The following is a 57,671-nucleotide window of genomic DNA, read 5'->3' as shown; positions in this document are numbered from 1 at the left end:
GCCAGGCAACGCGGATACCGACGGTGACGGGCTCGGGGACGCGGCTGAGGTCCAGACCCATCTCACCAATCCCCTACTGCCAGACACGGACGGCGACGGGTTGACCGATGGCCTGGAGGTCCTGACCCACGGGACGAATCCGCTCGACGCCGACTCGGACGATGACGGGTTGACCGACGGCCAGGAGGTTCTGACCTACGGAACGAATCCGCTCGACGCTGATTCGGACGATGACGGGTTGACCGACAGCCAGGAGATCCGGACCCACGGGACGAATCCGCTCGACTCCGACTCGGACAATGACGGCTTGACCGATGGCCCGGAGGTCCTGACCTACGGGACGAATCCGCTCGACTCCGACTCGGACGATGACGGGTTGACCGATGGCCAGGAGGTCCTGACCTACGGGACGGACCCGCTCGACTCCGACTCGGATAACGATTTGCTTGGAGACGGTTTTGAGGTCACGCACGCACTCGATCCGCTGAATGCGGACACGGATGGGGACGGGGTGATTGACGGGAGGGACACCGAGTGGATTGAAGCGGCGATCACCGCCCTCCCTGATTCGGCATTCAAGGCACCAGGCCATCGGAACTCGATGGCCGCTCACCTCGCCCAGGTCGAGCGGTTCGCGCAGCGAGGCGAGTTTGACAAGGCACTCCATCATCTCGGCACGCTGAGCACGCACGTCGATGGATGCGGCCCCACGGCGGATAGCAATGACTGGCTTGTCGACTGCACGGCACAGCTCGAGGTCCGCGCGCTGCTCGATATGCTCGCCGCCAATCTCTGACCAGCGGGACGATTCCAACCGGAGCAGGCCACGGGAGTCCGGCCACCTCTCGAACCCTCGGGAGGATGAGGGCGGAGGCGGACGGACTCCTGAGGCAAGGGCATGGCCCCGGGTGAGCGGCGAGCACCTCGCGCAAACGAGGCAGCGCGAGTGTGACGCTGGAAGAAGCGTTCCCGGAGACCGGGGTCCACATCGAGTTCCACTCCCTCGGCCCGTTCAACGGCACGGCGAGGAACAAGGAGGGCCAGCCCATCCAGGCGCCGTGGACAAGGTCAGCCCGGCGGGGCCGGGCGAAGTGCGGGCCCTCGTGGATGAGCAAGGTCGCTTCGTCTTCGAATCCTTGCCCCATGGGACATACACGATGAAGGTGCTGACTGAAGGGTACGCGGACCGACACCACGAGTTGGAGCATCCGGACGACGCGCCGTTCGCCACGGTGTTTCAACCCACGCTCCTTGAGGTCACGAGGAGTGACCCGCGCGTTGAGCGCGGCGATGACCTTCTCGACGTTTCAACCCACGCTCCTCGCGGTCACGAGGAGCAACGAGTTGAGTGTCACCGTCCCGCTCTGGTGGCACCTCGTTGCAACCCACGCTCCCTTCGGTCACCAGGAGCGGCTCGTCCCGTTCGGGGTCATCCCCGTGGGGATGAGGTTTCAACCCACGCTCCTCGCCGTCACGAGGAGCGACCGTCACGCCGTCCTTCCAGCGAGACCAGACCGTTTCAACCCATGCGAGGAGCGACGGTGTGCGAGGGCTTCGGCCGCTACCTCGCGGAGTTTCAACCCACGCTCCTCGCGGTCACGAGGAGCGACAAGGCCCGAAGTCGACGGTCGACTACTACTTCTGGTTTTAACCCACGCTCCTCACCGTCACGAGGAGCGACGGCACGGCATAGGCCCGTGCTCTCGGCGATGTGTTTCAACCCACGCTCCTCGCGGCCACGAGGAGCGACCAGCAGTCAGCCCAGCACCGCCAAATTTCGGAGTTTCAACCCACGCTCCTCGCGGCCACGAGGAACGACGGACGTGCGTGGCCGGGACGCAATGGCCAAGAGGTTTCAACCCACGCTCCTCGCGGTCACGAGGAGCGACACCCCGGGATGCCGAGCACCTCTTCACACCGGCGTTTCAACCCACGCTCCTCGCGGTCACGCGGAGCGACCGAACTTCGTCGGACTCTGCTCTTTCCATCGGAGTTTCAACCCACGCTCCTCTCGGTCACGAGGAGCGACTCGGCATCGACATCTTCCCGCTGCGACTCAAGGAGTTTCAACCCACGCTCCTCGCGGTCACGAGGAGCGACTCGATCATGGCATCCACGACACCCTCTGACGTGTTTCAACCCACGCTCCTCGCAGTCACGAGGAGCGACACGACGCCCGCCCGAGCGATCAGCCGACTCAACGATGTTTCAACCCACGCTCCTCGCGGTCACGAGGAGCGACGACCTTGCCCGTCGCCGACGACGCGGAACGACGCCTGATTTCAACCCACGCTCCTCGCGGTCACGAGGAGCGACCAGACGGCCGGAGCGGATGTAGCGCGAGCCCCAGTTTCAACCCACGCTCCTCGCCGTCACGAGGAGCGACCTCTTCGTCCTGGACGCGAAGGGAAACAACGCCCTTCAACCCACGCTCCTCGCGGTCACGAGGAGCGACCGGCAACGAACTCCTCGACCTCGCGAGCCTCGCGTTTCAACCCACGCTCCTCGCGGTCACGGGGAGCGACTTCCCGCACAAGTGGAGCGACTACGCGGCTTCGGGTTTCAACCCACGCTCCTCGCGGTCACGAGGAGCGCCCACGAGCTGCGGCGGCTCCGCATGTAGCCAGTCGTTTCAACCCATGCTCCTCGCGGTCACGAGGAGCGACCGAGGCCGACCAGTACAGGAACCCGTCCGTGTTGTTTCAACCCACGCTCCTCGCGGTCACGAGGAGCGACCGGACGGTGGGTTGAGCGCGTCCGAGACGTCGACGTTTCAACCCACGCTCCTCGCGGTCTCGAGGAGCGACCCGTAGCTGGCCCTGATGGATCGGACCTTGGACGAGTTTCAACCCACGCTCCTCGCGGTCACGAGGAGCGACCACACTGGAGGCAAGACGTTTGAGCAAGGACACGGTTTCAACCCACGCTCCTCGCGGTCACGAGGAGCGACGATGAGCGGGCCTACGCCTACGGCTCCCCGACGTTTCAACCCACGCTCCTCGCGGTCACGAGGAGCGACGCCCGGCCCGGAGGCCGGACGCGACATACCGGTTTCAACCCACGCTCCTCGCGGTCACGAGGAGCGACGCTGCTCCACGCGCTCAAGCTTCCCCGTCGCCCCGTTTCAACCCACGCTCCTCGCGGTCACGAGGAGCGACCGTCTCGGCATCGGCGGCGCGTGCCAGCAGCTCCCGTTTCAACCCACGCTCCTCGCGGTCACGAGGAGCGACACTCGACAACCGCGACCCCCAACGCGCGGAACGGTTTCAACCCACGCTCCTCGCGGTCACGAGGAGCGACTCCGCTGGAGGCGGACCCGTCCGTGTCAAGTGGTTTCAACCCACGTTCCTCGCGGTCACGAGGAGCGACTGATGCAGCACATGGGGGAGAAGCCCCTCTGCATGTTTCAACCCACGCTCCTCGCGGTCACGAGGAGCGACCGCGCAGGCCATCTTCAAGGGCTGCGACATCCAGTTTCAACCCACGCTCCTCGCGGTCACGAGGAGCGACACCAAACATCAGGGCAGCAATGACAGCCAGGAGTTTCAACCCACGCTCCTCGCGGTCACGAGGAGCGACGCCGCTGCGTGGTGGTGCTGGACGCCTGTACCAGTTTCAACCCACGCTCCTCGCGGTCACGAGGAGCGACTTCTCGCCTACATCCGCCTCGTCACCGACAGGTTTCAACCCACGCTCCTCGCGGTCACGAGGAGCGACTGCGCGTGGGAGGCATTGCAGGCGATGGCCGAGGTTTCAACCCACGCTCCTCGCGGTCACGAGGAGCGACCTCCGCGGACCCATACACCAACACCTCCCCGCGTGTTTCAACCCACGCTCCTCGCGGTCACGAGGAGCGACTCATCTACCGCCCTATCGAGGGCTCCGTTGACACGTTTCAACCCACGCTCCTCGCGGTCACGAGGAGCGACCCGCTGCGGGCTGGGTGACAATCACCCCTCACCAGTTTCAACCCACGCTCCTCGCGGTCACGAGGAGCGACCTCGCGCCCTCCTCGGGCGTGGCAACCTCAGAGCGGTTTCAACCCACGCTCCTCGCGGTCACGAGGAGCGACCTGCGACCGCTTTCAGGCCGACTGGGACCGGTTGTTTCAACCCACGCTCCTCGCGGTCACGAGGAGCGACTGCTCGTCTCACACGTCATGTGGCACCTCGTAGGTTTCAACCCACGCTCCTCGCGGTCACGAGGAGCGACCGTCGGGATGGCGTTGCCCTCGGACAGCACGGACGGGTTTCAACCCACGCTCCTCGCGGTCACGAGGAGCGACGCGGGGTGGGGGAGGCGACCGGCGCGGTCTCGGGTTTCAACCCACGCGCCTCGCGGTCACGAGGAGCGACATGGTTCCCGTGCGGTCTTCAACCGTGATGCGGTTTCAACCCACGCTCCTCGCGGTCACGAGGAGCGACGTGTCCGCGCCGTCGCTGGCACAGCACCCAGGAGTTTCAACCCACGCTCCTCGCGGTCACGAGGAGCGACAAGAGGTTCGTGGTGCCTGCTGGCTCCACCTCAAGTTTCAACCCACGCTCCTCGCGGTCACGAGGAGCGACTGCCGCCGAAGGACGAGACGCCGGCCACCGCCGTTTCAACCCACGCTCCTCGCGGTCACGAGGAGCGACCACCAACCCAAGGAGAGTCGCATGACGCAGAAGGTTTCAACCCACGCTCCTCGCGGTCACGAGGAGCGACGCTCAAGCGTCCGCAGCCGGGGCAGGCTCTGTTGGTTTCAACCCACGCTCCTCGCGGTCACGAGGAGCGACCGCCCTCGGAGAAGAGCGCAACAAGGTGGCAAGGGTTTCAACCCACGCTCCTCGCGGTCACGAGGAGCGACGCCGGCAACTCGCGTGAGTGGGCAGCCGCGCAGTTTCAACCCACGCTCCTCGCGGTCACGAGGAGCGACTTGCCGTCTGCTCCTGGGTGAGCGTGGGCTTCTCGTTTCAACCCACGCTCCTCGCGGTCACGAGGAGCGACGACACAGCGCCAAAGCCCGTGTCTGTTGGCACCACGTTTCAACCCACGCTCCTCGCGGTCACGAGGAGCGACGAATGGCTTTGGCCGCGTTGCGCTCGCCAGCAATGTTTCAACCCACGCTCCTCGCGGTCACGAGGAGCGACGCTGGGCGACCGGCACAAGTGCGCCATCATCGTGTTTCAACCCACGCTCCTCGCGGTCACGAGGAGCGACGCCCTGCCCTGCCCTGCCCTGCCCTGCCCTGAAGCTTCGCTTTGTTTCAACCCACGCTCCTCGCGGTCACGAGGAGCGACCCCCCACGTGAGCCACAGCAACGAGCAAGCGGAGTTTCAACCCACGCTCCTCGCGGTCACGAGGAGCGACCGGCTTCGCCGGCACCAACACGATGTACTTCCTGTTTCAACCCACGCTCCTCGCGGTCACGAGGAGCGACTTCACAACGACCGCGACTGCGCTCGCCTGCTCCGGCTGTTTCAACCCACGCTCCTCGCGGTCACGAGGAGCGACCGGGCTTCGGGGCACTACCAAAAGTGTTACTCGTTTCAACCCACGCTCCTCGCGGTCACGAGGAGCGACCATTCTGCCGGACCGATGCGAACTTCCCTGGCTGGTTTCAACCCACGCTCCTCGCGGTCACGAGGAGCGACCGTCAAGGACGGCATCGCCGCCGTTCGGCGCCTCCTGTTTCAACCCACGCTCCTCGCGGTCACGAGGAGCGACTGCCACAGGACGACGCCTGCGATGCTGCCGGCCTTGTTTCAACCCACGCTCCTCGCGGTCACGAGGAGCGACCGCGCCGGCTACGTCATCGACACCGTTCGCTCGGGTTTCAACCCACGCTCCTCGCGGTCACGAGGAGCGACCCACGTCGTGCGGACGCCGGAAGAGGCGCTCTACGCGTTTCAACCCACGCTCCTCGCGGTCACGAGGAGCGACGGACAAGACGGCGGTGCTGTCCTACGCCGAGGCGCGGTTTCAACCCACGCTCCTCGCGGTCACGAGGAGCGACGGAGAGTGGAGGCACGAGACGGACGGAGGGATGTTTCAACCCACGCTCCTCGCGGTCACGAGGAGCGACTCACTTGCCGTCCCTCTCGTGTAGGTAGCGCCGCGTTTCAACCCACGCTCCTCGCGGTCACGAGGAGCGACCTTGAGGCCCGCACGGTCGCCAGGCCCCCCTCGGTTTCAACCCACGCTCCTCGCGGTCACGAGGAGCGACTGTTCATCCGGATTGTCACGCCCGGGGACAATAGTTTCAACCCACGCTCCTCGCGGTCACGAGGAGCGACCTCATCAACGTGCGGATGCACGTCGAGACGACGTTTCAACCCACGCTCCTCGCGGTCACGAGGAGCGACGGCACCACGACGTCCCTACTGGTCATGGGCACGTCGTTTCAACCCACGCTCCTCGCGGTCACGAGGAGCGACTGGAAGTGCGTCACCGCCGCGCTCGGCGTGCCCTGTCGTTTCAACCCACGCTCCTCGCGGTCACGAGGAGCGACTTGGCGAGCCCTGATTACTGCGGACCGAAGACGAGTTTCAACCCACGCTCCTCGCGGTCACGAGGAGCGACCCAGCTCCACGAGCACGGCCCCCAAGTAGTGGTGTTTCAACCCACGCTCCTCGCGGTCACGAGGAGCGACCGTAGCTCTTCAAAAGCACGTCGCGGAATCGGTTGTTTCAACCCACGCTCCTCGCGGTCACGAGGAGAGACGAAGGCGCTCAACTATCCTTGGGTGGCGATGTCAAGTTTCAACCCACGCTCCTCGCGGTCACGAGGAGCGACCCTCGTCACCGTCCACGTCGTGCGGACGCCTGAGGTTTCAACCCACGCTCCTCGCGGTCACGAGGAGCGACATGCCCTGGTGGACAAGCACATTCCCCATCTGTTTCAACCCACGCTCCTCGCGGTCACGAGGAGCGACTCCGCGAGGGTGATGGCGAGGAGCATGCCCGGGTTGTTTCAACCCACGCTCCTCGCGGTCACGAGGAGCGACCCCTGACGTTCGAGCAGGCGGCGGAGCACGCGCTGTTTCAACCCACGCTCCTCGCGGTCACGAGGAGCGACCTCCGGCGGCGGAGTCAGCCGGCCCACGGTCATGTTTCAACCCACGCTCCTCGCGGTCACGAGGAGCGACAGCAGCAGGCTTCACCATCCCACGAGCAAAACGCCGCGCCGCCTGTTTCAACCCACGCTCCTCGCGGTCACGAGGAGCGACTGTTCATCCGGATTGTCACCCCCGGGGACAACAAGTTTCAACCCACGCTCCTCGCGGTCACGAGGAGCGACTAGCCACCTGTGCAACCCAGTTGTATGCGTACCGTTTCAACCCACGCTCCTCGCGGTCACGAGGAGCGACTCGACAGGGAGCGCGTGTTGGACTGCGTCCCACCGTTTCAACCCACGCTCCTCGCGGTCACGAGGAGCGACGCGGCTGACATGGCGTGGAACGCCGCGCTGGAGGTTTCAACCCACGCTCCTCGCGGTCACGAGGAGCGACTCCAGGCCGTACTCCGCCTTGACGACGCTGCCGACGTTTCAACCCACGCTCCTCGCGGTCACGAGGAGCGACCAGGATTTTGCTGGTGCGCTCCGGCTCAAGGTCGTTTCAACCCACGCTCCTCGCGGTCACGAGGAGCGACCGCGGGCGGGGTGGGGGTGGGCGTGGCGCCCAGCCGGTTTCAACCCACGCTCCTCGCGGTCACGAGGAGCGACACGACGGATGACATGGGGTGGGTTCGCATCCCGGTTTCAACCCACGCTCCTCGCGGTCACGAGGAGCGACTCTGCCCTCCCAAGCTACCAGAACTCCAAGGGAATCCAGCCGCTTCGCGCGAACCTGGCTCCACTCGAGTCACCCAGCCCGAGTCGGCGGCTCCGCAGCCCGCGCAACCTCTGAAGACTATTGGTGATTTCAAAGAACGCGAACCTCCGACGGAGCCCACACCAGCACAGGTCCGCGCGCCCCACTCAGGGCACGCGAGCAACTCAGAGGATGAGCGGTCCCTCGACATCCAGTGGAATCCTCGCGCCATGATGCTCCGTCTTCCGAGCGACATCTTCGCTCAGGAAATAGAACCGCAGGCTGTCGCTCGCATCATCCAGCTCCGCGAGCAGCCGTGCACGCAGGACCACCCAGTCCTTCGGCTCCAGCACGCACTCGAAGACCGAATACTGAACCCGGACGCCATGGTCCTTGCACGCCCGAGCAATCCGCCGGAGCCGCCGTGGCCCATCCGCGTCGGAGACCCGGACGTCGTAACACACGAGCACGGTGACCTTTCTCACTCAGCGCACCGCGAACGGAGGATAGCCATCCAGTTCGCCCCGGAGCGCCCGAGCCAGCAGCAATGCCTGCAGATGGGGAACCAATCCCCAGCTCGTCTGCTGCCCCAGGAACACATGCTGGACCTCCGCCTGCTTCGCGCCCTGGTACGCCACGAGGAACGTCTTGCGCGCGTCGTCCTTGAGCATCACCGCTCCCGCCGCCTCCGTCTTGAAGTCCTCCGGCTTGAGCTGTCCCCGGTTCACCAGGGAGAAGACCAACCGGTCCACCACGGGCGCGCGGAGTTCCTCCATCAAGTCCAGCGCGAGTGACAGCCGCCCAGGCCGGTCCTCATGGAGGAACCCCACCGCGGGGTCCAACCCCACGCCCGCCAGCGCCCCCGCGCAATCCTGCGCCAGCAAGGCATACCCAAAGGACAACAGCGCATTCAGCGGGTCCCTCGGAGGCCGCCGGTTTCGGCCATCGAACACGAACCGCCGAGCGTCCCCCTTCAGCAGGTCCGGGAACACATCGAAGTAGTCCCGCGCCGCGATGCCCTCCAGCCCTCGCACCTGCTCCAGGTCCTCCGTCCGCTCCAGCGCACGAAGATGCCCGGAGAGTCGACGAGCTGCCTCCTCCAGTGCCGCCTTCCGCTCCTCCGCCGCATCCCGACGCGCATGCAGCAGGAACTGACGAGCATTCCCCAACTTCCCCACAACCATCGCCCGAGCGATGGCCAGCGTACGAGCCCCGTCATCCGCCACACGGAACTGCGCGCGCCGTAAGAGCACGTTGCCGCCAGGCATCCCCTCGACTCGCGCCAGGAACCGTCCCGTCATCCCGAAGAACGACACGTGAATCCCCGCCTCCACGCAACTCTCCAGGAGCTCCGGCGTCATCCACGCGCGGGCCAGACACACCACCGAGCGCAGATGCCGCAAAGGCACCTCCGCCTTCTTCTCGTCCTGAATCGTCACCACCACGCGCTCGCCCTCCTTGTTCAGACGGGTGCCCTCCACGGTGATGAACAGCGTATTGAGCGCGGTCGTCATGTCTGCCCTCCGCCAGTGACACGCCAAGGCCCGTTCTTCAGAGGTCCACGGACTCCACCATCCGCCGCAAGTGCTCGGCAACGCGCCGCTGTCCCGCCGTGACGTGCGGCAGGCACAGCGGCTCCAGCGAGCACGACTCGCACTTCGGCGCCTTCGGCACCACGGGCACATCGCGCCGCTCCAACAGTTCGTGCATCCGCGCGATGGCCTCCTCCGTCCGAGCCCGAAGTCGCACATCGAACGAGACAGCCTGTCGCCGGTGCTGCGCGCCATAGAAGAGCGCGCCCTCGGGGACAGCGACGCCGTGCATCTCCTCCAGACACAGCGCCTGGGCACAGAGCTGCACGGCGTCCGCGTCGTGCGACTTCCGCCGCCCACGCTTCACTTCCACAGGGTACGGCCGCCAGCCGGTGGGGCTGGCGGGGTCCGGGTGGTACTCGACCAGGTCCGCGCGGCCCGTGAGGCGCAGCCGTGAACAGCCCAGCCGAACCGCCCGCTCCACGCGGCGGCCCGGCCGGGCGTCATGGCCAGGAAGATCCACCCGCTCATGGAGCAGCCGACCCAACGCGGTGTTCACATCCTCCCGCCACAGTTGTTCGACATGGATGAGCGCGGCCTGCCGTTCGCAGAACAGCAGGTGCTGCAGGGCGGACAGCGCTACCCACGTCTCACGGGTGTCACTCATCCCGCCAGGTCCATCACCTCGATGCCCTCGGGCAGCTTCGCCGTGTCCACCGTCACGGTGTAGTCCGTGAACGCCCGAGCGGGCTTCTCCGGCTGCACAGGAGCAATCCGGACGCGGTCGAACAGAGCATGTGCGGGAGCATTGCCCAGCTCGGAGCCGTGCTTGAAGACGATGACCTTGCGCATGGCCATCAGTCCGCGCGCGGCGCTGCGGTCCAATTCGAACATGTTCGCGAAGGACTTGAACAACAGCTCCAGGTCCGTCGAGTTGAAGCCGGTCTGCCTCGCGAGGTGCGGCGAGATGAAGCCGTGCGCGCGATAGAGCCCGTAGGGCACGGTGTTCTTGCGCCCCATGGTCCGGTTGTCTCCGCCCTGTTTCTCCGCTTCGGCCTCCGTGGCCACGGCCATGCGCGTGATGGAGTGCTCCTGAGAGACAATGGGGCTCACGGACCGCGCGAAGGTGAGCTGCACCGGTCCGCGCACCTGTCCCGCGTTGGCGCCCGTGGACATGACGGCACCGAAGGTGCGGACATCGAAGAACGTCTTGCACATCCAAACCCGCCCCTGCTCGACTTCCGAGCCCTGGGCCTTTCCCTTGTTGTCGCGCTTCTTGCCGTCCTTCTCCACCTTGGGCTTCTCGTTCAGGTCGATGCCCAGTCCCTTGTACGCGTCGTTGATGGACACGTTCAGGATGGCCTTCTCCTTCACGAAGATGTCGAACCCCGGCTTCTTCTCCTGGGTGAGCTGGATGAAGTTGCGCACCTTGCGCTTGAGGCTCACGTCGGTCACCAGCCCGTGGCCCGTCTCCGGGTCGATGCGCGGCAGGTTGCCCGCGTCGGGGTCACCATTGGGATTGCCGTCCTGGACGTCGAACAGCAGGACGAAGTCGTGGCGGTTCTTGAGTTCGGTCATGGCGTTCTCTCTCTGGAATGGGTGGAAGCGGAAGCGAGGTCAGTCGGCGGACTCTTCCTTCGGAGGCTTGGGCTCGGAGGGCGTGCGCTTGGAGAAAAACGCCTCGCGCTGGTGGTAGTAGCCCACCGCGAAGAGGCCCTGCGCGTTGAGGTCGAAGACGCTGGGCAGGAAGTCGGGCTCCACCAGGGCCATCACCTCGGCCTTCGTCCGCTCCAGCCACCTGCCCTCGTCACCCGCCTTGGCGGCATGATGGATGGAGAGCGGCAGCAGTCGGGAGAAGGCCAGCGCGGGCGTGCGCGACGCCGAGGCGAAGTAGCGGTCCCGAATGGTGGAGTTGAGGTCGCTCCCCAGCGCCACGGCCTGCAAGCGCTCCAGCACGGCGAAGAGACGGCCCAGGACGTACGGCTGGAGCCGGTTGTTCTTGTCCAATGACACGGTGACCTCCTGAGAAAAGGCATGACTGCGAATGAGGGTGGCCTTGATGAGCGCGACACGGAGACGGAGTTGCTCGCGCTCCAGCTTCCCGTCAGCAGGGGGAAGCCGGAGCCGGTCCAGGGATGCGGAGAGGAGCTGACGCGGGAACGGATGTCCTCGGAGCGCGGCGCCCATCATCCGGGTGGCGAGGTCCGGTGACAGCCCCTTGCCCGACGGCGCCTCCACGGCCTTGAGCAGTCGCCACACGGGGATGGGCTGGTCCGGCTTCGCCTCGCCCAGGCGCAGGTCATCGAAGTAGCGACGGATGTTCCGCTTCACCTCACCGACGCTCGTCTGGAACCAGTCGCGCACGGCGACTCGGCCTGAGTTTCCCGCGAGCGTCACGGAGTAGAAGTTCCGTTCGTCCAGGTCCCCAGGTTCCAGTCCACGCAAGGGAGCCTCGAGGAAGCGTCGGAGGCCCTCTTCCGTCGGGTCCATCCAGTTGAGCAGCAGGCTCTCCTGCTCCGCGTTGCTGTTCGTCCAGAACGCCAGCACCGAGTCCTCACCGAGCTGGATGCCTTGTCGATAACGGCGCTCCTCCGACCTGCGCAGCAGGTCATTCAGGGCGAGCACGTACCCCAGCGCCGCCTGTTGGGAGATGGGGGCGTTCTCCCCCTGCTCCAGCCCATGGGACTCAAAGGCATCCGCATTGAAGGACACCAGTGAAGCGCCTGCTCCCTGCGTCTGGGGAATGTACTTGAGCTTGGGATGGGTCTCCGCGAGCACCGCGTTCCTGCCACTCACCAGGCACAGTCCCGTGCGCCCCAGCGCCGCCGCCTGCTCGCTTCGCCGCTCCCACCACGCACGGACCTCCGGGAGTTGGTGCACGGGTGTGACGGAATCCCCGACGACGAAGGCGAGCATCTCCGACCCGGTCCATTCGTTTTCGGGCCGCTCCGCGAGCGCCTTCGCGCGCGCCTTCTCATTCGCGAGGAACGCCTCCACCGCGCGCAATTCGGGCACGTCAGTCTGGGCCACGGCCTCCCGCAGCAACTTCAAGAAGGCCGCGAAGCGCACCGCGCCCTTCCCCGCCTTTCCCGCGCGCGCGGAGGGCTCCTCCTCCTTCTCGTGCCCGAGCACGTACTTCGAGTTGTCCACCACGAAGCCCGCCGCGATGTTCACCGAGCGCTGGGGAATGCGCGGAATCAACACGGGCAGCCCCTTCCCGCGCTCATCCTGCGTGGGCACCAACCCCAGGAACTTCCCCTCCGGACTCAGCCGAATCTGGAAGTCCACGGCCTTCGTCTCATAGAGCGGGTCATCGAGGAGCCCACGCTCCCGAGCGAAGTCGTTGAGCGCAGTGAGCATCATGACGGACCTCCATTGCGTTCCAGCACCTGCTCCCACGTCGGCACCTGGAGCACGCCGTGGTCCAGGTACGCGTCGAAGAACAGGGGCCGAGTCGCCGCGCCCGCATCACCGAAGGCGAAGTCGTAGAACATGAGCCCCAACGGTCTGCGCCCCAGCCCCGCTTCCGAGGGACTCAAGTCCTCCCCCGCGGGCGACACTCGGGCATCGAACTCGCGGCACCCCAGGTACGGCGCGTGGAAGAACTGTCCCTTCTCCAGTCGCCGCTCGAACATCTCCTCGAATTTGCGGACGTTGTCCTCGGCGCCCGTTTTGCCGGGCACCAGGGTGAAGGACGCGGTCATGACGTAGTCCACGTCACGCAGCGCCACCGTGTTGCGTTGCGAGCGGTCCTCGTCCGCCGCGTAGTCGAACTTCCCCACCACCGCGCGGTCGTTCACCTCGTTGCGGCGAAAGCTCGTCCACTTCACTGGCTTCAGGACGGCGATTTCGTGGAGGTGCCAACGAATCGCCGGCTTCCAGAGGATGGCCTCCAACACGCCTCTCGCCGCCGAGGGGGTCATGACCTCGTAGCTGACCCGCTCGGCCTTCATCTCCGGCCGCGTGAAGCACGCTATCGGCCCGCTGGCACGCACGCGGAACCGTCTGCTCGCTGCTGTCTTCATCCACACCTCCAGAAGTCCATCAACCGGGGATGAGCACTCCCGGGTCGAGAATCCCCACCCGGGTCGGCACCAGGCCGAACTTCTCGTCGTACGCGGGGCCATGCTCCGGCCCGAGAAACACAACGGTGTCCGCGACGAACCGCGCCAGCTCGCGCGACACCCACGCCTCGCGCACCTTGCGCGGCACCGTGACCGTGAAGCGCTGCAAGGCCCGCAAGCGGTCTCGCGAGGGTCCCAGTTTCCGAAGCGCGTCGAGCAGCGGCTCGCAGCCCGCGTAGGGCACGACGACGGGAGCGCTCCACGTGTCCTCCACGAGCTTGAAGTGCTCGGAGACCGCCTCGAAGCGCAGTGCCTTGCGCATGTCCTGGATGCCCTTGCCGTCACTGACCGCCGTGGCGTAGAGCCGCTCGAAGTAGCGCTTGAAGCTCTCGGGCGCGAACAGGTCCAGGTCCGGCCGCTGCGTCAGCATCGTCCTGGCGACGCCCAGCGCGGTCTGGAGAACTCCACGAGGAGGCTCCGTCTCCGCCTCGAAGACGCGCAGCTCCCCGAGCCCCTCCAACAGGCCCTCGCGGTTGCACCGCCCCGCCGCCTGCGCGAGCGCCTCCAATCCCGCCATGCTCCGGTAGACGACACGGAAGTCGAGGTCCACTCCCGCCTCCACCAACTGGGTCGCCACCAGTCGCACGGGCTCGCCGCGTTGCTTGAGTGCCTTGATTCGCGCGAGCACCGACGAGCGGTGCTCCGGACACATCAGCGCGGACAGGTGCAACGTCGTCCCAGGATTCCCCAGCAGGGCCTCCACCTGTTCATAGAGCCCGCGCGCGTCGTCACGCCTGTGGACCACCGCGAGCACGTCCCGCTCTCGCGCCACGGCTTCGGCCAGCTCGGCATAGGAGGTCTTCTCCCGTCCCTTGGGCCACTGGACCTTCACACGGCGAAGGCGCTCGAACGCGCGAACCTCCGGTGGCACCAGCTCCCGAACGGCGGGGAACCCCATCGGAAAATCCGGCCGGCGACCGAGCGCGGGCTGGGTCGCCGTGCAGATGACCACCGAGCAGCCGTAGTCCTCCACCAGCGTGCCCAGCCCATCCAGGATGGTCGTCAAGAGCGCCGGCGGAAGCGTCTGTGCCTCGTCGAGCACGATGACGCTGTGAGCGATGTTGTGCAGCTTGCGGCACGCCGACGGACGGTTCGCGAAGAGGCTCTCCAGGAGCTGCACGGTGGTGGTGACGACGACCGGCGCATCCCAGTTCTCGCTGGCCACCCGGTTGTGTGCCGTCTCACGCAACGGATCCACCGCGGAGTGGTGCTCGATGACCGCGCTTCCGTGCGCACCGAAGGCCTCCCGGTACACTGCGGTGCTCTGCTCGATGATGGACGTATAGGGAATGGCGACGATGACGCGCCGGAGCCCGTGGGCTCGGGCATGCTCCAGCGCGAAGGCCATGGACGCGAGCGTCTTCCCACCGCCCGTGGGCACGGTGAGGCTGAAGACGCCCGGAGGACTCGGCGCCGTCGCGAGCACGGCGGAGAGCACCTCACGACGAACGCGGTTCACCTCCGTGTCCGGCGCTCCACTCTGCTTCTTGTCCATGAAGGCGCGCAGCGAGGTGGCGAGCTGCTCCAGCGTCACGCCGACCCGCCGCTCCGTGCCACGGGTGGCATCGAAGAACGCCTCGGTGTCGAGGAAGTCCGCATCACAGAGTGACGAGAAGAGCATCCGCGTCCAGAACTCGAGCCGGTGCGGCGGGAGCTTCAGCAGGGGCGCGATGGACAGCCCCGCCGGAGGCACTCGAAGGTCCTCGGGGATGCCCGGAGTCAGGGCCTCCTGGAGGAGTGCCTTCTTCTCCGGACGTCCGACGCGCTCCTTGAACTTCTCCAGGTCCGACAGGCCCCCATGATGTCCCGCGATGGCCATCGCCACGGGAAGCAGACCGCGGTCCACGCCCAGCGCCCACAACGCCCCGGCGGTCGCATGGTCTCGGTCCGTCGACGCATCCACATTCTCCAGGTGCGCCTCGAAGCCATTCTCCTTCCGGATGCGGAACTGGAAGTGACGTCTGTATTTACCCAGGTCATGCCAGCGCCCTGTCGCGAGCGCTGGCACCTTCATGTCCTCGCGAGGCGCGAACTCCTCGGCGAGACTCCCGACAGCCTCCAGGTGCTCACGCAGGAGATGCGGGCGCATCGTCTCCGTGACATGAGCGAGCGGCTCTGCCGTCATGACGCGCGGCGGTTCATTCTCTGCCATCGCCATCCCCCATGAACTGGCCGAACCTCCCAGGTCATCTCAAGCACCGTACAGCACCAATGACTTATCGTCACCGCGCTGCCCACGGAGCGGTCAATTCCTCACATCTGCCCGAGGTATGACATCACCCTGATGGGTCGTCTCTACTCCCCAGGGGGTATGGACGCGCCATCAGATCACTGCGTCCAGTTCGACTGACGGAGAAGCCACGTCCTCAAGCTCCCCTGTCTGCCCTGCGCCCCAGTCTCCACCGTCCCGCCGGGCCCTTGCCTGCTTGCCCAGACAGACCGGACGCGCGTGACGATATTCCGCCCACGCCGCGGCTCGTCATGAGTCTCGGCTTCAATGGATTCAGAGCGAATCCCGACGCGCGAGGAGGTGTACCGTGCTGAATACCGAACTCGTTGGCGAGCCCCTTCTTCACCTCGAAAGCCGCCGCCTGCTGGCTGAAGCCAGACGGGTCGTCCCGGAGGCTTTCGACTCTCAAGGACGGCTGCTCTCTCCCATCGCGGGCGCGTGGGTCCGTCCGCCTGCCTGGTTCGACGCCATCTCACCCATCGACGGAAAGGTCCTCGCCGAACTGCCTTTGCTCGACGCCGCCCAGGTCGCCACGGGCGTCGAGAAGGCCGCCGGCGAGTTCATCCCGTGGGCCGCCCACTCCCTCGAGGACCGCAGCCGCGCCGTCATCGCCGCGGTGGACCTGCTCAAGGAGCACCGAGACCTGCTCGTGCGAATCCTCGCGTGGGATATCGGCAAGACACTGCCCACGGCCTACAACGACGTGGACCGGTGTCTCGCGGGCATCGAGTGGTACCTGGAGCAGATGGGCCCGATGCTCGAAAGCCGGCAACCGCTCGGCCTCGTGTCGAACATCGCCTCCTGGAACTATCCCTTCTCCGTGCTGCTGCTCAACGTGCTCGTCCAGACGCTCGCGGGCAACTCGGTCATCGCGAAGATTCCGACACAAGGGGGCGGTGTCTCGCTCACCGTCGCCTTCGCCCTGCTGCGCCGCGCGAAGCTGCCTGTCTCGCTCGCGGGTGGACGCGGAAGAGACCTCTCCGAATCACTCGTCGGCCACCCGCGCATCGCCGGGGTCGCCTTCATCGGCGGCCGAGCCAACGGCGCCGAGGTCCACCGCCGCCTGCGCGCCACCGACAAGCGCTACGCCCTGGAGATGGAAGGCGTGAATGCCTACGCCGTCACCTCCTTCTCGGACTGGGACAAGCTCGGCCAGCAGATTCGCGCGGGCTTCGACTTCGGCAAGCAACGCTGCACCGCCTACACGCGCTGGGTCGTGGAGCAGTCGCTCGTCCCCAAATTCGTGCGGACGTACGTGGACGCCGTGTCCGCGCTGCGCGTCGGCAACCCGCTCCTGGGCGCGCCCGTGGACTTCGGGCCCCTCATCTCGCCGAGCAAGGTCGAGGAGCTGCGCGCCCTCATCACCGACGCGAAGGAGCACGGCACCGCGGTGCTGTTCCAGGGCGAGCTCGCGGACGACGCCTTCACCGCGCAGCAGGAGCGCGGCGCCTACCTGCCCCCCACCCTGCTCTTCGGCGTCCATCGCGACAGCGAGCTGTACCTGCGCGAGCCCTTCGGGCCCATCGACGTGTTGATCTCCGTCGACTCCGAGGAGGAGCTGGTCCGGGAGGCCAACGTCTCCAACGGCGCGCTCGTGGCCTCCGTGGCGACGGATGACCCCGACCTCGCCGAGCGCATCGCCGGAAGGCTCCACGCCTTCAAGGTCGGCATCAACAAGCTGCGCTCACGCGGAGACCGCGAGGAGTCCTTCGGCGGAAAGGGCGGCTCCTGGGCCGGCGCCTTCGTCGGCGGCACGCACCTGGTGCGAGCCTTCACCGACGGGCCGCATCCCATCGAAGGCAACTGGCCGGACTGACCTCGCCAGGCCCCAGGAAAGACGAAGGGCGAGCCCCCGGGAGTCACTCACCCCGAGGCGCTCGCCCTCGCGTCAACACACCGCGCCCGCGTCAGTCCAGGTTGCGGACGCCCACGTGGACATGGTCATCGTGGTCGATGTTCGAACCCCAGAGCACCTGAACCCGGTACTCCTTGTCTTGGAAGGTGAACGGCTGCTTGTGGTACGTGCCGAGCTGGTCGACGGGAAAGCCGTAGGCCTTGGCAATCGCCTCGGCCAGCTTGGTGCCCTTCGTGCCCTCCGCCGGGAAGTCGTAGGCGTACGCGTTCGTCTGCGACGTGTGGTGGTCGGAGGTGGACTTCGAACCAATCGACCCCGTCTTGGTGCGCTTGGTGCTGGAGACCGAGAACCCCATCTCCGTCGCGATGTCCTTGGCCCGCTGCGCCGCCAGCTGCGCGCCGCTCCACGCCTCGCGCATCGCCGGCGTCTCGAGGCGGTTGGCCGCCGCCATCAGCCCCTGGGTGCTCAGGGTTCCCGTGAACGAGGTCGGCTGCCCCAGCGGGTTGGCGGACAACACCGAGGCCGCGGTGAAGCCCGGCGGCTGCCCCGCAACCACCTGCTGCGAGATGGGCGTGGGCGAGAGCATCGACAGCTGGGGGTTGATGTCCACCGGGGCCGCGGGGGGCGCCGCCGTGAAGGCGTCCACCTGCAGGGAGGCCTGGACCGCCTGAGCCGCCGCGGCGGCCTTCGCTGCTTCCGCCTTCGCCGCTTCCGCCTTCGCGGCCTCGGCCTTCGCCGCATCCGCCTTCGCCGCATCCGCGCGAGCGGACTCGGTCGATTCGGACCGGGTGGAGGAATCAGACCTGCTGGCGCTGTCTGCGCCCCTGCTGCCGCCAGAACTACCACTCACGCTGGACATGTGCGGACCTCAGTCAAAACACGGGAAAGCCCCGCGTCGATTATCACCCGACAAACGTGGAAGTTGCGCTCAGCCCTCCAGGTGGGGACGAAAGCCAGCCGCTCCCTCGAGGAAGCGGGCTTGAGACATGTCTGTTTCTCATCCCTCGCGAATCCACCCGTGACACGCCACGGGGGTGGGACGGCGCGGACCCCGGCTCCGAGCCCCCGCGAGGCCTCTTCGTTCCGCTCAGCGCGAGGTGTTCAGTCGTACGTAGTGCGGACGCTCTGCCCGCACGCCATTGCCAGTCCTTGACGCGGCGCGGTTAAGTTGCCGGCCATGAACCGCGAATACCACCGCTGGCACAGCGAGCGCCTGCATCGGGACATGGAGTTGCTGCTCTTCGGCCACTCCGGGGAACCGGTGCTGCTGCTCCCCACCAGTCGGGGGCGCTTCTACCAGGCCGAGGACTTCGGCCTCATCGGCGCCATCGCCGACCGCATCCAGTCCGGCCGCTACGTCGTCGTGTGCCCGGACTCGGTGGACGAGGAGTCGTGGTTCAACAAGTCCATCCATCCCCATGACCGCATCGCCCGCCACCAGGAGTGGGAGGCATATCTCTTGAACGAGGTGGTGCCGCTGCTCTTGAGTCGGAGCACGGGAGGCCGGCTCACGCTTGCCGGGTGCAGCTTCGGCGGCTTCCACACGTACAACGTGGGCCTGCGCCATCCGGACGTCTTCCGCCGGCTCATCTCCATGGGAGGCAAGTTCGAGACGGACGAGTTCCTCGACGGCCACCACGACCCGGACGTCTACTACCACTCCGCCACGCAGTGGCTGCCCAACGTCACCGACGGCAACCAACTCTCCGCGCTCCAGCGCGTGGAGATGGTGCTCGCGGTGGGCGAGCACGACTTCTGCCGAGGCTCCAACGAGCACCTCTCCAGCCTGCTGTGGAAGAAGGACCTGGCCCACCAGCTCGCCATCTGGCAGGGCGGCAATCACGACTGGCCCGTGTGGCGGGAGATGATTCAGCAGTACCTGCCCTGGTAGTCGCCGGGCATCAAGGCGCCGGGCCCGCTCAGGACTCGAGCGGGCGCAGCGTGCCGGCACTCACGCGGTGGAAGCGCCAGAGCAGCGCCAGGGCCACCACGATGAGCCCCGCACACAGGCCCCACCAGATGCCCACCACGCCCATCCCCAGCTTGAAGCCGAGCAGCCACGTGAGCGGCAGGCCGATGGCGTAGTGCCCCACCATGTTGGCCAGGAAGGTGAAGCGCGTGTCTCCGGCGCCGCGCAGCACGCCCGCGCCCACGCCCTGCACGCCGTCGAACACCTGGAAGACGGCGCTCACCATCAAGAGCGGAACCACCAGCGGAATCACGTCAGCAGGCGCGCCAGCCAGCTTCGCCAGGGGCAAGGGGAAGGTCGCGAAGAGCAGCCCTCCCAGGGCCATGAAGCCCGCGCCACTCGCGAAGGCCATGAAGCCGCTGAGCCGGGCCTGCGGGGTGTCGCGCGCGCCCACCGCCCAGCCCACGCGCACGCTGCCCGCGTTGCCGATGCCCACGGCCACCGTGAAGGTGAGGCTGGAGAAGGCAATGGCGATTTGATGCGCGCCCATGCTCGCCGGCCCCAGGCCCGCGGCCAGCACCCCCGCCAGCGCGAAGACGCCAATCTCCGCGGCGATGTGCAGCCCCGCCGGAGTGCCGATGCGCGCCGCCTGAGCCAGGTCCGTCCACACCGGCCTGCGCGTGGGCTTCGTCTCCGGCGCGGGCATGCGGCGCACCGCCCAGAGGACGATGCCCAGCTGCAACGCCGTGCACAGCACCGAGTCCACCGCCGCGCCCACCACGCCCAGCGCCGGCACCAGCCGCAGCGGGCCCGTCCACTCGGGAAGCCCCGCGCCGCCGAAGACGAGCAGCAGGTCCGCCAGGAGGTTCACCACGTTCGCCGCCAGCGTGGCCACCACCAGCGGGCGGATGTTCGCGGTGGACGTCAGGTACGTGCGCACCGTCATGAAGGCCAGCATCAGCGGCAGGCAGGGCGCGCGCCACACGAGGTAGTCCTTCGTCTGCTGCAGCTCCGGCTCGACGATTCCCGCCCAGGGAAGCACGCCCGGCGTCGTCAACAAGAGCATCCACAGCACCACGCCCGCCGCCAGCGCCAGCCAGCCGCCCTGCCATAACAGCGCGCGCGCTCGGGACTCGTTGCGCGCGCCGATGGCCTGGGACAACAGGGGGTCCAACCCCATCATCAGCCCCATGCCGAAGCTGCTGACGGCGAAGAAGAGGCCGTTGCCCAGGCCCGCGGAGGCCAGCGCGGAGGTGCCCGCGTGCCCCATCACCAGCGTGTCCACCAGGCCCATGAGCGCCTGCCCGCCCTGGGCGATGGCGATGGGCACCGCCAGCTTCGTCAGGGCCCGGAACTCGGTGCGAAGAGGGGTACGGACTTCGGTTTGTGGCGGAACGACGGCGGTGGACATGACGGCCCGGCCTATAGCGCCTTCCGAAGTGGAATGCGCCAATCGCGAGGGACGCCTCTTTGCCCGCCCACCTGACCTGCCCGGGCGGTGGGCCGTCTCCGGAAAAAGACAGGGGCCCCCGGACATCCACTGTCCCGAGGGCCCCGACCCATCACGTCATGTCACGCCCGCGTCGCCGCGGGTGCGACTTCAGCGCACGGGCGGCTGGAACACCGTGGTGGCCACCGGCGTCTGGAGCGAGCCCACCTTCGACGCGCGGATGCCGGCGTCGGTGATGGCGTACACGTAGTCGTCCGCCATGACGCTGCGGCGCACGGAGGGCGACCAGTACCAGCTCCACTGGGGCTCGTTGAAGCGCTGGTACACGTCCTTCATCGACAGCGCGCCCACCGGCGTGAAGCCCGTGGCCGTGTCCACGCGGAACACGCGCAGCTCGCTCGTGAAGCCCGTCCAGTAGTCGTACCCGTTGTTGTAGTTCCAGTCCGTGAAGGGCAGGGCCAGCAGGCCCTTGGCGGGGAAGAAGTTGAACGCCTTGTGGTCGCCCTGCGCGTCGCTGTAGCTGCTCGTCCCGCCCATCCGATGCGTGAAGGCCTCCTTCGGGTGGGCCAGATCCGTCACGTCGAACAGCGACAGCTTCAGCGCGCGGCTGGTCCAGGTCCCGTCCTCGGCTCGGTCCTCGCCGAAGGTGAGCAGGTGCGTGTCACCCAGCGGGTGGATGTACGTGGAGAAGCCCGGAATCTTCAGCTCGCCCACCTTGCGCGGGTGCGCCGGGTCACTCAGGTCGAAGGTGAAGAGCGGGTCCGTCTGGCGGAAGGTGACGACGTAGCCCTTCTTGCCCACGAAGCGCGCGCTGAAGATGCGCTCGCCCGCCGCCAGGTCCTCGCTGCGACCCAGCTCCTGGAGGTGTCCGCCCTCGGCGCCGAACGTGACGACGCGGCTGTGGGTCTCCATCGAGTTGGGGACCGACACGCCGTCATTGCCGTTGTTGGTGGGGTCGACGCGCCAGGTGCTCACCGTGGTGGCCACGCGCAGCACGCCCTCGTGCTCGTCCATGGCGAACTGGTTCACCAGGCTGCCCTCCAGCGTGCCGCTGCCCGCGTACGTCGCGCGGTTCGGCTCGCTGAGGTCGAACTTGTGCAGGTACGTGTGGTCGGACTGGTTCGCCTCCGGCCACCACCACCAGTGCGACGCCGCCAGGTAGAGCGCCTCCGTGGACGCGTACACCGTGCCGGGCGCCGACACGATGCTGGTGCGGCCCAGGGGAGCCGCGCCCTCCGCGGCGTCCAGGTCCAGCGACAGCACCGTCACGAAGCCCAGCCCGGTGGGCGCGTTGGAGCGGTAGAAGTCCCCGCACGACACGGGCAGCGGCGTGACGGTTCCATCCTCGGCCACGTGCTTGCCCGGAGCCACCCAGTCCGCCAGCGTCTGCGCCCGGATGAGCTGCTCGTTCTTGACGAGGAGCGCGTCGATGGCCTCGTTCATCTGCTTCTTGCTGCGCTCCAGCGACGACGAGTACTCGGGATAGAAGCGCACGTCCGCCGGCCAGCGGAAGTCGTCCGACAGCACCAGCCGCACCGCGCCGTCCATGCGACGGGCGCTGAGGTACGAACCCGGCAGGAACACCTGCTGCTTCACCTGGGGCGAGGACAGGTTGGACACGTCCACCACCGTCACCTTCAGCGTGTCGCCTCCCATGTAGCCGCACCGGAAGCCCGCGCAGTCCATGACGGGCGCGCCCGTGAGCAAGCCGCCCCACACCGTGGGACGTCCCGGACGGTCGTCATCCACCTGCGAGGTGATGACCAGCCGCTTGCGCTCCTTGTCGTAGAGCATCTCCCGGGGCCAGCCCTGGATTTCCATCGACGAGGCCAGGGTGAGTTGCTCCGCGGGCCAGGAGCGGTGCAGGTACAGCCGGGGTCCGGACAGCACGAAGATGTGCGTGCCGTCGTTCTGCACGAAGTCCGCCTCGTGCACGCCCGCCACCTGGTTGTTGGTGCCCGTGTAGTCATCCGGCCCGCGCGGCGAGCCGCCTCCCGAGCTGGCGTCGCCCTCCGTGGGGGCGTCCGCCCTGGGCGGCATCGAGCCGTCACCGAACAGCCAGCCGCCATTGCGAGGCCGCATCTGCTCCAGCGACGCGCGCATCCGCCGGGTCGCGGTGTCCTCGATGTACTGCTCCAGCGGAGCACAGTCCTCGAAGGACTCCAGCCGGGCCTGCTGCTGCACCGGTTCGTTCTCTACCTTCGGGTACTCCGGGTCATCCCCGCAGCCCACCGCCGCCACCGCCGCCAGTCCCACCCACCCGTAGCGCTTCCATTGCCGCATGAGGCTCCTCCCTGTTCGCGTCTTGGCCCCATCCGGCGCGCGAGCTGGCTCGTCCAGCCCCGCCACGTCCAGATGGCTCAACGGTCCGGGCGCGCTCTTGCCACCGTCATGCCAGCACCGGGCAGACAGAGGACTCCGGGATTTCCAGGGGGTTGCGGGAGACAGTGCCTCTCAGAAACCTGAGGAGCGAGGAGTCCCCGAGGGGGAAAAACCGTGGGTCCTGGGCACGAAGCGGACGAACTGCTGCGTGAGCGCCGGGTCCATGCGCTCCAGTCGCAGGCCCATGCCGGCCGGAGCACGGAAGGGGCCCGGGGTGCGCGGCGGGTTGGACCAGACAACAGTGGCCTCGGCCGAGCAGGGCGTGCGCTGCCCGGCGAGCAGCACCTTCAGCGTCAGCCGGGTGCCCTCGCGCGCGGGGGTGAGGGTGCGCACGAAGAGGGCGTCGGGGCTGGCGTCGTGGCTGAAGCCCGTCAACGTCGCGCCACCGCCCACCGGGGCGAACTCCACCACGGTGAAGAAGGGCACGCGCTCCGCGGCACGCAGCGGCACGCGCTCCGGGACGAGCCGCGACAGCACCCGCCCCAGGAGTTCATCCGCGCCCAGGTGCCGCTTCTCCAACAGCGGCGCCCCGGCGAGCACCTGCGCGCGCGCCAGCACGTCCGCGGACTCCTCCGCGCGCGACAAGAGCACCAGCGGCTTCTTCGGATTCGCCTCGCGCAGCTTCGTGGCCAGGGCCAGCGTCTCGCGCGGCGCTCGCGAGACATCCACGAGGAAGCCGTCGAGCAGGGCCGCGTGCTCGCTCGCGAGCTTCTCCGCGTCCACCGCGTCGCGCGCGTAGAGGACGTGCAGGCCCTCCTGCTCCAGCGCGCCACCCAGGAAGGTGTGCAGGAAGCGCCCGCCCTCCACGAGCAGCATGCGGCGGCCCTTGGGAGGACCTTCCTTCGCGCGCTCGCGGGCCCCGCGCACGGCCACCAGCTTCGCCTGGAGGGCCTCCAGCGCCACGGGCTTGGGCAGGAAGTCGTCCGCGCCCGCGCGCCAGCAGTGCATGACCTCATGCGGCTCGCCGGCGGAGGTGAACATGATGACGGGCACGTTGCGGCCGGCCGGGTGCGCCTTCACCGCGCGGCACACCTCGTCGCCCTGCATGCGCTCCATGCGCAGGTCCATCAGGATGAGCATGGGCGCGCGGCGCGCGAGCTCCGACAGGCACGCCTCGCCGCCATCCAGCGTCACCGGCTCACAGCCGAGCCGGGCCAGGTGCAACCTCACCACCTCGCGAGCCGTGCGCGAGTCATCCACCACGAACACGGCCTCGCGCGTGGTGGAGGTGGGCGCATTCATGGTCAGGCGCGCGGCTCCTGCTTGCCGGACAACAGTTGCGTGAGCTGACGGGCGATGGCGGCGCACTTCGCCGTGTCCTTGCTGTCCAGCGCGGAGCGCCCGCCGTCGAGCAGTCGCTGCACCGTGCCCACCGCGGCGTCGGCCTCCGGGCTGGGGTTCTCCTGCGCGCTCTTCTGGAGCATCCGCGCCAGCTTCTCGCCGCGCTCCAGCAGCTTGCGGAACAACTCCTCCGCGCGCTTCGCGTCCACCACGCCCTGCGACTTCGCGTAGTTCGCCTGCTCCGCGCCCAGCTTCTCCGCCTCGCCGTGCGGAAGACCCGCGCGGGCCTCCAGGCGCACCGTCTCCATGTTGCCGGTGGTCAGGTCGGTGGCCTTCACGGACAGAATCGCCTCGCCGGACAGCTCGAAGACGACCTCCAGCGGCACGTCACCGCGCGCGGCCACGTGCAGGTTCTTGAGCACCACCTCGCCCAGCTTGTGGTTCTCGTCCTGGAACTCGCTCTCGCCCTGGTACACGGGGATGCGCGCCTCGGCCTGGCCGGACGTCCCGGGGAAGAAGATGTCGCGCGCGACGACGGGCACGCCCGTGTTCTTCGCGATGAGCCGCTTCACGCGTCCGCCCAACACGCCCACGCCCAGGCTCTGACTGGCCACGTCCAACAGCAGCGCCTGCCCCGACTGGCGCAACAGTTCGTCCGCCTGCACCGCCGCGCCCAGCGCCACGGCCTCGTCCGGGTGCACGTCCGTGGACGGCGCGCGGCCGAAGAAGTCCGCCACCAGCCGGCGCACCAGCGGCACGCGCGTCATGCCGCCCACCAGCAGCACCACGTCCACCGAGCGCGGATTCATCTTCGCTTCATGCATCACGCCCTGACACACCTCCAGGCAGCGGCGCGACAGCGGCTCCGACAGCGTCTCGAAGAAGGAGCGCGTGAGCACCGTCTCCAGCTCCGTGCGCCGGCCTCCCGTGGAATGGTCGCCCAGCCCCGACACGGAGACGGTCGCCTCCTCGTGCTCGGTCAGCTCGCGCTTGGCCGCCTCCGCCGCGACCTTCAGGCGCCGCAGGCTCTGCGCATCCTGGGACACGACATGGCGGAGCTCGTCGTCCACCTGCGCGAGCAGCCATTGGACGATGCGTTGATCAAAGTCCTCGCCACCCAGGCGAGGGTCGCCGCCGGTGGCGCGCACCTCGAAGACGCCGGACTTCACGTCGAGGATGGAGACATCGAACGTGCCGCCGCCCAAATCAAACACCAGCGCGCTGCCCTCGAAGCCGCGCGACAGGCCGTACGCGAGCGCCGCCGCGGTCGGCTCGTTCACCAGCCGCACCACATCCAACCCGGCGATGGAGGCCGCTTCCCGCGTGGCCTGGCGCTGGTTGTCGTCGAAGTTGGCGGGGACGGTGATGACACACTTGGTGACGGTGCGGCCGAAGTGCGCCTGCGCGTCGAGCGCCAGCTCCCCCAGAATCATCGCGGAGACCTGGGTGACGGGCAGCACGCGCCCGGCCAGCTTCACGCGAACGTCTCCGGAGGGACCGGCGACCAGTGGATATGGAACGAGGGCCTTTGCTTGTTGCACCAATTCCGGCGTGTAGCGCCGGCCAAGGAAGCGCTTCGTGGCCCAGACAACGGAGTCGGGATGCTCCTCCGCGAGCGCTTGGGCTTGCTGCCCCACGACGCGCTCGCCGGCCTTCGTCACACCGAGCACGGAAGGCGTGAGGCGGCCTCCCGCGCGCGAGGGGATCAGGCGCGGTCGGCCGTCCTCCACGGTGGCGACGGCGCTGTTGGTGGTACCCAGGTCGATGCCGATGACGGGGTCGTGCATGGGGGCGGTCGGGACCCCACGGTACGGGTCTTGCCGCCTCCTCGCCAAGCCCCCTCTCGTCAGACCTGCCCTCCGCGCGTCGCTTCCCTGTCCGGCCAGGCACGTTGGCCGCGGAGGTGGACGCCCCTGGAGCACCATGCTAAGGGCGCGACCGCCATGGTGAACATGTCCATTGCCCGCCGCTACGCCCGTGCCCTCCTCGACGTCTCGTCGGAGGTGGGCCGCATTGATGCCGTCGCCGAGCAGCTCTCCTCCTTCGCGGATATCTTCGCGAAGAACCCGGAGATGACGGACGTGCTCCACAACCCCATCTACTCCCGCGCGCAGCGAGCGCAGGTGGTGGAAGGGGTCATGAAGCTGGTCCCCAACCTGGAGCCGGTGCTGGCCAACACCCTGCGGCTGCTGGTGGACCGCAACCGCCTGCCCTACGTCGCCGACATCGCCCGCGTCTTCCGCGACATGGCCGACGCCCGGGCCGGACGCGTGCGCGGCAACGTCACCACCGCCGCCGCCCTTCCCGCCGACACCCTGGCCGCGCTCCGCCAGTCGCTCCAGCAGATCACCCAGCGCGACGTCATCCTGGAGACGCGCGTGGACCCCAGCCTCCTCGGTGGCGTGTCCGCCCAGGTGGGCAGCATCCTCTACGACGGCAGCCTCCGCACCCAGTTGGAGGAGATGCGCCGCGAGTTGAAGCAGCACTAAGAGTACGGCCGCCGTCCGGCGGCCCACTCCGCAGGTCGTCCCTGCACCCCGCAGTCCGGGGCAAACCGGTATTTCCAGTTGCCCCTGGAGAGAGGTATACTCGGGGGAACGCGGGGCAACCCCGGGTTTTCTGGACGACCTCAACATGCCGCAGTCCCTGCTTCACCCCCTCCCCGGTGGCCCGCTCTTCGCGGTCGCCCCCGAAGAGGCTTGGCCCTTCCTTGGCGCGGTACTGAACGCGACGGGTTGTGGCATCGCCCTGTTGGACAGGGAGCTGCGGACCGTGTGGGTGAATGGCGCGCTGGCGTCGCTTTCCGGCATGGAGATGCGGGCCCACCTGGGGCGCCCGCTCGTCGACCTGTGGCCCAAGCTGGCGGTGTCCCTGGCCCCCCTGCTGTCTCGCGCGCTCTCTGGTGAGAGCGTGGTGGAGGCGCCGGTGACGGGGGTGCTGTCGTCGACGAGTGGAGAGCGCAGCCTGCGCGTGGCGCTGTCCCCGGCGCACCAGGCCGGCGTGCTCACGGGCGTGGTGATGTGGATGCGCGACGACACGGCGCGGACGCACGAGGAGGCCCGGCTTCGGGAGCGCGAGTCGCACATGCGCAGCCTCGCGGACGTGGCCTGCGACGGGCACTTCCTGCATGAGAACGGCGTCGTCCTGGACGCCAACCGCGCGCTGGCCCACCTCCTGGGTCACGACTCGCCCCGGGATTTGATCGGCCACCACCTCATCGAGTGGGTGTCCCCCGAATACCGCCCCGCCGTCATGTCCGCCGTCGCCCGGGGGGTGGAGACGCCCTACGAGGTGATGTGCGTGCGCCGGGACGGCCAGCGCATTCCCCTGGAGGTGCTGGGCAAGCACGTCCTGTGGGAAGGCCGGCAGGTGCGACTGGCCGCCATCTGGGACATCAGCGGCCGCAAGGCGGCGGAGGAGCGGACGGAGCGCACCGAGCACTTCCGGGAGCAGCTGCTGGGCGTGGTGGGCAATGACTTGCGCACGCCCCTGCAGACCATCCAGATGGGCACCGGCGCCCTGCAGCGGCTGGGAGGAATGGAAGAGCCCCAGCAGCGACTGGTGGGCCACATGGCCCAGGCGGCCCGGCGGATGGAGCGGATGATCCACGAGCTGCTGGACTTCACCCGGGCCCGGCTGGCCGGCGGGCTGCCGGTGCGCCCGGAGTCGCTGATGCTGGACCGGCTGGTGGAGCGGGTGCTGGACGAGCGGCGACAGGCCCACCCCGGCCGCACCCTGCTGATGGAGACACAGGGGGATTTGCGCGGCCACTGGGACGAGGCGCGGCTGACGCAGCTGGCGGACACGCTGCTGGGCAGCGTCCTGCAACACAGCACGGACACCACGCCGGTGTGGTTGAAGCTGGTGGGCTCGGTGGGGGGCGTGACGCTCTCCATCCGCAATGACTCGCTGACGGTGCCGGTGGAGGAGCACGCCACCCTCTTCGAGCCCTTCCGACGGGGCCGCCCCGCCAGCGCGGAGGGCCTGGGCCTGGGGCTCTACATCGCCCGGCAGGTGGCCGTGGCCCATGGGGGACGCCTCACGGTGGAGTCCTCCCAGGGTGGAACCCGCTTCGTCGTCTGGCTGCCCCGCGAGCCTCCCGGCCGCTGACGGCCACACGTGCCCGGAGGGGTCGTGCTCCCTCGCTCGCCGGGCACCGGGGCACCGTCGCTTACCGGGTTGATAATGCCCCGAGAGCCCCGAATGTCGTGCGCATTGCAGTGGGTAGGGGTGCGTGGTAAGGGGCCCCGACTTCTAGCTTTCGGCGGACCCGAACCGACCCGGCCCGCCCCCTGTTCGAGGACGCAAAACGCCCATGGAAATCCGCGCCGACGAGATCAGCAGAATCATCCGGGAGCAGATCAAGGACTACGGCAAGAAGGTCACCGTCGCGGAGACGGGCACCGTGCTGTCCGTGGGTGACGGTATCGCGCGCATCTACGGGCTCGAGGGCGTGCAGGCCGGTGAGCTGGTGGAGTTCACCAACGGCGTGAAGGGCCTCGTGCTGAACCTCGAGGAGGACAACGTCGGCGTCGCCATCATGGGTGACTTCCAGGCCATCCGCGAGGGTGACGTCGTCAAGCGCACCCAGCAGATCGCCTCCGTGCCGGTGGGCAAGGGCCTGCTGGGCCGCGTGGTGGACCCGCTCGGCATCCCCCTGGACGGCAAGGGCCCCATCGAGGCCACCGAGACGCGCCGCCTGGAAGTGAAGGCGCCCGGCATCGTGAAGCGCAAGAGCGTGCACGAGCCCCTGCAGACGGGCATCAAGGCGCTGGACGCGCTGGTGCCGGTGGGTCGTGGTCAGCGCGAGCTCATCATCGGTGACCGCCAGACGGGCAAGACGGCCGTCGCCATCGACACCATCATCAACCAGAAGGGCCTGAACGTTTACTGCATCTACGTGGCCATCGGCCAGAAGCAGTCGACGGTCGCCCAGGTCGTGGAGAAGCTCAACCGCTTCGGCGCCATGGAGTTCACCACGGTGGTCGCGGCGAACGCCTCCGACCCGGCCCCGATGCAGTTCTTCGCGCCGTACGCGGGCGTGGCCATCGGCGAGTACTTCCGCGACAACAAGATGCACGCCCTCATCATCTACGACGACCTGTCCAAGCAGGCCGTGGCGTACCGCCAGCTGTCGCTGCTGCTGCGCCGCCCCCCGGGTCGTGAGGCGTACCCCGGCGACGTGTTCTACGTGCACAGCCGCCTGCTGGAGCGCGCCGCCAAGCTGTCCGACGAAGAGGGCGCGGGCTCGCTCACGGCGCTCCCCATCATCGAGACGCAGGCCGGCGACGTGTCCGCCTACATCCCGACGAACGTCATCTCCATCACCGACGGTCAGATCTTCCTCGAGACGGACCTGTTCTTCGCCGGCGTCCGCCCGGCCATCAACGTCGGTCTGTCGGTGTCTCGCGTCGGTTCCGCCGCGCAGATCAAGGCCATGAAGCAGGTGGCCGGCACCATGAAGCTGGAGCTCGCGCAGTACCGCGAGCTGGCCGCCTTCTCCCAGTTCGGCTCGGACCTCGACAAGGCCACGCAGGAGACGCTGGCCCGCGGCGCCCGCATGGTGGAGCTGCTCAAGCAGGGCCAGTACGAGCCGCTGCCCGTCGAGCGTCAGGTCATGCAGATCTACGCCGCCACCAACCGCGACGACCCCAAGAAGCGCGGCTGGATTCGCGAGATTCCCGTCGCGGACGTGGTGCGCTGGATGCGTGAGTTCCTGGACTTCACGGACGGCAAGTACCCGACCATCTCGAAGGACATCGCCTCCAAGCGCGAGCTCACCAACGACATCAAGGCCTCGCTGAACAAGGCCATCGTGGAGTTCAACGACGTCTTCCAGCCCACCCCGGGCGCGAAGGTCTAAGACTCTCCGGCCTCCAAGGCCCGTCGCACCGAGCCCCGCGCTCCCTTCCCTGGGACGCGGGGCTTCGTGTTTCTGGCGTGTGCCCGGACTCCTGGAGCTTCGGCTACCGCTTCGCGCCGTCGGCGGGCTTCACCTCGCGCTCCACGGTGCCAACGGACTCGCCCGTCCACTCGGGGTCCACGGGGATGATGAGGTAGCCCTCCTGGGCCGTGGGTGGGGGGCGTTGGTGGAGGGGTGGCGGCTCGTCGCTCGAGGCCACGCGGGCGGGCACGTCCGTCCAGGCGACGAAGCGGGCCTCGTACTCCCGTACGCGCTGGCCGCCGGCCACCTTGCGCTCCAAGGGGCGCGGCAGCAGCACCGCGTCCGCGCCCATCAAACAGGCGGTCTCCTGGAGCAGCTCCTTGCGGCCCTGCGCGCCCAGGTACTCGTTGCCCGTCACCGCCAGGGTGCCGAGTTCGGCGTAGGGGCGCGGGGGCTCGCGCTCCTCGAAGACCTCGAACGCGCAGCCGGGCTCCCTCGCCGGACGCTGGACGCTGACGGGGTGCGCCTCCAGCGCCACCTGTGCCGAGGTCGCGCAGGCGGACATGCAGGCGGCGAGGACGCACGACGACAGCGAGCGGCTGACGGACATGGCGGGCTCCGATGGAAGGGCGCGGCGGACGACAGTCTCGTCAACGCCGCGCCTCTCGGGAGCATATCGGCGGGTGGCCGCGTCAGCGCAGGCGAGGCAGGAGCGCGAGCAGGCTCTTGTCCACGCCACCGCGAGCGCCCAGCGCCTCAATGGCCTTCAGCTCGTACGGCAGCACGTTGTCACGGGCGACGAGTTGCACGTGCGCGCCCAGGGCGGCCGGCAGCGCCAGGTCCAGCTCGTAGATGTCGCCGGCCACCAGCGTGTCCTCGGGCCGCGTGCCGGTGGTGTCCCAGATGCGCTTGAGGGCCTCGAAGTAGCGGCCCCGGCGCAGGTAGACGGGCCGGCGCAGCACGCCGTCCAGCGTCTGCATCTCCGGCAGCGCATCGAAGCGCGCGTCGGACACGTCCGGTGGGTCCAGCAGGAACTTGCGCGCGTCGCCGGAGACCTTCAGCCGCTCGCGGCCCTTGGGCGCCAGGGTGTCCAGCTTCTTCTCCACCAGCTCCGTGTGCGCATTCGTCACGACAGTCACGGGCAGGCCCGTGGCGAGCAGCGCCTCCAGCACCTCCTTCGCCTCCGGCTTGAAGGCCGTGGCCGAGTGCACGTAGGACTCGCGATACATCGTCTGCACGGCCTCCGAGCGCGTCGCCTCGTCGGTGCCCACGGAGAGCCGCTGGAAGATGCGGTGCGCCGCCGTCGTGGCCGTCAGGTACGGGTCCGCCGTCGCGGGTGCCACCACCTTGCCGCCCAGGTTCCACCCCAGGAGGTCGGCGCCCGCTCGCAGCGCCGCGACTTCCTCCTCCCAGGCCTGCTCCACCCCCTGCCCCAGTGCGCGGACCAGTCCGTCACGAAAGTGTTTCAAGAAGGGCGCGCTCTCCGTCGCCACGTCCGTGAAGGTCCCGTCGAAGTCCAGCACCACGCAAGCAATCGCCATCAGCCCACCGACTCCCGAAGTTGGAGGAAAAGGGGCCGGATGACGCCCCGGCCCGGGTTCCGAATCAAGCCTGTGACATCATTTCGGCCCTGTAAACTTGAGGCCGCCCTGTAAATCCCGAGTGGCAGGGCCGTCGCCTTGAGTCCTACAGCGGGTGGCTCGCTAGCCTTGGGCGGGCATGGAAGCGACGCGGCGAAACGAGGCGGCGCTGTGGCGCCGGGCGTGGCTGCCCTGGGGCTTGCTCGCCGGAGTGTGCGTGCTCTGCGGGTCGGCGGCCTGGGCGAGCTCTCGCTCGGTGTCCGCGCTGGCGGAGCGCGGGGCGCAACTGGAGCGCGAGGCGGCCGAGTCCGAGGCCCGCGTGGCCGAGCTGCAGGCGCTGCGAGAGGCCATGGCCCGACGACTGCGCGTGCTGGAGCAGCAACACCAGAGCGCGCGGGCGGAGGTGCTGACCGCGGCGGCGGCCTGCTCCCTGGCGCCACCCGAGGCACCCCAGAGCCAGGGCCGCTCGGAGCCGCGACGCTCGGGCTCCGCGAAGGGAAAGAAGAGCGCGCGCCGCTGACGGGAGCGCTCTCCGACGTGGCCTCCACCCCGCGAGGTCTCTCGCGCCGAGGCCCTGCGCCACAGTCCGGGGAGCGCGCTTCGACGTGGCCTCCCCCCGCGAGGCCTCTCGCGCCGAGGCCCTGTGCCTCGGTCCGGGGGGCTCGCTTCAACGTGGCCGCCAGGTCCACACCTGCCCTCGCCGCTGTGGACCTGGGGGCAACAGGGCGCTGGGGCCGCGCGCGCAACCTCACGGAAATACTGCGAGGCGAGCGTCGGCCCGCCACGTGCTACCTCGCGACTCCGAGTCTCCTTTTCGCGCGAGGTCCCTTCCGCATGTCTTCCGTCATCCTCCGACTCCCCGCCCCCCTCCGCTCCGCGCTGGCCGCCCTCGTGTGCGTGGCCGCGCTGCTCCCGCTCTCCCGCGCGGAGGCCGAGCCGGGCATCCGCATCCTCAACTCGCTTTCCACCGCCGACCTGGCCTTCAACGCGCTCACCACCAACGCGGGCTCCATCGAGGCGCTCATCTCGCAGCCGCTGACCTCGAGCGCCTTCGCGGGTGACTGGCGCCTCAGGCACCAGCTCGAGGACCCGGCCGCGCGCAACGTCATGCACTACCTGGTCGAGTGCGCGCTGGGCCCGACCTCCAAGGTGGAGTGGAAGGACCGCCTGGGCAACGTGTACACCTTCAGCGGAGGCGCGGCCCTGTGTCCGGAGTGGGATTTCACGGCGCCCAGCCCCCAGTGCCTGGGCTACGTGAGCGCGTGCCTGCTGTCGCGCAACAACGCCTACGGCCACACCGTGGAAATCTCCCTGCGCGGCGAGGACCCCCGGGACGACCTGCGCTTCAACCCCACCGGTGACACCAAGCAATGGCACCCCATGTTCCTGCCGTGCGACAAGGGCGGCTCCGGCCTGGGTGACGAGTGTGGCTGGGTGGGCGAGGGCGTGGGCGCCTGCACTCCGGGACTGGAGGTGACGGTGGCCGCCGGCGCGCCGAGGCCGGACACGTGCACCGGCCTGCTCGGCGCCATCTCCGGCCACCGCGTGCTGCGCGTGTGTGAGAAGCCCTGGGGCTGCGAGGCCGGAGACGCCCTGGCCGCGGCCGAGAAGAACGACTGCGGCGGCGACGCCCCCAGCGCCACGTTCTTCTGCCCCCGCGGCGGCAGGTACAGCGTCATGTCCGCGCCCTTCAACCGCATGGAAGCGCCGGGCTCGTGGGTGAGGCCCGGCACCACGCAGGGCCGCTACCCCGTCGCATCCTTCGGCGCCTTCACCTTCCGCGAGGGCGCGTTCTTCGGGAACATCTTCGACTCGAAGGCCCTGTCCGTGGAGGTGAGCATCAACATGGACACCTACCTGCCCCAGCTCTCCAAGCCGAACTTCACCGGCTACCCGTACCAGAACGTCCACGCCTGCTTCGCCAAGGACTGGATTGCCGGAGATGTGCACCTGGCCTCGCGCATCTGCGCCAACACCACCATCGGCGACCACACCGCCTTCGGCTGCCTGGCCCGCACCGTGGGGCCCTGCGAGTTCGGCAGCGCCAGCCCCCAGGCGCCCCGCTGCGCCGTGGGCGATGGCTTCAAGGTCCAGGGCGACGGCGACTTCGAGGTCTGCTCCGACGATGACGGCGTCTTCCACCCCGAACCCATCACCACCTACCTGAACAGCCCCTGCGACGCGCTGCCCGTGACGGACCGCAGCACGTGCGGCGGCGGCGAGTGCGACTTCAGCGTTTCGCCCCCCAAGTGCAAGAAGGGCTGCGAGCCGCGCTCCGCCAGCGAATGCCTGGCCGTGGCCTGCGTGAAGAACCCCAAGCTCTGCGTCCGGAAGTAGCACCGCGTCACGACCAGCCCGGGGGGTCGGCTTCCACCTCCCGGGCCCGGCGACACGGTGGGCTCGCGAGGGCTGCCCGGCCAGGGGGCAGGCGGCATCCCATACACCATGGGTGTATGAATAAAGCAGGCGGCCGGCCGTCCTGACTCGCGTTGCCTCGTTCCGGCCACCGCCGAGGAGCCCACCGTGTTCTCTTTCCGTTCCGTCCTGAGCGCCGTGCTTGCCCTGGGATTGCTGCTGGGCTCGACGCCGTCCGAGGCGCGCTTCGGCAAGCGTTCCCGTCCTTCGCAGAGCGACTCGAAGAAGGACGACGACAAGAACGACACGCACGAGGCCACGCCGGTGGGCCACTCGGACTCCGACGACGATGACGATGACGACAGGCCCCGGCGGCGGCGCAACAACTCGCGCCACGTCGCGTCGGATGTCGCGGACAGCATCGGCTTCCTCGCCTTCGTGTTCTCCGGCGGCAACCACCGGCTGATGGTGGTGGACGAGCCCCGGCACCGCGGTGAACTGCGGCAGGAGCGTCACGCGGCGCCCCTGTCCTTCCGCGTGGGCTTCCAGGCCGGGCCCGTCAACAGCGGCGGCGCGGGCGACCTCTTCATCGGCCTGGAGGGCCGGCGCTTCGGCGTGGACGCGCGCATCACCGGCATCAGCGTGGACGCCGATGACGGCACGGACGCGTCGGACAGCATCACGCTGGTGGAGGCGCACCTCACCTGGGCGCTCGTCTCCCTGGAGCGCGTCCGGCTGCGCGTGGAGGCGGGTGTCAGCACCGCGAACGCGCCGGACATCGCCTTCGTGGGCCCCAGCCTGGGCATGTCCCTGGAGGCGTGCCTCGCGGGACCGCTCGACTTCGAGGCGCGCGCGCAGATGACGCCCTTCCCCTATCGCCAGGTGGACGCGAGCGCCGCGCTGGCGCTGCACCTGGGCGCGCTGGTGCTGCGCGGCGGCTACCGGGGCATGGTGCTGGACGACGCGGGCCACGTGGACGGGGTCGTCCACCGCGACGGCTTCCACGGCCCCTTCTTCGGCCTGGGCCTCACCTACTGATTCGTCGAGGCACCTCCGGCCTCGGTCCCGGGCAGTGCTCCTGGACCGTGGCCATCAGGTCCTTGAGCCGCACGGGCTTGCGCAAAAGCGCCACCACGCTCGCCGGACGGGGCCCCGGCTCCGCCGCCATGGCCACCACCCGCGACTGCTCGAAGCGCGCGTCCCGCTGCAGTGTCTCCAGCAACCCCAGGCCCTGCACCCGAGGCGTCTCCAGGTCCACCAACACCAGACACGGCACCTCCAGCGACACGAGCACGCGCAGGGCCTCCCGGCCATTGATGGCCATGGCCACGTCGTAGCCCTCGTCCTGAAGCGCTTCCGCCATCGCGCCCCGCAGGTCCGGGTCGTCTTCCACCAGGAGCACGGTCGGCTGCATCACCACATGGGTCACGATTGCCACCCTAGTGCCTCCGTAGCTCGCTGACACAGTTCACACCGCGAGGCCTTCGCCCACTGTCGAACCGTGAGCATCCGCCCGGTCCAGACAGGCAGATAGTCCCAGCTCCCCCGCGCGATGAGCCCAGGAGATGGGGCGGGGACGGCCGGGATGCACGGCGAGCGTCCGCCGGTGAATGGCGATTCCTCCCACGTGTCGTGCCGTGCGCACTCATTGGACGGCGCGCTGCCCAATGCCACACAAGCGCGATTGGCCAACGCCCGCCCACCCCGGGGGACCATGGCCGCGCGGGGCCGGCGGCCCTTGAATGTCGCTCCCCCGTCGTCCCCCGCCAGGAAGAGGAGTGGACCTTGCCCTCATCGAAGGCCGTGCTCGGCTCCGCGCTCACCGCCACCCTCCTGCTCGGCGGAGCCCCCGCCGAGGCCCGCTTCGGCAAGCGCTCCACGCCGTCATCGTCTGGAGGCACCACCCGCCCGGAGCGCGGCGCGGACCGCCCGGACGCCAGCCACGAGCGCCGCTCGCGTGAGCATCCCGCCACGCCCGTCGGACAGGGCTCGAACGACGGGCGCCCCGCGCGCGAGCACCCCGCGACAGCCATTGGCAAGGAGCGCGACGCCCAGGACGACGCTCCCCGCAGGCGGCGGCGACGGGCCCGCGTCCCCGTGAGCACCGCCGTCGTCGGAGTGGGCGCCGCGGGGGCCTCGGCTTCGCCCCGGCTGAACGCCACCACGCGCACGGAGCGCCGGCGCGACGAGCCCGTGCCGCTCCTGGTGCGCCTGGGCGCGCAGGCGGACTGGCTCACTGGCGGCGGCGCCATGGGCCTCTTCATGGCCATGGAGGGCCGGCGCATGGGGTTGGACACCCGCATCACCGGCCTGACGCTCCGGGCGGAGGACGGCTCCGACAAGGTGGACCGCATCACCCTCTTGAGCGCGCGGGTGACAGCGGCCCTGTGGGCCAGCGCCCGCGGGCGCGTGCGGGTCGAAGCGGGCCTGACGAGCGCCCACGCCCCCAGCGTCATCTTCGTGGGCCCCAGCTTCGGCGCGTCCGTGGAGGCCTGCATCGGCGCCTCACCGCTGGACGTGGAGGCGCGTGTGAACGCCACGCCCTTTCCCCACCGCCAGGTGGATGCGCAGGCGGGCATGGCCCTGCACCTGGGAGGCTTCAACCTGCGCGGCGGCTGGCGCGCGCTGTACCTCAACGACGCCGGACACGTGGACGGCGTCGAGCACGAGGAAGGCTTCGGCGGGCCGTACTTCGGCCTCGGGTTGACCTTCTAGTCCCCGGGCACCTTTCCACGGGCCGCGCGCACGCACGAGCGGCCCGTCATGCCCTGCTCACACGACGGGCCGGAGCCGCCCGATTGAGGGAGCCCCGGCCCTCCAGTTCTTACTCGTCCGGCGACGCGGCCATGGGAACCGAACCGCCCCCGCCGCCGATATCCGCCACCGTGGTGAGCCCCGAGGACGGCCGCTTGCCGGTGCCTCGGCGCTTGGGCGGCGGCGCCAGCTTCGGCTCCGAGCCGAACAGCCGCTCGTACGTCTCCGGCCCGTTGATGTTCACAATCACGCCCGGGTCCTTCAACGGCACCCGACGCACCTTCATGTTCTTCAGCACCACCTCCAGCTGGTCACCCTCCGCCGCCCGCAGCCGCTCCGCCGCGGCCCGCGACAACATCACCGGCCAGCCAGGTGCCCCCTCGAACTCCGGACGCAGCGCCTCCTCCGCTTCTCCCATCAACTTGAGCAAGGACTTCACCGTGGTGGCCCGGAGCGCTGGCATGTCCACCGGATGCAGGAGCACGACGTCCGCTCCGGCCTCCATCGCCGCGTCCAACCCCACCTTCACCGAGGCCATCTGGCTGTCCTTCCACTGCTCGGACTCCACCAGGTCCAGCCCCGGATGCTGCTCGCGCACGGCCTCAGCATCCTTCCCCACCACACCCAGCACCTGACAGCTCGCCTTGCCAAAGGTCGACGCCAGCGACTGAAGGAAGCTCTTGTCGCCTTCGTGCAGGATGAGCGCCTTGGGGTGGGCCATCCGCCGGGCCTCGCCCGATGCGAGGATGATCGCCACTGCCTTCATACCAAGCCTCCTCCGTCCCCCGGGGAATCGAGTGCCAGCTGGCCCGGGGCCACCGGGAACAGGCTGTGGCCTCCGCGGTGGTTTTTGAGCCCACCCCCCGGTGCTAGCCGTCAGACGGCCCCCAGTCACTTCGCGAGCCGTGTGAGAGGAGCGCGAGCACGCGCGAGCAGCGCCGGAAGAGGCACGGGCCGCCTGCTCGTTCGTACCACCCCGGAGGCTCGCCTCCCCTGCCCTCCGGCCACCTGCCCGCGGAAGACTCAATGCAGCCACCGGGGCGGCGGCGTGTGCAGCAGCAGCGCCGAGGCGGGCACGGACGCGGCGGTCTTTTCTTCCGTGCTCGCCAGCGCCTTGGCGGTCAGAATTTCAGCCAGCCGCGCGAGCGGCGCAAAGGAAGACAGCCGATGCAGCTCATGCTGGGACACCTCGCCCAACCACGCTCCGTCCCGGCCATCCACCACCGGCAGCGCGTGCGCCCCGTGACGGTGCATCACCTGAAGCGCCGAGAGGACGGTGTCCTCGGGGAAGAGCGTCACGGCATGGGCAACGAGCATCTCGAACTCGGGGCTGCGGCACATCGTCACGGAAGGCCTCCATAAAGCAGGCGTCAGGCGCCTCTGATCCACCCCTAAGCAAGGCCCTTGCCGGGCCCGGACGACTTCCGAAAGGCGACACACAACCTGGGACGGCTGGTGGGCGATAATCTCCAGGCAGCCCGCCACCCCCTCGACGCGTCCCGAAGTGGAGCCACCGCGATGAGCATCAAGTCCCTGCCGTCCTCCACACCGTCTGCCGCACCGCGTCGAACCCCGGAGCCCGTGCAGCCGCAGAAGGCGGAGGCCCCCAAGCCCAACCTGCTCGAGCGGATGGGCCAGGGCCTGCAGAACGTGGCACGCGCGGCGAACCAGGTGGTGGACCGCTTCGAGGCGAAGCTGCCGGACCTGTCCAAGCTGGGCCTGCCCCAGCTCGCCGGCACCGGTGGCAAGCCCTGGGAGGGCATCACCCTCACCGGCAAGCCGCTCCAGATTCCGCTGAACAAGCTGCTGGACGTGGACCTGGGCGATTTGCGCAAGGTCCTCGAGCGCGTCCTGCCCCCCAAGATTGACGACAAGCAGGGCAAGCAGCTCGTCGAACAGACGAAGGGCTTCCGTGACGCGCTGGGTCAAGTGCGCTCGCTGTCGGCGCAGCTGGACATGCTGCCCTCCACGCATCCGCGCTACGCGCAGGTGAAGGCCGCGCTGGAGAAGGCGGAAGGGGCGCTGACGCAGCAGACGGGCTACACGAAGGCCACCGCGCCGCGCCCGGGCTCGCTCTGGTTGGATCCGCAGTTCCTGGCGAAGGAGCTGCCCAACGGACAGGTCCACGCCAGCCGCTTCCCCACGGGCACGCCGGTGACGAAGCCGCCCGCGGCGCTGGACATCGTCGCGGGGGGCGACGCGAAGAAGGCCGCCGAGTACACGGCCTCCGTCGCCCAGAACCGCGCCGAGGCGGGCATGCCGGTGCAGGGCGGCGAGCCCATGGGCGTGCACCTGAGCCTGGAGGGCGGTGGCGGCAAGGGCAAGCGCTACGCGGCGATGCTGACGGAGATGCGCGAGATGGGCGTGGTGCCGGTGAGCCTGACGGGCACGTCCGCGGGCTCCATCGCCGCCGCGTTCGCCGCCACGGGCGCCACGCCGAAGCAGGTGGAGGACGTGGCCAAGGACCCGCGCCTGGGCAAGCTGTATGACGCCGACCTGGACCTGAACGACGGCGGCCTGCTGGATGGCCAGGCCGCATATGACCTCTTCGACCAGAAGCTGCGCGAGCTGACCGGAATCACGGACCGGCCCGTGACGTTCGCCGACCTCAAGATTCCCCTCCAGCTCGTCGCCGCCAAGGCCTACGACAGCGCCGTCCCCAACGGCGGCTTCAAGAGCGCGCAGGACCGCATCTTCGTCTTCAGCCAGGAGACGACGCCGGACACGCCCGTGGCGCTCGCCATGCGCGCCTCCATGGCCATCCCCGGCGTCTTCGAGCCGGTGCAGGTGGTGGACCCCGTCACCGGCCGGCAGATGCATCTGGTGGACGGTGGCACGCTGGACAACCTGCCCATGGGCTACAACAAGAACGACCTGCCGCAGATTGGCGCGTCGCTCCAGCCGCGCGGCGGCACGCACCCGTCCAACGGCACCGCCCAGCCCAAGCCCTTGCCCACCGGCCAGCTCGACACGGACGACGTGGTGTGGAACGGCTTCAACGGCCTGGCCCTGCTCAAGGACAACGCCACCGAGGCCCAGGACTGGCGCGACAAGGCGAAGCCCGGCGCCAACCAGTTCATGCTCAGCGTCCCCACGTGGAACCTGGACAACCCCAAGCAGGGCAACAGCATCCTGGGCTTCGGCTACGACAACAAGGTGGACCCCATCCTGGATGGGCAGACGCGCGAAGTGACGCGCGACTTCCTGCGCGAGTTCATGGATGACATGAAGGTCCCCGGCTCGCGCGGCACCAACATGGTGACCCAGGTGCCCAAGGACTTGAAGTTCAGCGAGCCTGTCCAGATCTGGGGCGAGAAATTCCAGGTGACGTACAACGGCGGAGACACCGTCGTCGCCACCGCCGCCAATGGCAAACGTCACGAAGTGCGGCTCGGCCAGAAACAGATTGAATCCATGTGGCTGGATGGCCAAGCGTTCAACGACTTCGGCGCGCAGCTGTCTCACTCGCTCAGCGACGTGCGCAGCGTGCGGCCTTCCTGGTTCCCTTTCTGACACACGGTGTGGGGCTTGCGCCCCTGCTGCAAGGTTGAACCTCCAGACACCTTCACGCACCCGGGGCGCCTTGAGGCGCACCTGGGTGCCGTCGTTACGGTGGCTCGCATACATCCCCCTGGGAGGTCTTGATGCAAGCGGAGCGAGGGCGGGCCTGGGTGCCCTGGCTGGTGACGGTGCTGGTGGTGCTGCTGGCGGGCGGAGTGCTGTACCTGGCGCACCGAGGCTCGGCGCAGTCGCAGTCGCAAGCGGAAGAGGCGCGCAAGGCGGCGGACGAGGCCACGGCGCGCGCGCGTGACGCGGAGGCCGCGCGCAAGCAGGCGGAGGAGAAGCTCGCCGCGCTGGAGACGGAGCACGCGAAGCTGTCGTCGGAGAAGGAGCAGCTCAGCACGGAGAAGGAGCAGCTCTCCCAGACGGTGCAGGAGCAGGAGGCGGAGCTGGCCAAGCTCAAGGACACCTATGACGACCTCCAGGACAAGATGAAGTCGGAGATCGCCGAGGGCGCCATCAAGCTGTCCCAAGCCAAGGGCCGCATCCAGGTGGACCTGGTGGACAAGGTGCTCTTCGACTCCGGCGACGCGAGCATCAGCAAGCGCGGCCAGGAGGTCCTCAAGCGGCTGGGCGGCGTGCTCGCCAAGGTGGATGACAAGGCCATCCAGGTGTCGGGCCACACGGATGACTCGCCGCCGTCGCAGAAGCTGCAGGCCACCTTCCCCACCAACTGGGAGCTGTCCGTGGCGCGCGCCGTCAACGTGGTGCGCTTCCTGGAGGAGCATGGCGGGGTGCGCTCGCGCCGGATGATCGCCGCGGGCTACGGAGAGACGCGGCCGGTGTCGGCCAACGCCACCCCTCAGGGCCGCGCGCGCAACCGGCGCATCGAGGTGCTGCTGATTCCAGAGCTGCCCGCGAAGAAGGCCGCCCTGAAGACGGCCCGGGACAGCCGCTAGCTACTTCTTCTTCACCGACTCCAACAACTTGCGGAAGGACTTCTCCGAGGCCGCCACCGTCTTCTCCGGGCCCGTCAGCTTGAAGAAGAGGGCGCCCTCGGGGCCTTCCACAATCGCGCCCAGAAGACGGAAGCCGGGCTTCGGCGTGGAGGGGCCCATCATCGGCCCGCCGCCCATGTACGTGCCCTTCACGTCCACCGTCGTCACCGGCATCCCGTTGAGCTTCTCCGTCTTCGTCTTGGCCACCTTGTCCACCGGCTTGCCGTCCGCCGTCTGGAACTGGCCCAGCCACCGCTTCACGTTGGCGTCCACCGCGCCGCCCTGCCCCTGCCCGAAGTAGAAGACCGCCAGCTCCCCGCCCTCCGTGTCCCCCTTCGCCGCCGGCAGCTTGTACGTCGCCGCGCGCATCGGCCGCTCGCCCTGCGCCGCCCACTCCGCCGGCGCCGTCCACGCCAGGCCCCCGGCCTCCTCCGCGGACGCCGCCATCGCCATGCACATCACCAGCACACTCAGCAGTCGGTTCATCCGCTCAGCGTACCGGTGATTGGCTCCAGCGCAGTGTGTCAAAGACAGTCTGTGCCACTCCCGCATACGCTGATGCATGAGTGACACGACGCGTCAAGTCCCGTCGCTTCCGGCCAACCCACGGACGTGGTACGCCACGCGACTGTCACCTAGTCCTGAAGTCCAAACCTGGACTCGGAGGGGGTTGTACCCATGAAAAAGGCGTTGTTCCTCGGGGCCCTGGCCCTGGGCACGGTAGCGTGTGATCCAGACATCGCGCAGGACCCACCTCCGAACGCGGCGGATGTCGTCGTGGCGGAGTTCGACCCCTCGGCGTCTCCGGCTGTCGTGCCGTCTCCGAATGACCTGGCCATCGCCAAGTTGCCGGATGGCTCGAACATCGTCGCGGCGCCCATCAACCCGAAGGCGCCGGCAGCCGAGCAGGAGTTCACCCGGGACTACCTCAACACGCTCAATGGCTTCCCGACGTCCGCGATCGCCACCACGCTGGTGAAGGACCTGAACCCGGCGACGGTCAACTCGGACACGGTCAAGGTCATCGACCTCTACGAGGGCACGGAGCTGGCGAAGCCCGTCACGGCGACCATCGGCTACCGCCCGGAGACCAACCAGATCACCGTCATCCCGCCGCAGCCGCAGGGCTGGCCCAAGGGTGGCCGCTACGCGGTGGCCATCATCGGTGGCAAGGATGGCGTGAGGACCAACCAGGACAAGCCCATCATCGCCTCGGCCACCTGGTCCTTCGCCAGCTCGCGCGAGCCGCTCGTCACCTGTCCTGGTCAGGACCTGGCGTCCCCGGACTGCCGCCTCAACACGGAGCTGCTGCCGTCCATCAAGACCGACCCGGCCGAGCGCCTGGCGGACCAGCTCAACAGCGCCAAGCGCCTGGAGCAGCTGCGCCTGGGCTACAAGGACGTCCTCAACGCGGTGTCGGCGAAGTTCTCCGTCAACCGCGACGACATCGTCCTGGCGTGGACCTTCTCCATCCTGAACCAGCCGGAAGCGACGTTCGATCCGAGCACCAGCACCATCCCCTTCCCCAACGACCTGCTGCGCACGCCGAAGACGGCCACGGCGGCGGCGCACCTGAGCCTGCCCGTGCCCCCCACCGCCGGCACGGTGCAGGACCTCATCAAGGGCCTGAACACCCTGGACGGCTGGTCCACGACGGCGACCATCATCTCCGAGAACAGCGCCACCCGCGGCGTCATCGACAATGACGCCAAGCTGGACATGAACACCGTCCGGCTGGGCAAGGAGCTGCTGTTCGTCAAGCTGACTCCGGGCGGAACCACGCCCAAGGTCAAGGTGTGCCTCAACTGCGCCTCCAGCCGGAAGCGCGATGGCAGCGCCGCGGACCCCGCGCCCCAGCAGCTGCAGATCATCCCCGAGGTTCCGCTCGACCCCGCCACCCAGTACGCGGTCATCCTCCTGCGTGGCGCCAAGGACGAAAAGGGCAACTTCGTCGCCGCCACCGGTCCCCAGGCCCTGATGCGCCTGTCGTCGCCGCTGTTCGTCGACGGCAAGAGCCAGGTCGCCGCGGTGCCGGACGGCACCGCCGCCGCGCTGGAGCCCATCCGCGCGGGCATGAAGCCGCTGTTCGACAGCCTGGCCGCGAACTTCAAGATTGAACGCAAGGACGTGCTGCTCGCGTGGACGTTCACCACGCAGAGCACCCACACCGTGCTGGCCCAGCTCAACCAGGCGCCCACCCCGGTGCCCACCACGCCGCTGTACATGGTGGACCAGACGGCCCAGCTCACCGGCGCCATGGACGCCAACGGCCTGGAGCACCCGCACGTGGGCAAGGCCCTGGTCGGCGCGTTCCTGTCGCCCATCCTCCTGGACGACGTCAACGGCGCGCTCAACCCCCTGCGTCCCACGCGCCTGGACCACATCCCGTTCTGGCTGTTCCTGCCCGCCTCGGCGCCTCCGGCCACCGGCTACAAGGTCGTCGTCTTCGGTCACGGCCTGGGCAGCAACCGCACCTCCGTGCTCCCCATCGTCAACAAGCTCAACGAGGCTGGCTACGCGGTGGCCGCCATGGACACCGTGCTCCACGGCGAGCGCACCAGCTGCGCGGGCATCACCGCCGCGTCGGGGCTGGGCTCCATCACCACCCCGGACCAGGCCTGCGCCACCGGCTCCACCTGTGACGTGACGGCCAACAGCCCCACGTACGGCCGCTGCATCTCCGCGTCGCCCAACGCCTGCAACCCGCAGGCGGGTGGCGACCTGGCGTGCCAGGCTGCCGGCCAGGGCGTGTGCAGCGTGACGACGGCCAAGTGCGAGGGCGGCGACTTCCGCCGCGCGTCCGCGTCGTCCCCGCCGCTCGTCTCCAGCTGGAACTTCCTCAACCTCACCAACCTGTTCGCCACGCGCGACAACTTCCGCCACCACGTGGTGGACTTCTCGCAGCTCACCCGCGTGCTGGCCAGCGACGGCCTGCGCACGCAGCTGGGCACCGTCGTCCCGGGCGCCACGCTCAACGCCGCCACGGTGGACTACGTGGGTCAGAGCCTGGGCGGCTTCCAGGGCGCCCTGTCCGCGTCCGTCAACACGCGCGTGCGCCGCACCGTCCTCAACGTCCCGGGCGGTGACCTGGTGGACACCCTCCTGACGTCCGTCAACCCGACGTTCGTCGCCCGCCGCGAGGGCTTCCTGGGCTTCCTGGAGTCCGTGGGCCGCGTCTCCGGCACCCCGGCCTTCGACGAGTTCATCGTCCTGGCTCGCACCATCCTGGACCCGGCCGCTCCTCGCAACTACGGCTGGAAGCTGGAGAACCTGGAGGGTGCTCCCGCCGAGCGCGAGGCGTTCATCCAGTACATCGAGGGTGACGAGGTGATTCCGAACCCCGTGACGGAAGGGCTCATCGCCGCGGCCAACCGCGACAGCACCCGCACGGTGCAGAGCTACATGGCGGAAGTCGACCTGCTGCCCACGCAGACGCGCCACGCGTTCCTGCTCATCTCCGACCCGTCTGACCCGGGCAACCCGTTCCTGAAGTCCGTGCGCGACACGGCTCAGGCCCAGGTCGTCAACTTCTTCAACACGGGCGACGCGGCCACTCCGTAACGGACAGGACTCAGGGGAATGACTCACATGAAGAAGACACTGTCCCTCGTAGCGCTGCTGGCCGCGGGTTCCTCCCAGGCCGCCGGCTTCCAGATCAACACCCAGAGCGCCCGCTCCACGGGCATGGGCAACGCGGCGGCCGCGTGGCTGGACGACTCGTCCGCCATCTACTCGAACGCCGCGAACATCCTGGGTGTGAACAAGCTGGACGTGCAGATTGGCGACACCGGCATCCTCCCCGGCATCAAGTTCACCCCGGTGAACGGAACCGAGCAGGGCCAGAAGACGACGCTGTCGCCTCCTCCGCACCTGTTCGCCGTGTACAAGCCCTTCGACCGCTTCGCGGTCGGCGTGGGCGTGTACACGCCGTTCGGCGCGAACAGCCGCTGGGTGGATGACTTCGTGGGCCGCTTCAAGGCCCAGGAGTCGGCCATGGCCGTCTACAACATCAACCCCACCGCGGCGTACCAGCTCCACGAGCGGTTCCGCGTCGGCGCGGGTCTGAACATCTACCGCGGCACGCTGGAGCTCAAGCGCGCGCTGGGCTTCGTCGAAAGCGAAGGCCAGGTGCATCTGGGCGGCGCGTCGTGGGGCGTGGGCTACAACCTGGGCGTGCAGGCGGTGCTGCTGCCCAAGTACATCACCATGGGCCTGCACTACCGCAGCTCCGCGGACCTGACCTTCAAGGGCAACGCGGACTTCCAGAACGTGCCCGCGGAGTTCCAGTCGCGTCTGCCGGACGGTCCGGTGGAAGGTGACGTCACGCTGCCCGCGACGGTGGCGTGGGGTCTGGCTGTCACCCCGTTGGAGAACCTGACGATTGCGTTCGACGCCAACTGGGTGGACTGGTCCTCGTTCCAGGAGCTCGCCATCGAGTTCCCGGAGAACCCGGCCATCAACAACCCGCTGCCCAAGCGCTGGCGCGCCAAGTGGAACTACCACCTGGGTGCCGAGTACGGCGTGACGCCCGCTCTCCAGGTCCGCGCCGGCCTCATCCTGGACCCGGCTCCGGGTCCTGGCGGCACGCTGACCCCGGACCTCCCGGACGCGGACCGCTTCGGCGTCTCCGTGGGCGCGGGTTACCGTTGGAACTCGCTGCGCGCGGACTTCGGCTACCAGTTCGTCAGCCTGGCCGACAACGAGAGCTCCGCGCCGGGCATCTCCGGCACGTACAACGGCTCCGCGCACGTGTTCGGTCTGACGCTCGGCTACTCGATGTAGTCGGCTGACACCTCCGGCCCGCCTCACCGCGAGCCGGAAGTCCCAAACGCCCGGGTCTCCCTCATGGGGGCCCGGGCGTTGTCATTTCCAGGGCACGCACCACGGCCCGGCTCAGACGCGCAAATCCCCGTCGTGCAGCACGCGGCCGGAGGCCAGCACGCGCGCGGAGTTCTGCAGCCGCTCCGTGCCCATGCGCATGAGCAGGCCCTTCATGCCGGGCTGGCTGAGCAGGTGCTTCTCGAAGGCGGCGCGCGGCAGCCGCAACACCACGCCCTTCACATCCGCGCGCACCGTCGCGGACACCGGCTTGTCCAAGAGCAGGGAGATTTCACCGAACACATCCCCCTCTCGCAGCTCCGTGAGCGGCATGCGCCGCCCACCCGGCTGCTCCAGCCACGGCGTGCACCGGCCCCGCAGCAACACGTAGAAGGCATCCCCCGGCTGGCCCTGCGCCAGCAGCACCTCGTCGGGCGCCACCGCGCGCAGCATGAAGTCGTGGGAGAGCGCCGCCTTCTGCTCCGCCGTGAGCCGACTGAGCAGCGGATTGCTGCGCAGCAGGTTGTCCACCAGTCGCCGTCGGTAGAAGTCCTCCAGCACCTCGCCCACGCCCGGGTGACGCACGGCCACCGCCGTCAGGCTCGCGCGCGTCAGCTCCAGCAGCACGGCGCGCTCGGTGGCCACCACGCTGGCCAGCCTGGGCCCTTCGGACACCAGCGCCAGCTCTCCGAAGAAGTCCCCGGGCACCACCGTGCCCACCACGCCGCGCGCACCGTCCTCCAGCGCGCGCACCACCTCCGCGCGGCCCTCCACCAGCGCGAACATGGACGCGCCCGCCGCGCCCTCCTCCACCACCGCCTGGCCCGGGAAGAAGGCGCGCACCTCCAGCACGCCCACCAGCGCCACGAAGTCCTCGCGGCTCAACCGGGAGAACAGCGGCACGGGGCGCTCCGCGACAACCCCCGGACAATGGGCGAAGCGCTCGGCCAGCGCCCGCGCGCACCGCAGCTTCGCGGCGTCGGACGCACCCAGCCGGGACAGGGCGACACACGCGGCCACCGCGCGCAGGGGCTCCTCCACCTTCGCCCACGCCAGCGCCGCCGTCTCGTGGGCCGCCGCGGCGTCGGCCGTCCGGCCCAGCCACTCCAGCAACTCCGCCACCCGCTGGCGCACGTCCGCGTCGTCAGGGGAGGACTTCAAGAGGCCCTGGTATTCCCCCAGCGCCTCCTCCAGCTTCCCCTGGCTCGCGAGCTCCACGGCCCGCGCCTTCCCCACGCCACGCATGTCCGCCATCCCGCCATCCTACCGCCACCCCGGGTCCTAGGCGCTCAGCGCGCGCACCCGCTCCGCCAGGTTGTGGGTGAACAGCCGGTAGATGCGCAGCGCCGCGGCCTCGTGCGTGGCCAGGTAGTGCTGGAAGTCCGCGCGAGTCACCCTCAGTGCCCGGACGGCCGAGCGTGAGCGCACGTGCGCGGACGTGGGACCATCCAGGATGAGGCTGATTTCCCCCAGCCACGCGCCCGGCCCCAGCGTGTTGAGCCGGCGAGCGTCCAGGCCCGGACCACTGGACACGTCCACCGTGCCCTCCAGCAGCACCAGGAGTCCCGTGCCCCGCGCGCCCTTCTCCAGCACCGTGGTGTCCTCGGGGATGGCCACCTGCTGCGCCATGCGGAACAAGTCCTTCAGGTCCTCCAGCGCCAGCTCGCCGAAGATGGGGATGGCCTTGAGGTACTCGTACCCGTCGGGCGCGGCGCTCGCCCGCTCCGTGACGGGCGCGGACTCGTGGGACGAGGACGTGCCGTCCCCCAGGCCCAGGTGACGCAAGAGGCGCAGGTGCTCCGCCTGGAGCACCTCGTCCGCGCGCGCGTCCGCGGACTCCTGCCGCGCATCCGCCAGCAGCACCAGGGCGCGCCAGGATTCGCCCTGCTCGTCGAGCAGCGCGCACATGCGCAGCACCGCCTCGCGCCGCCGAGGATGCTCGGGCGGCACGCCGCGCAGCGCCTCCAGCTCCGCGTGCGCGTAGCCCAGCGCGTGGTACAGCTCCGCGGCCTCCAGCGGACGCTGCAGTCGGGTGAGGCACTGGGCCATGGACTCGCGCGCGTCGAGCGCGCGGTACAGCTCCAGGGCCCGCTCCAGCGCACCCGCGCTCTCGAAGGCCGCCGCCGCGCGCGCCTTCTCACCCGCGCGCAGCCACGCCTCGGCCGCCAGCATCAACGCGCCCGCCTGCTCGTGCAGCGCCGCGGCCTGCGCGTCCGCGCCATGGGCTTCCAGGAGACGGGCCGCGCCCGCGAAGTCCCGGGCGCGCCGCAGCACGTCCACCAGGGCCGAGCGCGCCTGGGCAGGCACGTTCCCGGACTCCTCCAGCACCCGCTCACGTTGCACCGGCGACAGGTCCTCGTAGGCCCGCACCGCCACATCCACCGCTGCCTGCATCAGCGCCTCCCACACCGCACGGCCCGGGCCTCCCACGGGCACACTCCATCCCTTGGCGCCCTCGTCCAGAATGAGGTCGGACACCTTCGCGGCCCCCGCCATGTCGTGCTCCCCCCTGCGACTCAGTCTCCCGCGTCCGTAGCAGACCGGCCGCCAGGAGGCGAGCCCCCCGCACCCACGGCATGGAAGTGGTGGATGCAGGACTCCGCGCATGTGGCGAAGCGCCACACCCGTCCTTCCAAGGCCCGCCGCTATATGTCGGCCGTCCAGGCGTTATCGTCCGGGATGGGCCGCCCCCCATACCCCCTGGAGCCCGAATCATGACGACTCGCCACATGCGCCGCTGGAGCCTGTTCGTCACCCTGTGGGTCCTGGGTGTCGGAGGGACTGCGCGAGCGCACGCGGGCCTGCCGGAGACCTCCAACGTCACCCTCCGCCGGGGTCACCCGGAGGATTTCTTCCTGGGCGCGACGTTCGGCGCGGTGATTTCGCGCGACAGCGGGAAGACCTTCCGGTGGATATGCCCGACGGCCATGGGCTACGGCGGATGGAGCCCCAACGCCTACCTGTGGCGCGAGGCGGGCGACATCGTGGCGGCCACCGGCAGCGCGCTCCTGCGCTCGCCCGACGGCGGCTGCGTATGGAACACCCACCCCTACTTCAAGGAGACCTGGGTGGCGGGGCTGGCCGCGCATCCCACCGACGACCGCATCCTCTACGTCGTCACCTCCCGCCACGGCAGGCCCAACGGCGTCTATCGCTCCTACGACGGGGGTGAGACGTGGGCCCCCTCGCCGCTCATGCGCCTGGGCCTGGTGCTCAACGCGGTGCGCGTGTCCCCGGCCAACCCCCAGCGCCTCTACGTGAGCGGCAAGAACGCGGAGAACCAGCTGCTGCTCTTTCGCAGCGATGACGCGGGCGAGACCTGGACCGAGGTGGTCCACCCACTGCCGGAGCTGATGCTGCCGTATGACCTGCTCGTGGAGACGGCGGACCCGACGTCCGCGGACGTGCTGTGGGCGCGCGTGTCCGCCCAGGGCGCCACGTACCTGCTGCGCAGCGACGACGCGGGACAGACGCTGAACATCGTCTCCACCATCAACGACGTCTTCATCAACATGGAGCTGTCCGCCGACGGGAAGACGGCGTGGGTGGGCACCCTCAACCACTTCTTCCGGGGCCCCTCCACCGGCCCGCTGCAGATGTTGTCTCTGCCCACGGGCAACGCGTGCGTGCTGCGCGACGGACAGACGCTCTACGGCTGCGGCTCCACCTGGCTGCATGACTGGGCGCTGGCGCGCAGCACCGACGAGGGCGACACCTGGCAGCCCCTGTTCGGCCTCTACGAAATCCAGGGCACGCACCACTGCCCGAAGGGCACCCCCGTGAGAGACTTGTGCCCCAGCCAGTGGCCGCAGCTCGCGGAGCAGCTCGGCGCGCCGCTCTACCCGGAAGGGCCCCCCGGGGAGCCCGACGAGGACGCGGGCACTCCCGGGGACGCGGGCACTCCCGAGGATGCCGGCACCCCCGAGGACGCCGGCTCCACTCCCAAACCATTGCCTACCCCCAAGGGCTCGGGCGGATGCGGGGCCATGGGTGGGAACATGGTGCCCGTCCTGCTGTTGCTCTCCACCCTCACCCTGCTGCGCCGTGGTCGGCGGCGCCAGAACTGAACAGGTCCCCTCATGAAGCCCCTTTCGCGAAAGCCGCTCTGGACCTCCTCCCTGGTCGCCCTGCTCTCCCTGACGGCCACGGCCTGTGGCGACGACGGGGAGCCTGAGTCGAAGTGCGGCGAGCCCCTCTACGGCGGTGACGCCACCGACGAGGCGTGGCGCTCCCTCGTCGACGCGAAGGACCAGCCCGCGGACAGCACGGAGGCCGCGCAGCTCGCGCTGCCCACGACGGGCACCACGTACTCGGTCAACGACGCGCCGCCGAAGTGGACGTGGGCCTCGTCCCTGGCCAGCGCGCTGCCCCGGCCCGTGTCCCCCGCGAGCCCCTTCGACACGGCCCGCTCCATGCTTGCGCGCGTCGGCGAGTGGGTGCTGCCCACCGCCCATGCTCACCTGCCGCCCTTCACCGGCGACATCCACTGGGTGCAAGTCACCGTGCCCGGGCGCGAGTGCCCGGTGGAGATGCTCACGTCGAACCTGGAGTGGCAGCTCGACGCCGCGACCTGGGACACGCTCAAGGCGAGCGCGGGACAGGACCTCTCCGTCCAGGTGGTGAGCGCGTACCTGCTCCAGAACCGCATCACCGAGGGCCCCTACCGTCTGGCCCAGCCCGTCACCATCCGCATCCAGGAGGCACCATGAAGCACGCGTGGGTCTGCGCGCTGGGGCTCGCCTTCGCGGCCTGCAGCGACGACTCGAGTCCCTTCGATGGCGTGAAGCCGCCCGAAGGCCTCGAGTATGCGCATCCGGAGCCGTGGGTGACGGGCACGGGCGTGCCGCCTCCCGGGCCCGGTGGACGCGTCATCATCACCAACAGCCTGGACGACACGCTGAGCCTGCTGGAGCTGGAGGGCGCGACGACCCCGGGCTGGCGCGAGCTGGCGCGCGTGCCGGTGGGGCTCAACCCGGTGGAGCTGGAAGGGCCGCACCACACCGCCGTGTCGCCGGACGGGAGCCACTACTACGTCGGCATCTCCAACTACGTGCCGGGCGGAGGCTCCGGTCCTCACGGCGCGCACGGCAGCGGCGCGGATGATGGCTACTGCCTGAAGCTGGACGCGAGCGACAACCGGCTGGTGGGCTCGGTGCGCGTGGACCCCAACCCCGGCGACGTCATCGTCAGCAAGGACGGGAACACGCTGTATCAGACGCACTTCGACACGCTGAAAATCGCGGAGGTGGCGCGTCGCGGCGGCACCGAACGGGAGATGTACGCGCGGCTGGCCATCATCGACGCGAAGACGATGACTCGCAAAGCCATGGTGGACGTGTGCCCCGCGCCGCACGCCATCCGGCTTTCCGCCGACGAGCGCACGGCCTACATCGCCTGCTGGTCGGACGAGGTGGCCATCGTCGACCTCTCCGCGCCCACCACGGAGGCCCCTCGCGTGAAGGTGGCCAACAACGCGGGCACCGCCACGGCGCCCCGGCACCAGCCCTACGCGCTGACGATGTCGCCCACCACGGGGGATGTCTTCGTCAGCTCGATGAGCAGCCGCGAGGTGCAGGTGCTCGAGGCGCGTACGCACGCCATGAACGCGGCCCGGACGATTCGCCTCGCGGGCTCGCCGATGTTCGGTGACATCAGCGCGGACGGGGCGACGCTGTACATGCCGTATCAAGGCGTGGAGGCCCTGGCCATCATCGACACGGCCACGGGCTTCATCCGTCGCGAGGTGGACCTGGCGCCCGCGGGCTGTCTCAACGCACACCAGGCGAAGCTGACCCCGGACGAAAGCCACGCGCTGGTCGTCTGCGAGGGAGACCACGTGCGTCCTGGAACGCTGCACTCGGTGAATCTGGCGCAGGGCACGGTGGTGAACACGGTGCGGGTCGGCATCTTTCCCGACTCGGTGAGCATCCTGCGGGGGCAGCCATGAGCCACACGGCCTGGAAGGTGCTGCCCTTCGTGGCGCTCGTCACCCTCGCGTCGGCGTGTGGTGACGATGCGAAGCCGGTGAACGCGGCGGAGTACGGAGAGCTGCTGTTCCGCGACGCGCGCTTCTCGGAGAGCCAGTTCAACGACTTCTCCTGCGCGACGTGCCACGCGACGACACCCACGCCGCTGAACGGGCGGATGGACTCCGGCTACACGCTCTACAACGTGGCCTCGCGCCCCCACTGGTGGGGCGGCTACGAGACGAACCTGCTGGACGCGGTGAACTTCTGCTACGTCAGCTTCATGCGCGGCGTGCAGAAGCTGCCCGAGGACTCTCCGCAGAGCCGCGCGCTGTATGAGTATCTGGTGAGCATCAGCCCGGATGCCCAGGCCCCCGCGCTGCCCTACACGGTGGTGAAGGACATCCAGGAGGTCCCTCGCGGCAGCCTGGAGCGCGGACAGGTGGTGTATCAAGCCGCGTGTCAGGAGTGTCACGGCGCGCTTCACACCGGCGAGGGGCGGCTGACGGAGATGGCCTCCATCCTCCCGGAAGTGACACATGACTACGATGAACTCTTTCCAGGGATTCCTCACTCACTCGTCGTCATCGAGAAGGTGAGACACGGCCAGTTCTTCCACATTGGCGGCAACATGCCCGCGTACAGCCTGGAATCCCTCTCAGACGCGGATATGGGAGCACTGCTCACGTACCTGGGGCTGTAGTGCTGTAGTAAGGAAGCCCGCATGGGTTTCTGGAAGAAGCTTTTCGGTCTGGAGAAGGCGGGCTCGGAGTCATCCGCGAGCCCGCCCGAGACGGTGAGCCCGCGCGAGTACCTGTGGCGCGAGATGGAGGCGGCGCTGAAGGCCGTCCCCACGGTGACGGAAGTGACGCGGCTGCCGGATGACTACGGCCTGCGGTTCTTGAAGAACGGGGAAGCCGTCCAGATGTACCTGGACAACCTCTTCGCGGAGACACGCGAGGTGTCTCCCGATGAGCGCGCCCAGCAAATCGGCCGCTTCCTGTCGGCCTTCGCCGGGGAGAGCAGGGACAAGCTCTCGTGGAAGGAGGCGCGGAAGAGGCTGCTGCCCGTGGTGCGCTCGGCGACGTTCGGCCTGATGGCGCCACCGGGAGAGTCCCGCCCGCGCCCCATGGTGGGGCGCCGCACCATCCCTTTCCTGCGCGAGCTGCTGGTGTTGGACCTGCCCGACGCCACCATGTACGTGCAGCACGACCACCTGAAGGAGTGGGGCGTCTCCGAGGCGAAGGCCTTCAAGGCGGCCTTCGCCAACCTGGACCGCATCCACGCGTCCGGCGTGGAGCTCCAAGAAGAGAATCCGAGCCCGCTGTGGTCCGTGGACTCCAATGACACCTATGAGGCCTCTCGCCTGCTGCACCCGGGCTTCCTCGCGTCCTTCACCACCCGCGTGAATGGCCGCCCCATCGCCATCATCCCCACGCGCTCCACGCTCGTCATCGCGGGCGACGGGGACCCGGCCCTGCTCAAGCGACTGTGCACGCTCGCCGAGCGCGAGCACGAAGCCAGCACTCGCGGCATCTCCCCCGCGCTCTACACCGTGGACGACGCCGGGCACGTGGTGCCCTACCGGCTCGCCGGCAACGACGAGTTCGCGCAGTTGGTGCGCCGGGGCCACCTGCGCCTCGCGATGGGCGAGTACTCCACCCAGAAGCAGTTGCTGGAGGCCCAGCACGCGGCGGAAGACGTGGACGTGTTCGTCGCCAGCTTCGGCGTCCTGGTCCGCGAGCAGGACAACCGGCCCATCAGCTGGTCCAGTTGGAGCAAGGACGTGGACACGCTGCTGCCGGTAACGGACGTGGTGGCCATCCAGGCGGGCGAGGAGGACTTCTTCATGGTCGCCTACCCCGACGTGGAGCGGATCGCCTCCAGATACCTCTCGTTCATGCCAGAGCTGTGGCCGCCGCGCTACCGCACCATCGCGTGGCCTTCGAACGCGGTGCTCAACGAGCTGCGCGCCGCCCAGGTGGACCTGGCGGCGTACGCGGACGACTGAGGCCCTTTCGCGCGACGTCAGCCGACCGAACGCCTCCGCGTCCGCCGGAGGCCGTGCTCCCGAGGAGATGATGATGCTCGCCTGCGTGGATGTGGACTACCGCGATGACGTCACCGTGGCCGCGTGCGTCGTGTTTCGCGACTGGGCCGATGCCTCGGAGGCCGCGCACCACGTGGACCGGGGCCCTCCCGCGGCGGCCTATGAGCCCGGCCAGTTCTACCGCCGCGAGTTGCCTCACCTGCTGCGCGTGCTCGCCCTGGTGCCGGAGCCGCTGGAGGCCATCATCGTCGACGGCTACGTCTGGCTGGGACAGGACAAGCCGGGCCTGGGCGCGCACCTGTACGAGGCGCTCGGCCGCGCGGTGCCCGTCATCGGCGTGGCCAAGACGTCCTTCCACTCCAGCGACGTCGCCCTGCCCGTGCTGCGCGGCCAGAGCCAGCGGCCCCTCTTCGTCAGCGCCGTGGGCCTGGGCTCCGCCACCGCCGCCGGGTTCGTCCAGCGCATGCACGGCCCCTCCCGGCTGCCCACCCTGCTGGGCCGCGTGGACCGGCTGTGCCGCGAGTCGTGAGCCCGCTTCACCCCTGACACGCGCGTCGCGCTTACTCGCCATCCAGACCGCCTCGCGGGGGCTGCTTCCCTCGGAGGAAGGAGCCCACACCCCTGGTATGCGCCTTGCTCTGGGACTGGACCCCATGCGTCCACCCCGCCTTCAACGACATCACCTCGTCACGGGCCTGCTGCTCGTCCTCGTCGTCTCGGCCTGCCCTCCGGAGCGCCGGGACCTCACCCGCGAGGAAGTCGCCTCCATCACCTTCACGCGGCTGGAGCGCTTCGAGTCGGAGCAGACGTTCGACAACCATGTGAAGCAGCTCGAGGCGATTCGAAACAGCCTGTCGACGGGCGGCGGCCCTGTCGTCGGCTGTGGCGGCACAGGCTCCGACATGGAGCCCCCCACGCAGACGCCCGGGTCGGGGGAGCCCTCCATCACCAACAACCAGGAGGCCGGCGTCGACGAGGGAGACATCGTCAAGGCCGTGGGTGACTGGTTCGTGGTGCTGCGCCGGGGCCGGCTCTTCACCGTGCGACAGACGGAGGGTGCGCTGGAGGCGGTGGGTCAGGTGGATGCCCATGCGCCGGGATTCACCTTCGGCACCTGGTATGACGAGATGCTCGTGTATGGCCGTCGCGTCATCGTCGTGGGCTACAGCTCCACGCTGAGCGCCACGGAGATTGGCCTGTTTCGCCTGGATGACGCCGGAGTGCTCACCCACGAGGGCACGCACTTCCTGAACGCCGGCGACTACTACTCCAGCCGCAACTACGCGAGCCGGCTGGTAGGCGGCACCCTCGTCTTCTACATGCCGTACCCCCTGACCTGGTGGGGCAGCGAACGGATGATGATGCCGTCCGTGCAGAGCTGGATGAGAGACAACGACAGGACGCCCTGGCGACCCATGCTCTCGCGGAGCGACGTCTTCAAGCCCGTGCAGACGACGCTGTGGCCCATTCTGCACATGGTGGTGCGCTGTGACCTGGACGCGCGGGACTTCACCTGCACGGGCAACGCGCTGATGGGGCCGCCGGCGCGGACCTTCTACGTGTCGCGCGACGCGGTGTATCTCTGGGTCAACCCGGGCTACGAGTCGTGGACGGTGGAGGGCGAGACGCGCGACGCGAAGACACCTCGGGACTCCGTGGTGTACCGGCTGCCATTGGACGGAGGCGAGCCCGGAGCCCTGCGCGCGCGCGGCGGCCCGGTGGACCAGTTCTCCTTCCGGCAGAACGAGGATGGACACCTGGATGCGCTGCTCGTGGCCACGGGCAAGGGCGATTCGATGTGGGGCCCGGAGCTGACCCCGGGCGACGGCCGCTTCGCGCTGCTGCGCGCGCCGCTGGACGCGTTCTCCCCGGAGCTGACCAGCCTTCGCCCCGAGGACTTCACCACGCTCCCCGGCCCCCAGGAGAGCACGCTCCAGAATCGCTTCGTGGGCAACCACGTGCTGTGGGGCTCGGGCGAGGCTTACGACGACAGCACCACCGCGGGCGAGCGCGCGGTCTGGGTGACGGACGTGCGCGCGCCCTGGGATGTCCATCGCTTGTCCCTGGGCCACACGGTGACGCGCCTGGAGCCGCTGGGCGAGGGCAGCGCGCTGGTGGTGGGTGAGAACACGCTGGGCCTGCGACTCACCACCGTGGCGCTCGGGGAAGGCGGGCCCGAGCTGAAAGGCACGCTGCTGCGCCCCGGCGCCGAGCAGGGCGAGTCTCGCAGCCATGGCTTCTTCTTCAAGCCGGACGGCTCGGGGGGCGGGGTGATGGGGCTCCCACTGCGGTTCCAGGGTGGGGCCTGGAGTTCGCTGCGCTACGGCTCCGCGGAGGTGTCCTTCGTGCGGGTGGACCCGGAGTTGGAGCTGACGACGCTGGGCTCGCTGGGCGCTTCGGTGGAGACGGGCGACGACACGTGCACGAAGTCGTGCACGGACTGGTACGGCAACGCGCGCCCCATCTTCTACCGGGAGCGCATCTTCGCGTTGATGGGCTACGAGTTCGTGGAGGCCCACCTCACCGAGCGCGCCGTGGAGGAGTCCTTCCGCGTGAGCTACCTGCAACCGGGCCGCTGAGCCCGGCTGCCTGGGGTGGAGGGAGGCACCGCGCGGGACGACTCGGGCGCGGTGCCCGCCGGAGCGTGACTCCGAAGCGCTTCCCCTGGGGCGGGACCTGCGAGACAACGCGGGCCATGCACCGCCGTCACTTCCTGCGATTCTCCGCCCTGGGGGGCAGCACGCTGGCCCTGGGGAGCCTCGGCTTCTGGCGCAACGTGTACGCCGCGCCAGCCACACCGAGCGTCGGCGCGGGCCCCTACGGGCCGCTGGCGGACAGCCCGGATGCCCAGGGGCTTCGGCTGCCGCGCGGCTTCACGTCCCGCGTCATTGCCCGGAGTGGGGACGTGGTGCCGGGCACGGATTACGCGTGGCACATGGCCCCGGATGGGGGCGCCTGCTTCGCCCAGCCGGACGGCGGTTGGATTTATGCGTGCAACAGCGAGACGACCCCGGATGGCGGTGTGTCCTCGGTGCGCTTCGACGCGAAGGGCAACGTCACGGGCGCCTGGCGCATCCTCTCCGGCACCCACGTCAACTGCGCGGGAGGCCCCACGCCCTGGGGGACCTGGCTGTCCTGCGAGGAACACCCGAGGGGGCTCGTCTGGGAGTGTGAGCCTTCACGACCGGGACAGGGCGTCGCGCGGCCCGC

General features: G+C 69.0%; 42 protein-coding genes and 1 CRISPR repeat array (2 of these 43 only partly in view). Of the genes, 22 read left to right on the top strand and 20 right to left on the bottom strand.

Annotated features, from left to right (window positions below; translation table 11 throughout):
• Positions 1–796, top strand: partial view of a trypsin-like serine protease gene (locus tag HUA76_RS09780; protein WP_174460685.1) — the 3' end only. The gene continues 998 nt to the left of window position 1, outside the view; the window shows 796 of its 1,794 coding nt (coding positions 999–1,794); its start codon lies beyond the left edge, outside the window; the stop codon is at positions 794–796.
• A 777-nt stretch (positions 797–1,573) separates the two neighbouring features.
• A CRISPR array of direct repeats spans positions 1,574–7,774; the repeat unit is 37 nt; unit sequence GTTTCAACCCACGCTCCTCGCGGTCACGAGGAGCGAC.
• 203 nt (positions 7,775–7,977) lie between these two features.
• Here the strand turns inward: HUA76_RS09780 and cas2 are convergent.
• The 7 genes from cas2 to cas3 are packed head-to-tail and all read right to left on the bottom strand — an operon-like array spanning position 7,978 to position 15,537.
• Positions 7,978–8,277: a CRISPR-associated endonuclease Cas2 gene (gene cas2 / locus HUA76_RS09775; protein WP_174460684.1), complete on the bottom strand. Its 300-nt coding sequence runs from the start codon at positions 8,275–8,277 to the stop codon at positions 7,978–7,980.
• Positions 8,278–9,306: a type I-C CRISPR-associated endonuclease Cas1c gene (gene cas1c / locus HUA76_RS09770; RefSeq protein ID WP_174460683.1), complete on the bottom strand. Its 1,029-nt coding sequence runs from the start codon at positions 9,304–9,306 to the stop codon at positions 8,278–8,280. It lies immediately after the preceding gene.
• A gap of 37 nt (positions 9,307–9,343) precedes the next feature.
• Positions 9,344–9,991 (bottom strand): CRISPR-associated protein Cas4, encoded by a 648-nt coding sequence (cas4, locus tag HUA76_RS09765; protein WP_174460682.1) that lies wholly within the window; start codon positions 9,989–9,991, stop codon positions 9,344–9,346.
• A complete protein-coding gene (gene cas7c, locus HUA76_RS09760) occupies positions 9,988–10,902 on the bottom strand; it encodes a type I-C CRISPR-associated protein Cas7/Csd2 (protein WP_174460681.1) in 915 nt (304 codons plus the stop codon). The genes cas4 and cas7c overlap by 4 nt, the downstream gene beginning before the upstream one ends.
• 39 nt (positions 10,903–10,941) lie before the next feature.
• A complete protein-coding gene (gene cas8c, locus HUA76_RS09755; RefSeq protein WP_174460680.1) occupies positions 10,942–12,687 on the bottom strand; it encodes a type I-C CRISPR-associated protein Cas8c/Csd1 in 1,746 nt (581 codons plus the stop codon).
• Positions 12,684–13,349 carry a type I-C CRISPR-associated protein Cas5c gene (cas5c, locus tag HUA76_RS09750; RefSeq protein WP_174460679.1) on the bottom strand — a complete coding sequence of 222 codons (666 nt, stop codon included), beginning with the start codon at positions 13,347–13,349 and terminating at the stop codon, positions 12,684–12,686. The genes cas8c and cas5c overlap by 4 nt, the downstream gene beginning before the upstream one ends.
• A gap of 19 nt (positions 13,350–13,368) precedes the next feature.
• On the bottom strand, positions 13,369–15,537 hold the full coding sequence (cas3, locus tag HUA76_RS09745) for a CRISPR-associated helicase Cas3' (RefSeq protein WP_254614120.1): 2,169 nt from the start codon (positions 15,535–15,537) through the stop codon (positions 13,369–13,371).
• Positions 15,538–15,985: 448 nt separating this feature from the next.
• Between cas3 and HUA76_RS09740 the strand changes: the two genes are divergently transcribed.
• Complete coding sequence (locus HUA76_RS09740) at positions 15,986–17,494, top strand: aldehyde dehydrogenase family protein (RefSeq protein WP_174460677.1); 1,509 nt, start codon at positions 15,986–15,988, stop codon at positions 17,492–17,494.
• Between the two features lie 91 nt (positions 17,495–17,585).
• Here the strand turns inward: HUA76_RS09740 and HUA76_RS09735 are convergent, their stop codons facing one another.
• Positions 17,586–18,392: a hypothetical protein gene (locus tag HUA76_RS09735; protein ID WP_174453863.1), complete on the bottom strand. Its 807-nt coding sequence runs from the start codon at positions 18,390–18,392 to the stop codon at positions 17,586–17,588.
• 318 nt (positions 18,393–18,710) lie between these two features.
• Between HUA76_RS09735 and HUA76_RS09730 the strand changes: the two genes are divergently transcribed.
• Positions 18,711–19,424, top strand: a complete 714-nt coding sequence (locus HUA76_RS09730) for an esterase family protein (RefSeq protein WP_141640444.1) — start codon at positions 18,711–18,713, stop codon at positions 19,422–19,424.
• 28 nt (positions 19,425–19,452) lie between these two features.
• Here HUA76_RS09730 and HUA76_RS09725 read toward each other — a convergent pair whose 3' ends face one another.
• The 4 genes from HUA76_RS09725 to HUA76_RS09710 all read right to left on the bottom strand — a co-directional run bounded on the left by HUA76_RS09725 (position 19,453) and on the right by HUA76_RS09710 (position 26,342).
• On the bottom strand, positions 19,453–20,853 hold the full coding sequence (locus HUA76_RS09725) for an MATE family efflux transporter (protein ID WP_174453862.1): 1,401 nt from the start codon (positions 20,851–20,853) through the stop codon (positions 19,453–19,455).
• Between the two features lie 189 nt (positions 20,854–21,042).
• Complete coding sequence (locus HUA76_RS09720) at positions 21,043–23,175, bottom strand: beta-propeller domain-containing protein (protein WP_174460676.1); 2,133 nt, start codon at positions 23,173–23,175, stop codon at positions 21,043–21,045.
• Between the two features lie 171 nt (positions 23,176–23,346).
• The gene (locus HUA76_RS09715) at positions 23,347–24,516 is read right to left on the bottom strand and encodes a TIGR02266 family protein (protein WP_141640441.1); all 1,170 of its coding nucleotides are present in this window, start codon (positions 24,514–24,516) and stop codon (positions 23,347–23,349) included.
• Between the two features lie 2 nt (positions 24,517–24,518).
• On the bottom strand, positions 24,519–26,342 hold the full coding sequence (locus tag HUA76_RS09710) for an Hsp70 family protein (RefSeq protein WP_174460675.1): 1,824 nt from the start codon (positions 26,340–26,342) through the stop codon (positions 24,519–24,521).
• Positions 26,343–26,498: 156 nt separating this feature from the next.
• Here HUA76_RS09710 and atpH point away from each other — a divergent pair, with 156 nt between their 5' ends.
• From atpH to atpA, 3 genes are all read left to right on the top strand, one after another.
• Positions 26,499–27,044, top strand: a complete 546-nt coding sequence (gene atpH, locus HUA76_RS09705; RefSeq protein ID WP_174453859.1) for an ATP synthase F1 subunit delta — start codon at positions 26,499–26,501, stop codon at positions 27,042–27,044.
• A gap of 145 nt (positions 27,045–27,189) precedes the next feature.
• Positions 27,190–28,665, top strand: coding sequence for a PAS domain-containing protein (locus HUA76_RS09700; RefSeq protein WP_141640438.1), 1,476 nt, complete (start codon positions 27,190–27,192; stop codon positions 28,663–28,665).
• A gap of 205 nt (positions 28,666–28,870) precedes the next feature.
• Positions 28,871–30,418 (top strand): F0F1 ATP synthase subunit alpha, encoded by a 1,548-nt coding sequence (gene atpA, locus HUA76_RS09695; protein WP_174453858.1) that lies wholly within the window; start codon positions 28,871–28,873, stop codon positions 30,416–30,418.
• A 103-nt stretch (positions 30,419–30,521) separates the two neighbouring features.
• Here atpA and HUA76_RS09690 read toward each other — a convergent pair whose 3' ends face one another.
• Together HUA76_RS09690 and HUA76_RS09685 are read right to left on the bottom strand one after the other, a co-directional pair.
• Complete coding sequence (locus tag HUA76_RS09690; protein ID WP_174460674.1) at positions 30,522–31,049, bottom strand: hypothetical protein; 528 nt, start codon at positions 31,047–31,049, stop codon at positions 30,522–30,524.
• An 82-nt stretch (positions 31,050–31,131) separates the two neighbouring features.
• Positions 31,132–31,980 carry an HAD family hydrolase gene (locus tag HUA76_RS09685; protein ID WP_174453856.1) on the bottom strand — a complete coding sequence of 283 codons (849 nt, stop codon included), beginning with the start codon at positions 31,978–31,980 and terminating at the stop codon, positions 31,132–31,134.
• Positions 31,981–32,158: 178 nt separating this feature from the next.
• On the opposite strand from HUA76_RS09685, the gene HUA76_RS09680 reads away from it, so the two are divergent.
• The 3 genes from HUA76_RS09680 (at position 32,159) to HUA76_RS09670 (ending at position 35,412) form a co-directional block, all read left to right on the top strand.
• Positions 32,159–32,539 carry a hypothetical protein gene (locus HUA76_RS09680; RefSeq protein WP_141640434.1) on the top strand — a complete coding sequence of 127 codons (381 nt, stop codon included), beginning with the start codon at positions 32,159–32,161 and terminating at the stop codon, positions 32,537–32,539.
• A 314-nt stretch (positions 32,540–32,853) separates the two neighbouring features.
• The gene (locus tag HUA76_RS09675; protein ID WP_174453855.1) at positions 32,854–34,356 is read left to right on the top strand and encodes a hypothetical protein; all 1,503 of its coding nucleotides are present in this window, start codon (positions 32,854–32,856) and stop codon (positions 34,354–34,356) included.
• A gap of 186 nt (positions 34,357–34,542) precedes the next feature.
• Entirely contained in the window at positions 34,543–35,412 is an 870-nt protein-coding gene (locus HUA76_RS09670) for a hypothetical protein (protein WP_174460673.1), read from the top strand.
• Here the strand turns inward: HUA76_RS09670 and HUA76_RS09665 are convergent.
• Positions 35,402–35,812 (bottom strand): response regulator, encoded by a 411-nt coding sequence (locus HUA76_RS09665; RefSeq protein ID WP_174453853.1) that lies wholly within the window; start codon positions 35,810–35,812, stop codon positions 35,402–35,404. The two genes, HUA76_RS09670 and HUA76_RS09665, sit on opposite strands and share 11 nt — an antisense overlap.
• 347 nt (positions 35,813–36,159) lie before the next feature.
• Here HUA76_RS09665 and HUA76_RS09660 point away from each other — a divergent pair, with 347 nt between their 5' ends.
• A complete protein-coding gene (locus HUA76_RS09660) occupies positions 36,160–37,089 on the top strand; it encodes a hypothetical protein (RefSeq protein WP_174453852.1) in 930 nt (309 codons plus the stop codon).
• Between the two features lie 109 nt (positions 37,090–37,198).
• Here the strand turns inward: HUA76_RS09660 and HUA76_RS09655 are convergent, their stop codons facing one another.
• Entirely contained in the window at positions 37,199–37,894 is a 696-nt protein-coding gene (locus HUA76_RS09655) for an NTP transferase domain-containing protein (protein WP_141640429.1), read from the bottom strand.
• Positions 37,895–38,151: 257 nt separating this feature from the next.
• Complete coding sequence (locus HUA76_RS09650; RefSeq protein ID WP_141640481.1) at positions 38,152–38,469, bottom strand: CBS domain-containing protein; 318 nt, start codon at positions 38,467–38,469, stop codon at positions 38,152–38,154.
• 177 nt (positions 38,470–38,646) lie between these two features.
• Here HUA76_RS09650 and HUA76_RS09645 point away from each other — a divergent pair, with 177 nt between their 5' ends.
• A complete protein-coding gene (locus tag HUA76_RS09645; protein ID WP_141640428.1) occupies positions 38,647–40,641 on the top strand; it encodes a patatin-like phospholipase family protein in 1,995 nt (664 codons plus the stop codon).
• A 131-nt stretch (positions 40,642–40,772) separates the two neighbouring features.
• On the top strand, positions 40,773–41,588 hold the full coding sequence (locus HUA76_RS46255) for an OmpA family protein (RefSeq protein WP_174460672.1): 816 nt from the start codon (positions 40,773–40,775) through the stop codon (positions 41,586–41,588).
• Here the strand turns inward: HUA76_RS46255 and HUA76_RS09635 are convergent, their stop codons facing one another.
• Positions 41,589–42,113 (bottom strand): hypothetical protein, encoded by a 525-nt coding sequence (locus tag HUA76_RS09635; RefSeq protein WP_174460671.1) that lies wholly within the window; start codon positions 42,111–42,113, stop codon positions 41,589–41,591.
• A 192-nt stretch (positions 42,114–42,305) separates the two neighbouring features.
• Here HUA76_RS09635 and HUA76_RS09630 point away from each other — a divergent pair, with 192 nt between their 5' ends.
• Complete coding sequence (locus HUA76_RS09630) at positions 42,306–45,188, top strand: hypothetical protein (protein WP_174460670.1); 2,883 nt, start codon at positions 42,306–42,308, stop codon at positions 45,186–45,188.
• A 27-nt stretch (positions 45,189–45,215) separates the two neighbouring features.
• Positions 45,216–46,409 carry an OmpP1/FadL family transporter gene (locus tag HUA76_RS09625; protein ID WP_174460669.1) on the top strand — a complete coding sequence of 398 codons (1,194 nt, stop codon included), beginning with the start codon at positions 45,216–45,218 and terminating at the stop codon, positions 46,407–46,409.
• Between the two features lie 111 nt (positions 46,410–46,520).
• Here the strand turns inward: HUA76_RS09625 and HUA76_RS09620 are convergent, their stop codons facing one another.
• Both HUA76_RS09620 and HUA76_RS09615 read right to left on the bottom strand, forming a co-directional pair.
• Positions 46,521–47,699 (bottom strand): cyclic nucleotide-binding domain-containing protein, encoded by a 1,179-nt coding sequence (locus HUA76_RS09620; protein ID WP_141640424.1) that lies wholly within the window; start codon positions 47,697–47,699, stop codon positions 46,521–46,523.
• A gap of 27 nt (positions 47,700–47,726) precedes the next feature.
• Positions 47,727–48,941 carry a cyclic nucleotide-binding domain-containing protein gene (locus HUA76_RS09615; protein WP_174453848.1) on the bottom strand — a complete coding sequence of 405 codons (1,215 nt, stop codon included), beginning with the start codon at positions 48,939–48,941 and terminating at the stop codon, positions 47,727–47,729.
• A 218-nt stretch (positions 48,942–49,159) separates the two neighbouring features.
• Between HUA76_RS09615 and HUA76_RS09610 the strand changes: the two genes are divergently transcribed.
• From HUA76_RS09610 to HUA76_RS09575, 8 genes are all read left to right on the top strand, one after another.
• Positions 49,160–50,512 (top strand): hypothetical protein, encoded by a 1,353-nt coding sequence (locus tag HUA76_RS09610; RefSeq protein WP_174460668.1) that lies wholly within the window; start codon positions 49,160–49,162, stop codon positions 50,510–50,512.
• A 12-nt stretch (positions 50,513–50,524) separates the two neighbouring features.
• Positions 50,525–51,154 carry a hypothetical protein gene (locus HUA76_RS09605; RefSeq protein WP_141640421.1) on the top strand — a complete coding sequence of 210 codons (630 nt, stop codon included), beginning with the start codon at positions 50,525–50,527 and terminating at the stop codon, positions 51,152–51,154.
• The gene (locus tag HUA76_RS09600) at positions 51,151–52,392 is read left to right on the top strand and encodes a YncE family protein (protein ID WP_174460667.1); all 1,242 of its coding nucleotides are present in this window, start codon (positions 51,151–51,153) and stop codon (positions 52,390–52,392) included. Before HUA76_RS09605 ends, HUA76_RS09600 begins: the two co-directional genes overlap by 4 nt.
• Positions 52,389–53,114, top strand: a complete 726-nt coding sequence (locus tag HUA76_RS09595) for a c-type cytochrome (protein ID WP_141640419.1) — start codon at positions 52,389–52,391, stop codon at positions 53,112–53,114. Before HUA76_RS09600 ends, HUA76_RS09595 begins: the two co-directional genes overlap by 4 nt.
• Before the next feature lie 21 nt (positions 53,115–53,135).
• Entirely contained in the window at positions 53,136–54,422 is a 1,287-nt protein-coding gene (locus HUA76_RS09590; RefSeq protein WP_174460666.1) for a DUF1444 family protein, read from the top strand.
• A gap of 70 nt (positions 54,423–54,492) precedes the next feature.
• Complete coding sequence (locus HUA76_RS09585; RefSeq protein ID WP_254614119.1) at positions 54,493–54,990, top strand: endonuclease V; 498 nt, start codon at positions 54,493–54,495, stop codon at positions 54,988–54,990.
• Positions 54,991–55,114: 124 nt separating this feature from the next.
• Positions 55,115–57,040: a beta-propeller domain-containing protein gene (locus tag HUA76_RS09580; RefSeq protein ID WP_174460665.1), complete on the top strand. Its 1,926-nt coding sequence runs from the start codon at positions 55,115–55,117 to the stop codon at positions 57,038–57,040.
• 116 nt (positions 57,041–57,156) lie between these two features.
• Positions 57,157–57,671: the 5' end (the start) of an alkaline phosphatase PhoX gene (locus HUA76_RS09575; protein WP_174460664.1), read on the top strand. Its footprint extends 649 nt past the window's final position; the window shows 515 of its 1,164 coding nt (coding positions 1–515); it begins with the start codon at positions 57,157–57,159; its stop codon lies off the right edge, out of view.

Source organism: Myxococcus sp. CA056 (assembly GCF_013336715.1).
Lineage (GTDB): Bacteria > Myxococcota > Myxococcia > Myxococcales > Myxococcaceae > Myxococcus > Myxococcus llanfairpwllgwyngyllgogerychwyrndrobwllllantysiliogogogochensis.
The sequence above is the reverse complement of the archived record's forward strand: the minus strand, read 5'-3'. Positions and strand labels throughout refer to the sequence as shown.

What these genes read in the sequence shown, in the direction of transcription:
- HUA76_RS46255 (WP_174460672.1), top strand. Translation starts at nt 40,773, where the DNA reads ATGCAAGCGGAGCGAGGGCGGGCCTGGGTGCCCTGGCTGGTGACGGTG.
- HUA76_RS09600 (WP_174460667.1), top strand. Translation starts at nt 51,151, where the DNA reads ATGAAGCACGCGTGGGTCTGCGCGCTGGGGCTCGCCTTCGCGGCCTGC.
- cas7c (WP_174460681.1), bottom strand. Translation starts at nt 10,902, where the DNA reads ATGACCGAACTCAAGAACCGCCACGACTTCGTCCTGCTGTTCGACGTC.
- HUA76_RS09595 (WP_141640419.1), top strand. Translation starts at nt 52,389, where the DNA reads ATGAGCCACACGGCCTGGAAGGTGCTGCCCTTCGTGGCGCTCGTCACC.
- cas4 (WP_174460682.1), bottom strand. Translation starts at nt 9,991, where the DNA reads ATGAGTGACACCCGTGAGACGTGGGTAGCGCTGTCCGCCCTGCAGCAC.
- HUA76_RS09725 (WP_174453862.1), bottom strand. Translation starts at nt 20,853, where the DNA reads ATGTCCACCGCCGTCGTTCCGCCACAAACCGAAGTCCGTACCCCTCTT.
- HUA76_RS09720 (WP_174460676.1), bottom strand. Translation starts at nt 23,175, where the DNA reads ATGCGGCAATGGAAGCGCTACGGGTGGGTGGGACTGGCGGCGGTGGCG.
- HUA76_RS09590 (WP_174460666.1), top strand. Translation starts at nt 53,136, where the DNA reads ATGGGTTTCTGGAAGAAGCTTTTCGGTCTGGAGAAGGCGGGCTCGGAG.
- HUA76_RS09700 (WP_141640438.1), top strand. Translation starts at nt 27,190, where the DNA reads ATGCCGCAGTCCCTGCTTCACCCCCTCCCCGGTGGCCCGCTCTTCGCG.
- HUA76_RS09675 (WP_174453855.1), top strand. Translation starts at nt 32,854, where the DNA reads ATGTCTTCCGTCATCCTCCGACTCCCCGCCCCCCTCCGCTCCGCGCTG.
- HUA76_RS09710 (WP_174460675.1), bottom strand. Translation starts at nt 26,342, where the DNA reads ATGCACGACCCCGTCATCGGCATCGACCTGGGTACCACCAACAGCGCC.
- HUA76_RS09650 (WP_141640481.1), bottom strand. Translation starts at nt 38,469, where the DNA reads ATGTGCCGCAGCCCCGAGTTCGAGATGCTCGTTGCCCATGCCGTGACG.
- HUA76_RS09610 (WP_174460668.1), top strand. Translation starts at nt 49,160, where the DNA reads ATGACGACTCGCCACATGCGCCGCTGGAGCCTGTTCGTCACCCTGTGG.
- atpH (WP_174453859.1), top strand. Translation starts at nt 26,499, where the DNA reads ATGGTGAACATGTCCATTGCCCGCCGCTACGCCCGTGCCCTCCTCGAC.
- HUA76_RS09620 (WP_141640424.1), bottom strand. Translation starts at nt 47,699, where the DNA reads ATGGCGGACATGCGTGGCGTGGGGAAGGCGCGGGCCGTGGAGCTCGCG.
- HUA76_RS09615 (WP_174453848.1), bottom strand. Translation starts at nt 48,941, where the DNA reads ATGGCGGGGGCCGCGAAGGTGTCCGACCTCATTCTGGACGAGGGCGCC.
- HUA76_RS09680 (WP_141640434.1), top strand. Translation starts at nt 32,159, where the DNA reads ATGGAAGCGACGCGGCGAAACGAGGCGGCGCTGTGGCGCCGGGCGTGG.
- HUA76_RS09580 (WP_174460665.1), top strand. Translation starts at nt 55,115, where the DNA reads ATGCGTCCACCCCGCCTTCAACGACATCACCTCGTCACGGGCCTGCTG.
- HUA76_RS09655 (WP_141640429.1), bottom strand. Translation starts at nt 37,894, where the DNA reads ATGAAGGCAGTGGCGATCATCCTCGCATCGGGCGAGGCCCGGCGGATG.
- cas3 (WP_254614120.1), bottom strand. Translation starts at nt 15,537, where the DNA reads ATGCGCCCGCATCTCCTGCGTGAGCACCTGGAGGCTGTCGGGAGTCTC.
- HUA76_RS09715 (WP_141640441.1), bottom strand. Translation starts at nt 24,516, where the DNA reads ATGAATGCGCCCACCTCCACCACGCGCGAGGCCGTGTTCGTGGTGGAT.
- HUA76_RS09635 (WP_174460671.1), bottom strand. Translation starts at nt 42,113, where the DNA reads ATGAACCGACTGCTGAGTGTGCTGGTGATGTGCATGGCGATGGCGGCG.
- HUA76_RS09645 (WP_141640428.1), top strand. Translation starts at nt 38,647, where the DNA reads ATGAGCATCAAGTCCCTGCCGTCCTCCACACCGTCTGCCGCACCGCGT.
- HUA76_RS09690 (WP_174460674.1), bottom strand. Translation starts at nt 31,049, where the DNA reads ATGTCCGTCAGCCGCTCGCTGTCGTCGTGCGTCCTCGCCGCCTGCATG.
- cas8c (WP_174460680.1), bottom strand. Translation starts at nt 12,687, where the DNA reads ATGATGCTCACTGCGCTCAACGACTTCGCTCGGGAGCGTGGGCTCCTC.
- HUA76_RS09585 (WP_254614119.1), top strand. Translation starts at nt 54,493, where the DNA reads ATGATGCTCGCCTGCGTGGATGTGGACTACCGCGATGACGTCACCGTG.
- atpA (WP_174453858.1), top strand. Translation starts at nt 28,871, where the DNA reads ATGGAAATCCGCGCCGACGAGATCAGCAGAATCATCCGGGAGCAGATC.
- HUA76_RS09630 (WP_174460670.1), top strand. Translation starts at nt 42,306, where the DNA reads ATGAAAAAGGCGTTGTTCCTCGGGGCCCTGGCCCTGGGCACGGTAGCG.
- HUA76_RS09625 (WP_174460669.1), top strand. Translation starts at nt 45,216, where the DNA reads ATGAAGAAGACACTGTCCCTCGTAGCGCTGCTGGCCGCGGGTTCCTCC.
- HUA76_RS09730 (WP_141640444.1), top strand. Translation starts at nt 18,711, where the DNA reads ATGAACCGCGAATACCACCGCTGGCACAGCGAGCGCCTGCATCGGGAC.
- cas1c (WP_174460683.1), bottom strand. Translation starts at nt 9,306, where the DNA reads ATGACGACCGCGCTCAATACGCTGTTCATCACCGTGGAGGGCACCCGT.
- HUA76_RS09605 (WP_141640421.1), top strand. Translation starts at nt 50,525, where the DNA reads ATGAAGCCCCTTTCGCGAAAGCCGCTCTGGACCTCCTCCCTGGTCGCC.
- cas5c (WP_174460679.1), bottom strand. Translation starts at nt 13,349, where the DNA reads ATGAAGACAGCAGCGAGCAGACGGTTCCGCGTGCGTGCCAGCGGGCCG.
- HUA76_RS09735 (WP_174453863.1), bottom strand. Translation starts at nt 18,392, where the DNA reads ATGTCCAGCGTGAGTGGTAGTTCTGGCGGCAGCAGGGGCGCAGACAGC.
- HUA76_RS09685 (WP_174453856.1), bottom strand. Translation starts at nt 31,980, where the DNA reads ATGGCGATTGCTTGCGTGGTGCTGGACTTCGACGGGACCTTCACGGAC.